This window comes from Nocardia sp. NPDC047648 (assembly GCF_040642815.1).
In the GTDB taxonomy this organism is placed as follows: domain Bacteria; phylum Actinomycetota; class Actinomycetes; order Mycobacteriales; family Mycobacteriaceae; genus Nocardia; species Nocardia gamkensis.
Window position 1 is genome coordinate 113,185 of sequence record NZ_JBEYSX010000012.1, and the last position, 56,791, is coordinate 169,975.

A 56,791-nucleotide genomic window follows, 5' to 3' on the forward strand; every position below is an offset into this window, starting at 1 on the left:
CCGGAAGATCCCGCGGGCCTGGCTGGACTCGGGTGTCGTCGTGGCGGCCAACTCCTGGACGGAACTCGCGGCGAAGATCGGCGTGCCCGAAGATCGCCTGCGCGCCACCGCGAAGCGATTCGATGAACTCGCCCGCAACGGCCACGACGACGACTTCCAGCGCGGCGACAGCGTCTACGACAACTACTACGGCGACCCCACCCTGCCCAACCCCAACCTGTATCCGCTGGGCAAGCCCCCGTACTACGCGTTCCGGATCATCCTCGGCGATCTCGGCACCTCGGGCGGCCTGCGCACCGACGAGCACGCCCGGGTGCTGCGGTCCGACGGCACCGTCATCCCGGGTCTCTACGCCGTGGGCAACACCTCCGCGGCGGTCATGGGCCGCAGTTACGCGGGCGCGGGCGCCACGATCGGGCCCGCGATGACGTTCGGCTATGTCGCGGTCGAGCACCTGGCGGGTAGCGCGACGGCGGACCACACCGAATCCGCCCGCGACAACTCGACGTTCGATTCCATCGGAGGAAGTAAGTAAATGAAGATATCCCTGTTCTACGAATTCGCGCTGCCGCGGCCGTGGGTGCCGGACGACGAGCGACTGCTCTTCAAGGAAGGTCTCGCGGAGGTGGAGGCCGCCGACAAGGCGGGGTTCTCCACCGTCTGGCTGACCGAACACCACTTCCTCGAGGAGTACTGCCATTCCACCGCGCCGGAGATCTTCCTGGCCGCGGCCAGCCAGCGGACCGAGAACATCCGGCTCGGTTTCGGCGTCATGCACCTGCCTCCGGCGATCAACCATCCGGCCCGGGTCGCCGAACGGGTCGCCACACTCGACCTGATCTCCGATGGACGGGTGGAGTTCGGCACCGGCGAATCGTCGTCGGTGGGCGAACTCGGCGGATTCGCCATCGATCCCGCCGACAAGCGCGGGCAGTGGGAGGAGGCCCTGGAGGTCGCCATCCGCTGCATGATCGAGGAGCCGTTCACCGGTTTCCAGGGTGAGCACATCCAGATGCCCGCGCGCAATGTGATTCCCAAGCCGCACCAGCGCGCGCATCCCCCGGTGTGGGTGGCCTGTACCCGGCCTTCCTCGGTGCAGATGGCGGCGCGGTTGGGCGCGGGTGCGCTGAGCTTCGCCTACACCGGACCCGGGCCGCTGGCGGATCGGGTCCGCGGGTACTACCAGGAATTCGAGGACAAGGCCGAGCCGTGGCTGCCGGTGCTCAACCCGAACATCCTGGCCATCGGCGGCGATCTGTCGATGATGGTCGCGCCCACCGACGAGCAGGCTCTCCGGCGACTGGGACTCGGCGGCGGGTTCTTCTCCTTCGGGATCATGCATTACTACATGACCGGCCAGCACACCCCCGGTCGCACGGGTGTCTGGGACCGCTACCTCGACGCTGTCAGGGAGGACGAGACGCTGGCCTACGGGCCGGGCCGGGGCGCCATCGGATCGCCGGACACCGTACGCGAATTCCTGCGCGGCTACGAGGAGAGCGGCGTCGACGAGATCATCCTGCTGCTGAACCCGCGCAGCCACGAGGCCACCATGGAGTCCATCGAACTCATGGGCAAGCACGTGCTGCCGGAGTTCATCGAGCGCGACGAGAAGGCCGTCGCCGCGAAGGCCAAGCGCCTCGAGCCGGTTATCGAGAAGGTGGAGGCGCGGCGTAAGCCGTTGGCCTCCCCGGCATTCGACGAGAACTACGCGTTCGGCGGCCTGCCCACCGGCCGGGGCGGCTCCTTCACCGCCAGCGAGATCCCCGAGGCCATGGCCGAGATCAACGAGGGCCGGGTGCAGGCCGCGCAACGCGCCAAGGAAGAAGCGCAGTGATCCCCGGCCCGTGCGGTGGTGCCGCGGAACGCGCTGCGACCGCACGGGCGGTGTCGCCGCACCCGGCCGAGCCGGACGAGAGGGAGACAGAGCAGATGCCCGAGGTCGAACGAGCCGATGAGCTGTGGCGCTACGACGGCAAGCGGGTCGTCGTGACCGGATGCTCGTCCGGGATCGGCGCCTGCGTGGCCCGTCAGGTCCGGGCACTCGGCGGCCGCGTGACCGGTCTGGACGTGGCGGAGCCGGCCGGTGACATCGACGAATTCCATCGAGTGGACATGGCCGATGCCGCGTCGATCGAGCGCGCCGTCGCCGCGCTCGCCGGCCGCGTCGACTCCCTGTTCAACGTCGCGGGCGTCTCCTCGGGCATCGGCGACCCCATCCGCGTGGTCACGATCAATTTCCTCGGCCTGCGGCAGTTCACCGATGCGCTGGCGCGGTCGATGGCGCCGGGGGCGACGATCGCGAGCGTGTCCTCGCTCGCGGCGGCCGGCTATCTCGAGCACCGCGAACAGGTCGGCGGCCTGCTGGACACCGCGGACATGCACGCCGGAATCGCCTGGTGCGAAGACCATCCCGACGCCGTGGCCGACGGCGGTTATCGGTTGTCGAAGGAAGCGATCATCTACTACACGATGCGTAACGCCGTCGCCCTGGGGGCGCGCGGCATCCGGATCAATTGCACGGGGCCGGGAGTGACGGAGACGCCCATCCTGGAGCAACTGCGCTCGGCCTACGGCCAGGAGTATCTCGACACCATTCCCAAGCCGCTGGGCCGGGTCTGCGAGCCGGCCGAACAAGCGGCCGCCTTGCTGTTCCTCAACAGCCGGGCGGCGAGTTATGTCACCGGCCAGGTGCTCTGGGTCGACGGCGGGAACGTGGGCGCCCGGATCGCCGGTGTGGACGTGGGCTCATGACCGCCGGAATACCGGCACTCGGCGTGAAAGGAGAAGCAGCGTGGCGGATCTGACGGAATTCCGGCGTGTCGCCGACGGTGTGCGCAATTGGGGCCGATGGGGCGCCGCCGACGAACTCGGCACGCTCAATTTCATCACCCCGGACAAGGTCACCCAGGCGGCGCGCCTGGTACGGCACGGACGGGTGTTCCCGCTCGGCGTCGACTTCGGCTCGTCCGGACCGCAGGGCGCGTTCAAGTTCCGGCACAACCCCGTGCACGTGATGACGGTGGACGGCGGCGACGCGCGAACCCTGACCGAGTACGGCCCGAAGTGGTTGCGCAACAGCGTCGGACGCGAACTCAGCGGCTTCTTCGAGGACAACCCGTTCCGCTTCAACGACGACCTGATCATCATGCCGCTACAGGCGGCGACACAGTGGGATGCGCTGTCGCACGTCTACTACGACGACCACCTGTACAACGGTTTCCCGGCGAGCTCGGTCACCAGTCTGGGCGCGTACCACTGCGGGATCGACAAAGTCGACGGCAAGGGCATCACGACCCGCGGCGTGCTGCTGGATCTGGTCCGCCACCGCGGCGCCGACACCTTCCTCGCGGCCGGTGACCCGATCACCCCCGACGAGCTGGACGAGGTCGTCGAGGCGCAGGGCGTCGAAGTCGGACGCGGCGACATCGTGCTGATCCGCACCGGCTGGTGGGCTCGCTTCCTCGAGGCGGGCGACGGCACGGAACCGTACTCGGGCCTGGACTGGCGGTGCGCGAGCTGGCTGCACGAACGGGAGATCGCGGCCGTGGCCGCGGACAACCTCATGGTCGAGGACCCGGTGTCCGGAGTGGACGGCACCTTCCTGCCGCTGCACATGCTCTGCCTGCGGGACATGGGACTGATGCTCGGCGAGTACTGGGATCTCACCGCGCTCGCGGCCGACTGCGCCGCGGACGGCGTCTACGAATTCCAGCTCATCGCACCGCCGTTGCGCGTGATCGGCGCCGTCGGATCCCCCATCAATCCGATCGCCATCAAGTAGGGACCCAGAGGAAAGCACGAGGTATCGGTCATGACCGCAGGCGCGAGAAGTGCGACCGCCCCCGAGGTGGCCGGTGACGGGCGGCCGTTCGTCGTCGGCATCGGCGGCACGCTGCGGGCGGGTTCGTCGACGGAGCAAGCGCTGCGGCACTGCCTGGCGGCGGTGGAACGCCACGGCGGGCGCACCGCGCTGTTCTGCGGCGAGGAGATCAACCTGCCGATGTACAACCCGCACGACCCGGTCCGCACCGAGCGAGCGACCGCGCTGGTGGAGGCGCTGCGCGGCGCGGACGCGGTGGTGATCGGCTCGCCCGGCTACCACGGCGGCGTCTCCGGCCTGGTGAAGAACGCCCTCGACTACATCGAGGATCTGCGCGGGGACGCGACGGTGTACCTGGACAACAAACCGTGGGGCTGCATCACCTGCGCCTACGGCTGGCAGGCCGCCGTGGGAACGCTCGGACAGTTGCGGGTGATCGGTCACGCGTTGCGCGCGTGGCCGACTCCGCTCGGCGTCGCGATCAATTCCGCGGAGCCGATCTGGGATGCCGAGGGCAGGCTGACCGACGAGACGGTCAGCGCTCAGCTCGAGCTGCTCGCCACGCAGGTGCTGACCTTCGCCCCGGCTGGCGGGGCCCGCGCATGACGACCTCGCCCCGGCAGGCGGCCCGGGCCAGGGTGGCCCAGGCGACGGCCGCCCTCCGAGACGGGCGGATGATCCTCGTCCTCGGCGAGGCGGACGGTGGGTGCCGGGGCGATCTGGTGATGGCGGCGCAACGCATGACAGCCGAAGCGGCCAAGGCCATGACCACCATCGGATGCGGGCTCATCCACGTATCGATGCGCTCGGCGGCGCTGGACGCGCTCGGGATACCGCCTGCCGATCCGACCTCCACCGGGCCGGGCCGCGAGCTGTTCCGGGTGTCGGTGGGCCTGGCCGGAACCGAGGCGGGCGGCGTCCGTGCCTCCCACCGCGCCCACACGATTCGCGCGCTCGCCGACCCGGCGAGCACACCGAGCACGTTCACCCGGCCCGGACACGTCTTCCCGCTCGGCTGCGCCGCCGATGGTGTGCTGTCGGTGCCCGCGTCCCCGGAGGCCGCGGTCGACTTGGCCGAGCTGGCCGGAATGGCGCCCGTGGGCGTGCTGTGCGAGGTCTGCGGCGCCGACGGGGAACAGGCCGGGCGGATCGAACTGCTCGACCTCGGTCGCGAACACGGGTTGCCGGTGGTGTCGATCGATGACCTGGTCGCCTACCGCCGCCGCGAGCTGTGCCGGGTGCGCCGACGCGGCGTCGCTCGGATTCCGCTGCCGATGGGGGAGTTCCGTGCGATCGGATTCACCGACGGACTGGATCGCGAACACGTCGCGTTCGTGCACGGCGATCCGACGGCGGACCTCGCGCCGCTGGTATGCCTGCGCTTCGAATGCCTCGCCGGTGACGTCTTCGGCTCCCGGCACTGCGGATGCCGGGCCGAACTCGATCACGCACTGGATCGCATCGCGCGGTCCGGCAGCGGCGTGCTCGTCTACATCCGCGCGCGCAGCACCGCCGTGCGGGATACCTTGCGCGCTTGCCGCCCGGATGCCGAAAACCGGTGTTCGCAGGCGCATTCCGCCGACCACAGCGACGTCCGATCGGCCTTCGACATTCTCGAGGAACTCGGGTTGCGCGAAGTCCGGTTGCTCGGCGATGCGGTCGACACCGCCGCCGAACCGGAGCAGGTGCGCATCGTCGAACGAATTCCGTTGTCGGACGGCCACCGAGGCGCCATGACTCTCGCGCCGCCGCACATCGACCGGATAGGAAGCGTCTCGTGATCGCGCAGCGCAGAACCGTCGTGGTGGACGGCTGCACAACCGCCTACCTGGAAGCGGGAGTGGGCGAACCGGTGGTGCTGCTGCACGGCGGCGAGTTCGGCGCCTGCGCGGAACTGGGCTGGGAGCACACCATCGACGCCCTCGCCGCGCGCTACCGGGTGCTCGCCCCGGACATGCTCGGCTTCGGCGGGTCGACGAAAGTGATCGACTTCAACGACGGCCGCGGTCTGCGGATCCGGCACATCGCACGCTTCCTCGCGATCCTCGGCGTCGAGTCGGCGCACTTCGTCGGCAATTCCATGGGCGCGATCAACCTGCTGGTCGACGCGACCGCGACGGCGCCGAAGCTCCCGATGCGCAGCCTGGTGGCGATCTGCGGGGGCGGGGAGATCCAGCGCAACGAGCACATGCGAGCGCTCTACGACTACGACGCCACGCTGTCCGGGATGCGAGCCATCGTCCGGGCGCTGTTCCACGCGGAGTCGTACCCGGCCGACGAGGACTATGTGCGCAGACGATACGAATCGAGCATCGCCCCCGGTGCGTGGGAGGCGTTGGCGGCCGCGCGGTTTCGCCGTCCGGGGGCGCAGGCGCCGCCCGCCCCGTCGAGTGAGCGGGCCTACGAGCGCATCCGCGTGCCCGTCCTCCTCGTCGAGGGCGCCTGCGACAAGTTGCTGCCCGCGGGCTGGTCGGCGGACATCGCCGCGCGCATCCCGGACGGACGTTCCGTCGCCGTGGCGAATGCGGGGCACTGTCCCCAGATCGAGCAGCCCGAGGTCGTCAACGACCTGCTGCCGGCATTCCTCGGTGAGCTGACGAAAGGAAATATGGCATGACCGACGAATTGGCGGGCAAGGTCGCCGTCGTCACCGGCGGCGCGTCGGGTATCGGCAGTGCGATCGTGGCGCGGTTCGTCGCCGAAGGCGCCCGCGTCGTGGTCGCCGACGTCGATTCCGAACGCGGCGCGGCGTCGGTGGCCGGCTACGGCGCGGCGGCGATCTTCGAGCAGATCGACGTCGCCGATCCGGCGCAGGTCGAGCGGCTCGTGGACCGCGCGGTGCGGACCTTCGGCGGACTGGACGTGATGTGCAACAACGCGGGCATCTCCGGCACGATGCACAGGAGCCTGCTGCACGACGATCTCGCCGACTTCCACCGGGTGCTCGGCGTGAACCTGCTCGGCGTCATGGCGGGCACCCGCTTCGCGGCCCGGCATATGGCCGACAACGGCGGCGGCTCGATCGTCAACGTGTCCTCGGTCGGCGGCATCCAGGCCGGCGGGGGAGTGCAGAGCTACCGGGCGTCCAAGGCGGCGGTCGTGCACTTCACCAAATCGGCGGCGATCGAGCTGGCGCAGTTCGGCATTCGCGTCAACTGCATCGCGCCCGGCAATATACCGACTTCGCTGCTCGCCTCCTCGGCGGCGACGATGTCGGCCGAGCACGGCGAGCGGTTCACCAAGGCGATGCGCGAGTCCATGCAGGCCGACCGACCGCTGCCGCGCGAGGGCACGCCCGAGGATGTCGCGGAGGTCGCTGTGTATTTCGGCAGCGACCGATCGGGGTACGTCACCGGCACGATGTTGCCGGTGGACGGCGGCACGGTCGCGGGTAAACCCCTGAAACCGCGCAAGAAGCCGGCGGAGCAGTCCGTCGCGGCGGGCCCGCGATGACCCGCCGCACCGGAGTCCTCGTCGTCGGAGCCTCGGCCGCGGGCCTGGCCACCGTGGAGGCGCTGCGGCGAGGCGGGTACCGCGACCGCATCACATTGCTGGGCGCCGAGCCGCACCTGCCCTACGATCGCCCGCCGCTGTCCAAGCAGATCCTCTCCGGCGCCTGGCGGCCCGAGCGCACTCTCCTGCGTGCGCCGCGCCTGCTGGCCGAACTCGACATCGACGTCGTCCTCGGTTCGCCTGCCCTCGCCCTGGACGCCGCCACCCGCACCGTGCACACGGCGACCGGCGCGGTGACGGCCGAGAACATCGTGATCGCCACCGGAGCGCGACCGCGAAGGCTGCCCGCGCCGCCCGGCCTACGCGGCGTCCACGTACTGCGCACGCTCGACGACGCGCTCACGCTGCGCGACGACCTGGCGGCCCGTGCGCGTGTGGTCGTGGTGGGCGAGGGTGTGCTCGGCGCGGAAATCGCCGCCACCGCACGGCAATCCGGCCACGACGTCACGATGACGGGTCCGCAGCGCGCCCCGATGGCGGCGCAGCTCGGCGTTCCGGCGGCGGACCTGCTCGCCGATCTGCACACCGGCAACGGAGTCCGCCTGCGGCTCGGCGTCGGCGTCTCCGGTCTCACCGACCGCGACGGCGAAGTCACCGGCGTCGTCCTGGAGACGTCCGAGACGTTGCCCGCGGACCTGGTGGTGGTCGCGATCGGGGCGGTGCCCGCCACCGAATGGCTGGTCGGCAGCGGGCTTTCCCTCGCCGACGGTGTGGTCTGCGATGCGTGCTGCCGCGCCGCCGACGGGATTTACGCCGTCGGCGACGTCGCCCGGTGGCACCATCCCGCACTGCGGACGACCCTCCGGTTGGAGAACCGCACCAACGCGACCGAACAAGCAGGGGTGGTCGCGGCGAACATCCTCGGCGCCGGGCGGGCGTATCAGCCGATTCCGTACTTCTGGAGCGATCAATTCGGCACCAAGATCCAGGTGTACGGGACGATCACGGCCGACGCGCCGGCCACCATCGTCGACGGCGACCCGGACGACGGCCGATTCGTCGCGCGCTTCGAGCGAGGCGGGGGCGTCACCGCGGTGCTGGGCTGGAACATGCCCAAGCAGGCCAGGATCCAGCGGCAGCAGGTGGCCGACGCGCATGCCCTGCTCGCCTCGCCCCCGACCCCCGCTCACTCCCCGTAGGAAAGAAGGTCCCGATGAAAGTGACTGTCGATCAAGTCAAATGCGTCGCGGCCGGGCATTGCGTCATGCACGCGGCCGACGTGTTCGATCAGCGCGACGAGGACGGCATCGTCGTCCTGCTCGACGAGAACCCGCCGGACGAACTCGCCGAGGATGTGCGCCAGGCCGCGGCGGTCTGCCCGGCCATGGCCATCCACATCGAGGAATGAACCGGCATCCCGCGGTTCTCCCGCACCCGATCACTCAGGAGTGAACAGTGTCCGAAGCATTGACCGATACGACCACCGCCGCCACTGAGGTCCCCGACTATCCCATGCCCAGGTCGGCCGGATGCCCGTTCGCCCCGCCGCCCGAGGCGTTGCGGCTGGGCCGGGGCAAGCCGCTCAACCGCGTCCGCATCTGGGACGGCAGCACCCCCTGGCTGGTCACCGGATATGCCGAATTCAAGACCTTGATGTCGGATCCGAGGGTCAGCGTGGACGATCATCGGCCCGGCTTCCCGCACTGGAACGAGGGCATGGCGGCGATCGTGGACAGCAGGCCGAAGTCGCTGTTCACCACCGACGGCGAGGAGCACAGCCGGTACCGGCGGATGCTCACCAAGCCGTTCACCTTCAAGCGGGTGGAAGCGCTGCGGCCGGTCATCGAGCAGATCACCGACGAGCACATCGACCGGCTGCTGGCCGGGCCGCAACCCGCCGACCTGGTCGAGGCGCTGGCGCTGCCGGTGCCGACGCTGATGATCAGCGAGATGCTCGGCGTGCCCTACGAGGACCACGAGTTCTTCCAGAAGCACGCCACCGTCAACGTCGACCGGTACGCGACCAAGGAGCAGGCCGCCGAGGGGCGCGCGGGGCTGGCGCGGTATCTGGTCGACCTGGTGAAGAAGAAGCTGGAAAGCCCCGCCGAGGATGTGGTGTCCGATATCGCGGAGCGGGTGCGCGCCGGGGAGATCGATATGAAGGAGGCCGCCCAACTGGGGACCGGCCTGCTGATCGCGGGCCACGAGACGAGCGCCAACATGATCTCGCTCGGAGCCCTGGCCCTGATGCGCAACCCCGATCAGTTCGCCCTGTTGCGCGATACCGACGATCCGAAGATCGTCGTCAACGCGGTCGAGGAGCTGTTGCGGTACCTCAGCATCATCCAGAACGGACAGCGGCGCGTCGCGATCGAGGACATCGAGATCGCGGGGGAGACCGTCCGGGCCGGAGACGGCCTGATCTTCGACCTCGCGCCGGCCAACTGGGACGAAAAGGCATGGGAGCAGCCGGATCGGCTGGATCTGCGCAGGCCCGCCGGTCAGCACCTCGGGTTCGGCTTCGGCCCGCACCAGTGCGTCGGACAGCAGCTCGCCCGGGCCGAACTGCAGATCGTCTTCCGGACGCTGGTCCGGCGCATTCCCACGCTGCGCTTGGCGATTCCGTTCGAGGAAGTCCAGTTCAAGCACGACCGGCTCGCCTACGGGTTGTACGAGCTGCCGGTGAGCTGGTAGGGCGTCGAGCCGAATGCGCTCGGCCGCAAGGTTTCCTGACGGGCCACTGAGAATTTCAATCTCCAAGAAAGAGAAGAGGCGAACCCCTGTGACCACAAGCGCGGCCAGCGACGTCTACTACGACCCGTACGACGTCGATCTCAATGCCGATCCCTATCCGATGTTCAAACGGCTCCGCGAGGACATGCCGCTGTACTACAACGAGAAGCACGACTTCTACGCGGTCAGTCGCCACGCGGATGTCAACGCGGCGTTGCTGGACAAGGACACCTACAGCTCCGCGCGCGGTGCGATCATCGAACTGATCAAAGCGAACATCGAGATTCCCTCCGGCGTGCTGATCTTCGAGGATCCGCCGATCCACGACATCCACCGCAGCCTGCTGTCGCGCATGTTCACCCCGCGCAAGATCCGCGCGCTGGAGGACAAGATCCGTGAGTTCTGCGCGCGCAGTCTCGATCCGCACGTCGGTACCGGACGACTGGACTTCATCGCCGACATCGGCGCGCAGATGCCGATGCGCACCATCGGCATGCTGCTCGGCATCCCGGAGGAGGATCAGGAGGCCATCCGCGATTTCGCGAACGAGCAGATGCGGACCGAGGAGGGCAAGCCGATGAAGGCCGCCTCCGAGGGCATGGCCGGCGGCGACATCTTCGCCGCCTACATCGACTGGCGGGCCGAGCATCCCTCCGACGACATCATGACCGAGCTGCTCAACGTGGAGTTCGAGGACGAGACCGGCGCCGTGCGCAAGCTGCGCCGCGAGGAGTTGCTCACGTACGTGAACGTGGTCTCCGGCGCGGGCAACGAGACAACGACCCGGCTGATCGGCTGGGCGGGCAAGGTTCTCGCGGAGCATCCGGACCAGCGCCGCGAGCTCGTGGCGAACCCGCGGTTGATTCCGAACGCCATCGAAGAGCTGCTGCGCTTCGAACCACCCGCGCCGCATGTGGCGCGGTATGTGACCCGCGATGTCGAAGTGCACGGCCGGACCGTGCCGGAGGGCAGCGCCATGATGATGCTCATCGGCGCCGCCAACCGGGATCACCGGCAATTCCCGCCGGACGGCGATGTTTTCGACATCCACCGCGACACCCGCCAGCACCTCTCCTTCAGTGTCGGCACGCACTACTGCCTCGGATCGGCGCTGGCTCGCCTGGAGGGACGGATCGCGCTCGAGGAGATCCTCGCGCGATTCCCCGAGTGGGAGGTGGACCTGGCGAACGCGAAGCTGTCGCCCACCTCGACCGTCCGCGGCTGGGAAACGTTGCCCGCGTTAACCTCCTGAACCGGTTCCGGTGCCGCGCGTGGCGGATGCGGGTGCACCCACAGGGATTCCGCGGGCGCCCGGGTGATGGAGGGGAGACCCGGACCGAAGATCAGCGAGCCGGCCGCGGCGGCCGCGGGACTCGGGTTCGCTGCCGCGGTACCGGTTCCGGCTCGCAGTCGGTGATGCCGCACGCCGCGCACAGCCGCATCGCGACGATGGGTGTCATCCGCGCCGCATTCACCGCGCGACGGCGGGAAAGCCTCCGATGACGCCGTCGGCCTCCAGCGCGCGGATCTCCGTCTCGCTCAGGCCGAGGGCGGTGAGCAGTTCCGTGTTGTGCTCGCCGAGCAGGGGCGCGTGCGTCCGGTGGTAGCGCCGCGGACCGGCCGAGGACCGGAACGGCACCGTGCTGTGTCCGGCCGTCTGGGCGACGGGGTGGGCGACCGGCTCGAAGAACTCACGGAATCGCAGCTGGGGCAGTTCGGTCTGACGATGCGGCTGCATGACCTTCGCGACCGGGACACCGGCATTCCAGAGGACGCGGACGATCTCGTCGCTGTCGCGCTGCGCGCACCATTCGGCGAGCCGCTCGTCGATCAGGTCGTGCCTGCGGCGGCGCCCCGGTGCGGAGGAGAGTTCGGGATCCAAGGCCCAGAACGGGGTGCCGAGCGCTTCGCGCAATCGCCGCCACTGCGCGTCGGTGGCGACCGCGATCGCCACCCAGCAATCCTCCCGGCCGAATTCGTCCATTCCCGCCGCTCGATAGAGGTTCTGTGGCGCCGCGCAGGGGCCGCGGTTGCCGTCCCGCTCCAGCAGCGCGCCGTAGGCGGAGTATTCGATCACTTGCTCGGCGGCCACGTTGAGCGCGGCCTCGACCATAGCGGCCTCCACCAGCACTCCCTGACCGGTGCGCCGCCGGTGTTCCAAGGCCAGCAGCAGGGCGTTGAGCGCGTGCACGCCCGCATTGGGATCACCGATGGAGTAGGGCTCCACGGGGTTCTGGTCCGGGTAACCGGTCAGCCAGGTCAAGCCGGATGTGTCCTCGATGACGTACGCGAAGGCGGGGTTGTCGCGCCAGGGACCGTCGAGGCCGAATCCCGGCATCCGGACCATGATCGTGTCCGGGCGCCGTTCCCGCACGGCCGGGTAGTCCAGGCCGATCTGTTCCAGGACGCGCGGCGTGTAGTTCTCGACGATCACATCGCATGTGGCGGCCAGCCGCTTCAGCAGATCCCGCCCTCGCTCGGAACGGAAGTCCAGCGTGAGGCTCTTCTTGCCGGTGTTGAGTCCGGAGAAGATCGGGGACTTCTCCCACCATTGATCTTCGGTCGGCGGCACGCCCGCGATGAGGCGGGTGCCGTCGGGTCGCCCGGCCGACTCCACATGGATGACCTCCGCGCCGAGCATGGCGAGGAAGTGGGTGCACGACGGTCCTGCCCAGAACGTCGTGAGGTCCAGGACGCGAAGTTCACGGAACGGCAACGGATCCGGCACGCCGACACGGGCTGTGCTCGCGCGCTCGCGGCGCCGGGCTCGGTACTCCTCGGTGTGTTCACCGAGCCGGGGAGCGGGTTGCGGGTCGCGCAGCAGCGTGGGCCGGGTGCGGTACGGCGGGCCGGGCTGGACGAAGCCGTCCCGGGGGTTGACCGTGAAGAACTTGCGCGCCACATGATGATCCATGGTGGGCGCGTCGGCCCCGTTGACCACGGGACCGTTGGGAATGCGGAAGGCCGTCGCCAGGTCGCGGATCACCTCGGCGGGCTGCTCGGCCATCCAGGCGAAGATCTCCAGTGCTTTCTCGTTGGCCCGCTGGGTGATCGCGGGGTTGGGGTCTTCCTCGATCCACTCCGGATGCCCCACCATCGCGCACAGGTCGAACCACTGCTGCGCGGTGCCGCAGCCCACCGCCACCAGGCCGTCGGCGGCGGTCGCGACCCCGGGCACGCTGCGCCGTCGTTCCGTGCGGAACGGTCGTCCGAGGGCGTCGAAGAACGAGACCGGGAAATAGGTGAGCCCGAGGATCTGGGTTTCCAGCACGGACAGGTCGACTAGTTCGCCGGCGCCGGTTCCGAGCGTGCGCAGCCGCGAGGTCATGGTGGCCGCGCAGGCGTAGGCGCCGGCGAACCACTCACCGATCCGGCCGCCCACGTGCACCGGAGCGCGGTCCGGCGCACCCCGGCCGAGCCCGACGATGCCGCCGGACCAGGCCTGCAGGGTGAACTCGGTGGCCGGGCGATCGTGCCACGGCCCGTCGAGACCGAAGGGGGTGATCGCGGTGACCACGAGGTGCCGGTGCGTGCGCCGCAGCGCGGCGGCGGTGAACCGCGGATGCTCGGTGAGCCGCGACCCCGGCGACCACACCACGATGTCGGCCGAGGCCAGCAGACCGTCGACGAGTTCCAGGTCGGCGGGCGCGCCCGGGTCGGCCACCACACTCTTCTTCGAACAGGCCAGGAAAGCGAACAGCGCGCCGTCGGAGCCGGGGGCGAGTTCGGTGTGCGAGGCCGACCAGCGCCGTAGCGGATTCCCCTCCGGCGCTTCGATTGTGACCACCTCCGCGCCGCCGTCGGCCAGTATTTTGGTGCAATACGCACCGGCGATCCCGCAGGAGAGGTCGACCACCACGCATCCGCGCAACGGCGGCTCGACGGGGCGTTCGGCGCTGCTTGCGGATTCCTTCGATGCCATGACCCTCACCGTTCCGATCCCCGGCGCGCGGCGGACTCAGACCTGCTTCTCGCGGCCCGACTTGCTGAGCCGGAACTCCGGCGGGAACTGCGCGTCGTTGTCCTTGACCGAGTTGTTGAGCCCGCCGTCGAAGGCGTTGTCCAGCATGAGTTCGTCGTCGTCGGCGTGGATGTGGCCGCCCATCGACTCGAAGAACCCGCTCAGCAAGCTGCCCATGTACTCGCCTTGGTGCTGCTTCATCACCTCGAAGAAGACCTTCTGCATGAAGACCGTGTCGGTGGGCCGGTTGCGCGCACAGGCCCGCGCGTACTTCTCGGTCTCGGCCTCGAGCTCCGCGCGGGGCACGACCTTGTTCAGGAAGTTGCACTCGTACATCTCCCGCGCCGTGAACGCCCGGCCGGTGAAGACCATCTCCTGGAACCGGCGCAGGCCCATGGTCTGCGCCCACGTCCACATCCGCGGTCCCCAGCCGTAGTACCGGAAGGACGGATGACCGAAGAGGGCGTCGTCGGAGGAGATCACCAGGTCGGCGTCGGCGGCCTGGTAGAAGTGCCAGCCGTAGCAGTAGCCCTTCACCTCCAGGATGCTGATCTTCTTGAACTCCTGCAGGCTGCGGCAACCGGCTTGGGCATTGGCGTACCACTGGCTGATCGTGGCGCCGTGCCGGAAGGACTCCTTGGGGGGATACCGCACCTCGTCCTCGCCGATCTTGTACTCGCTCAACCGCGGACCCTGGGTCGGCGCGTTCTGCACCGCCATGAACTCGGGGAGGTCGGCTCCGGTGCCCAGATCGTCGCCCGCGCCGCGCACGACGAGCACCTTCACCTCGTCGTCGACGTTCGCGCGGTGCAACAGGTCGGCGTAGCGCAGGCGCGCCGCGATGGTGGGCGCGTTGAGATGGTCGGGCCGGTCGAACGTGATGGTCGCGATCCGGGTCTCCGGGTCCTTCTCGTAGCGGATGATCTCCTCCGCCGAGGGCTGCTCGGTACCGGGCATGGGCGGGCTCCTTTGCCGAAGTCGAAATGTGTCCGGAACCTCGTGCCGGACACGGTTGTTCGGTGCTCCGGCGGTTCCGGAGCGCCGAACCCTAGTGCTCCCAGTGCGGAGCGACGGTGAGCACCTCGGCGCCGTCCTCGGTGATCAGCACCGCGTCGCGTCCGAACACCGCCCCGACACCCGATTCCCACACATACGCGGTGACGGCCAGCACCATGCCCGGTTCCAGGCGCTCGGCCTCGGCGCTCGCCCGCAGCTGGGAGGTCACCACCGGCGGATCGAAACCCATGCCGAGTCCACGCGCCACCGGCATCGGCGGCAGCGGTTCGCCCGCGGTCTCGTAGGCGGCGAGCAGATCGGTGCCCGCCGATCCGGGACGGCAGGCCTCGATCAGGCGCGCCCACAATCCGTCCCAGCGCCGGTACAGCTTGCGGACGTCGTCGCCGCCTTCGCCGCCGACCGGCCAGGTGCGGCCCACCTCGCCGATGTAGCCCTCACCGAGGACACCGGAGGAGAAGGCCACCAGATCGCCCGATCGCACGCGCCGGTCCGCGCCCGCCCGCCGCCACGGGTGCTCCCGTGAGGTCACCCAGGCCGAGTCCTGCGACGCGGGGGTGCTGACGCCGCCTGCGGTCATCGCTTCCAGCAGCGCACCGATCAGCGCCTGTTCGGTGACCTCCGGCGCGAGCCGGGCCACCGCCGCGGACAGGCCGGTCTCGGCGATCCGGAGTGTCCCGCGCAGGACCTCCACCTCGTGGGCGGTCTTGATGCGGCGCGCGGCGCGCATCGCGAGCTCACCGTCCACCAATTCGGCGCCGGGGAAGGCGGTCGGCAGCAGTTTCGCGAAGGTGGGTGACAGCGCGTCGGTGCCGACCCGCCGCGCGGTGGCGGCTCCCTCGATGCCGCGCAGCACGGCGATGGTGTTCACCGGGTTCCACGCGATGCCGTACAGGTGCTCGTGCGGGATGTCGTCGGGCACGCCTTCGTCCCAGGTGCTCAGCAGATGCACCGCGCGCGTGCGGCGCACCACCGTCGCCACCGGGCCGAAGGGGCGGGTGCCCGCGACCCACAGTTGCGGTGTGCCCGATACGTAGCGGGCGTTGGCCTGACGTCCGAGAACGAGGACGTCCAGATCATGGGCTTGCATCTGTGCCAGGGCACGATCGCGCCGCCCATGTCGCAGGGCGCGATCGTCCGGCACGACCTCAATGGCCATAGGGGGCATAGGGATAGTCGGTGAGGGCCGTCCAGCCCTCCTCGGTGATCAGGATGATTTCCTCGCTTCGGTAGCCGCCGGTGCCGTCCTCCCAGACGACCGGCTCCAGAACCAGCACCATGTTGGGTTCGAACACGAAGTTCTCGTCGAACTCGTCGCCGAGATCGGTGCCGATCATCGGCATCTCGGCGGCGCTCACGCCGATTCCGTGTCCCAGGTAGAAATGCGGCAGCCACGGCTTGGCGCCGCCGTTGGCGGCGATCGCCGCCCGGGCGAGGTCGGCCGCGGTGGCGCCGGCCCGGGTCACGTCCAGCACCGCCGTGAGGATCTCCCGCCAGCGCTCGAACTGCCGCTGCTGGCGTGCGTCGGGCTCGGTGCCCACCGTCCAGGTGCGGCCGAAATCGGAGCAGTAGCCGCCGTAGGTGATGCTGACATCGGTCCAGAGCACGTCGCCCGCGGCCAGTTCTCGTTCGGTGGTCAGCAGCGGGAGGGCGAGATCACCGTGCGTGGTCCAGACGCCGTCGGCCTTGGTCTCCGGCATGACCTGCCAGATGGCGTCGAGCATGGTGGCGGTGGCGCCCAGCTCGAAGGCCCGGCGCACGAAGCTCGCCGACAGGTCGATCTGCCTGCGCCCGGGCGCCAGCGCCGCCTGTACGTCGACCATGGCCTGCTCGGTGATCCGGCACGCGGTGCGGATGCAGGCGATCTCGTCGGGCGTCTTGATCAGTTTCGCGGCGCCGATCACGGTGGCGGCGTCCGGCGGAGGGCCCCCGGGGAACAGCGTGGACCGCGCGCGCAGCATGGCGCCGGTGCACTCGTCCACCGCGATGGCCGACCCGGCCGGAACGAGATCGTCGATCAGCCGCGCGAAAGCCGCCACGCCTTCGTCGAATTCGAGGTAGACGGGTCCGTGCAGGTGATCGGCGGGAAGATCCGACTCCGCCGACGCTCCTTCCCGAAAGGGCAGGAACAGGTGCGGCCACGGATCGCCCGCCACCACCACGGCGACGGGCCGCTCGACGTGGGCGAGCCCGGCGTCGCCGAGCGGCCAGTTCGCCCCGGTCGAATACACGACGTTGCTGTTGTTCAGCAGGATCAGCGCGTCGACGCCCTGCTCGGCCATGACCGATCGCAGCCGCGCTCCGGTGTCGCGCCGCATGCGGGCGCGATCCGGTACCTCGGGGATCTCGACGGACGAGGTGGCCGTGACGGGGGACGACGTCATGACAGACCCAGGAATTCCGTCACGTTGCCGCTGACGATCCGGGCGGCGTCCTCCGCGCCGACGGCCTGCACGACGGCTTCCAGGGACTTCTCCGAGTAACCGAAGGTGCTCTCGTTGTGCGGGTAGTCCGACGACCACATGACCCGGTCGCGGCCGATGTGGTCGATCAGCGACAGGCCGAGCGGGTCCACCATGAACGACGCGCGCATGTGGTTGTCCCAGTAGTGGCGCACGTCGTGCTCGACCGGACGATCGAGCATGTGCTGGAAGGAGGCCAGCATGTGCTCGGCGTCCTGGATCGCCGAAGGCACCCAGTTCACCCCGCCCTCGAACCAGCCGATGCTGAGACCGGGATGCCGGTCGATGATGCCGCTGAAGATGTACTTGGAGAACAGCTCACGGAACGGGGCGACGTTGTGCATCATGCCGACGGCGACACTGTTCACCTCGCAGGGGCTCGACAGCGGCGACTCACCGATGTGGTGGGAGACCGGCACACCGGACGCCTCGATCGCGTCCCACACCGGGATCATCGCGGTGCTCGCGTAGTCGATGACGTTGCCCTCGTCGTCCTTGCCCGCCGACAGCGGCAGCAGGAAAGTCCTGAGTCCCAGCGACTTCAGTTCCGCGAGGGTGCGGCGCGCGCCGTCGGCGTCCCACCAGTTGATCAGCCCGACGCCGTAGAAGGTGCCGCCGGACTGCTCCTGCAACTCCGCGATGTAGGCGTTGTACACCCGGAAGGAGAGCTCTCGAATCTCCTTGTCCGGGTAGAACAGCAGCGCGAGCAGGGCGTTGGGGAACGCGAGTTCCTTGGCGATGCCGTCGGCGCGCAGATCGGCGATGCGTGCCTCCAGGTTGGCGCTGCCGGATCCGTCCAGCGGGTCGTACTGCATCAGTACGTGGCTGAAGTCGCCGGGCAGGAACGACCTGCCCTTGCGGCCCAGCTGGTAGGCGCCGTCCTCGTACCACACCCGCGGGGCGCGGTCCTTCAGCGATTCCGGGAATCGCTCGTAGAAGATGTCGTGCGCCAGCGAGATGTGGTTGTCCGCCGAGAACACCTCGGTGCCGGGCGGCAGGCCCACCGAGCCCTCGGCGTGGCCGCGGCGATCTTTCGGCGGACCGAATCCGCCGGGCGGGTACAACGAGGCACTGCTGGTCGGAACCGACATCTTGACCCTCCCATGGATCTGTTCGCTGCACGGAACCGCGGTCACGTCGGCGGGGTGGCGAACGCGGACTTCGGCGGCGGCGTGTGGACCGCGGCCGCGGATCCGCCCGGCTTCGGTGGCCGGGCTCGCGACGACCCGCGCGGCGGCGATCCAGCTCGGATCGCTGCGGCTCCGTCGTGGGAATGACGTTATCACAATCAGAGAAGGTGACCTACCCATTCCATTGTTAAGCGGCATGAAATGCGTCTTCAGCAGCGAGAATGTGATTACCGCTCAGTGTGGTGAGAAGGGAACTGGTCGGAGGGCGTCCATGGATGGGCGGAGTCGGCCGCCTTCGGCGTCGAACTCCAGCGCTGCGAGAGAGGGGCGTTTCCAGGGAGCTCGGAACGGTCGTCCTGAGACCCTTGTCACATCGGCAAAACCAACCTACTGTGTGTTCACTAGGTTTGATCGAAACAGGGATTCCCGTGACCACTCCTCGTCCCTATGCCTCCCTGCTGGCCAAAGGTGAAGACCGCAGGCAGCGCATCCTCGCCGTCGCTCAGCGACTGCTCACCCGAAACGGTTGGCGCAGTACGACACTGGCGCAGATCGCCCGCGAAGCGGGTGTGAGTCCGGCCGGTCTGCTGCACCATTTCCCGTCCAAGGAGCAACTCCTGCACGCCGTGCTCGACGCCCGCGACGCCGACGACGCCCGCGAAGCCGACGTGACCGGAGACCTGTTCTCGGAGATCCGCAAGGTCGCCGACCGTATCCAGCGCTCACCCGAACTGGTGGGCACCTTCGTAGTACTGCTGGTGGAGAACCTGCTGCCCGAGGCTCCCCTGCACGAGCGCCTGCTCGACCGTTGGAAGGTGGCCGTCGGCATCGTCGCCGACGTGATCCGTCGCAACCAGGAGATCGGACGGTTCCGGCCCGATTTCGATCCTGACATCCGGGCCGTGGAAATCGTCGCTTTCATCAATGGAATGGAGATCTCATGGATGCTCGACCACTCGATCCCGCTGGCCGAGGTGTTCCACGAGTACACCAGGTCACTGGCCCGCGACTTCGCGCCGGATGGGGAACGATGAGATACCGGCTCGACGTCGTCGCGACCAGCGTCGTCGATGTCGTCGAACACGCAGGCGGCTGGCTGTTCGACCGCTCCGTCGCCGGATGGGACGTCACGGTGCTGGTCGCCGACCTGTCGGATACGCGGCCGCTGCGCATCCTCGGCGCGGAGGTGCTGGAGCTCGAGCAGGTACTCGCCTCGCGGGGGCAGGGACGTCAGCCGCACGCGCTCGCCGTCGCCGCCGACGTCTGCGAATGTGATCGCCGGGCGCGCCGGGGGCTGTTGAAGGCCCTGGACGACGGTGGCGTTCAGGTGGTGGTCTGGGGTGAGGGCTGGCCGTCGCCGCCGGAGCATCGGGTCGATCCGGTGCTGCACCGGCTCAGTGTGGCCGCGCAAGCGTTCAAAGCTCAGGCGCTGACCGCGGCGGCGGTTCCGGCCGCCTCGGTCGGCACCACCGAGGTCTTCCGCAGTGGGCTGTCGGCGTTCCCTCCGATCGGCGCCGACCTCAGTCCCGTCGGCTGACCCCCGCTCTCCGTCTGCGCCGACCCTCCTCCGCGTATTGAATTCTCATATGAGCTGTGTCACCGTATGCATATATGAGAATGGCATTTTCCACCACCGAGAGGGTGATTAATGCAGTCCGAGGCCGATACGACGCGGAGGCGTCACCGCCTGCTACCGGGACACGAGCTGCGCAGCACGATCACTCGGGCTGCGGCGGGTCCGATGCAGGCCGTCGGAGGGCTGTTCGCCATGTCGGCGGACGCGGTGCGGTTCTTGTTCCGAAGACCGTTCCAGACCAGGGAATTCCTCGAACAGTCGTGGTTCATCGTGCGGGTCTCGCTGGTGCCGACGCTGCTCGTGGCGATCCCGTTCACGGTGTTGGTGAGCTTCACGCTCAACATCCTGCTGCGTGAACTCGGCGCCGCGGATCTCAGCGGCGCGGGCGCCGCGTTCGGCGCGGTGACCCAGGTGGGTCCGATGGTCACGGTGCTGATCGTCGCCGGGTCCGGCGCGACGGCGATGTGCGCCGACCTCGGCTCCCGCACCATCCGCGAGGAGATCGCGGCGATGCAGGTGCTGGGCATCGATCCGGTGCAACGACTCGTGACGCCTCGGATGCTGGCCTCCGGCCTGGTGGCGTTCCTGCTGAACAACCTGGTGTGCATCATCGGCGTGATCGGGGGCTACGTGTTCTCCGTCTATGTCCAGGACGTGAATCCGGGCGCTTTCGCCGCGGGGATCACGCTGCTCACCGGGATCGACGAGGTGGTCATCTCCTCGGTCAAGGCTCTGCTGTTCGGTCTGGTGGCCGGGCTCGTCGCCTGCTACCGGGGCTTGATCGTGACCGGCGGGGCCAAGGCCGTCGGCAACGCGGTCAACGAGACCGTGGTCTACGCCTTCATGTCCCTGTTCGTGATCAATGTCGTCGTCACGGCGATCGGCATCCAGATGACCGTGCGATGAAGGAGCGGCGCTGGTGACTCTGATCGCGCGCTACCCCAAGACCATTCGGCGCATCCGGCGGCCGTACCAGGCGCTCGGACGGATCGGCGACCATGCCGTCTTCTACGTGAAGGCGCTGGTGTACGCGCCGTTCGGGGCCTGGCACTACCGTCGTGAGACCGTCCGGCTCATCGCCGAGATCAGCATGGGCTCCGGCGCGCTGGCGGTGTTCGGCGGAACGGTGGTGATCGTCGGATTCCTCACCTTGGCCACCGGCGGCACCCTCGCCGTCCAGGGCTACAGCTCGCTGGGCAACATCGGCATCGAAGCGCTGACCGGCTTCCTGTCGGCGTTCATCAACGTGCGCATCTCGGCGCCGGTGGTCGCGGGCATCGGACTGGCGGCGACCTTCGGCGCCGGGGCCACCGCGCAGCTGGGCGCGATGCGGATCAACGAGGAGATCGACGCGCTCGAATCGCTGGCGATCGAACCCATCCCGTACCTCGTCGGCACCAGGATCGTCGCGGGCATGATCGCGATCGTCCCGCTCTACGCCCTCGCGGTCATCGCCTCGTTCATCGCGAGCAGGGTGACCACCGTCGTGCTACTCGGTCAGTCCGCGGGGTTGTACGACCACTACTTCGGGACCTTCCTGAATCCCATCGACCTGGTGTGGTCGTTCCTGCAAGCGATCCTGATGGCCTTGACGATCCTGTTGATCCACACCTACTTCGGTTACTTCGCCAGCGGGGGACCGTCCGGTGTCGGCATCGCGGTGGGAAACGCCGTGCGGACGTCGCTGATCGGAGTCGTGTCGGTGACGCTGCTGGTGTCGCTGGCGGTCTACGGCGCCAACGGAAACTTCGATCTGTCCGGTTGAGAGGTGCCGATGTTGTCGACGATGAAGTCGCTCGCCCTGGCGACGGCGCGCCCCGCCGCCGGGCTCGCCTCGATCGCCCTGGGAATCGCGGTGATCGGCCTGAGCGTGACCATGTTCAACGGCGGATTCGCCGACACCGTGCCGGTGACCGTGCTGTCGCCGCGCGCCGGACTGGTGATGTATCCGGACGCCGACGTCAAGATGCGCGGGGTCACGGTGGGCAAGGTCGAGTCGATCGGCGAACGCGCCGACGGGCTCGCGTCGATCCGGCTGGCGATCGATGCCGGGCAGCTGCACCTCATTCCCGCCGATGTGCGGGTCGACATCGCCTCCACGACGGTGTTCGGCGCGAAATTCGTGCAGCTCGTCCCGCCGGAACATCCCGCGGCGCAGGCGATGCGGGCCGGACAGGTGCTCGACGCCGAGCACGTCACGGTGGAGATCAACACCGTGTTCCAGCAACTGACCACGGTGCTCGGGCGCATCGAGCCGGAGAAACTCAACGAGACACTCGGCGCGCTCGCCGATGCCACCGGCGGACGCGGCGACAAACTGGGCCTGATGCTCGGCGACCTGGAAAGCTTCCTCGCCCGGCTGGAGCCGGGACTGCCCGCGCTGCGCGCGGATCTCGCCATGGCGCCGCCGGTGTTGAACACCTATGCCGACGCGACCGGCCCGTTGCTGGAGACCGCACGCAACGCGAGTGCGATCAGCCGGACGATCGTGGACGAACAACACAATCTCGACGCCCTGCTGATCGGACTGATCGGCTTGTCGGACACCGGAACTCCGGTGCTCGCCGACAACCACGCCGCGCTGGACAGCGCGCTGACGGCTCTGGTGCCGACCACCACGCTCACCGACGAATACCACGAGGCGCTGACCTGCGCGCTCGACGGTCTCGGGTGGTTGTCGCGATCGAAACCGGTCGATGTGCCAGGACTCGGCCTGTCGGCGAACTTCCTGTTCGGCACCGAACCGTACCGGTATCCGCGCAATCTGCCGAAGGTGGCCGCCACGGGCGGTCCGCAGTGCTCGGTGCTGCCGGTCCCGTACGAGGGGCGGCCGCCGTTCGTCGTCGCCGATGTCGGCGCCAACCCCTTCGAGGAGGGAAACCAGACCGTGCAGCTGAACGTCGGCAACCTGCCGCAGGCGTTGTTCGGCCCCTACGCCGGGCGATCGGGGAACGGCGGTCCGCGATGAGCCCGCGCACTTCGCCGTTGCTGAAATTCGGTGTGTTCGCGGCGGTCATGCTCGTGCTGTCCGGATTCCTGCTGCTCGTGTTCGGCCAATTCCGCAGCGGATCGCGCGTGGAGTACGCGGCGGTGTTCACCGACTCGTCCGGGCTGCGTCCCGGCGACACCGTCCGGATCGCCGGCGTGGAGGTGGGCACGGTCCGGCGGGTGTCGTTGCGTGACGACCACAGGGTCAGGGTGAGTTTCGACGCGGAGCGCGGCGTCGCGCTGACGAACGGCACGGCGGTGGCCGTCCGGTATCTCAACCTCGTCGGCGACCGCTATCTGGAATTGTCCGACACCGCCGGACCGGCCGGAATCCTGCCCGCGGGCACCGAGATCCCGGTCGAGCGGACCTCGCCCGCGCTCGACCTCGACCTGCTGCTCGGCGGCTTGAAGCCGGTGATCCAGGGCTTGGACGCCCGCGAGGTGAACGCGCTGACCTGGTCGTTGCTGGAGATCTTCCAGGGCAAGGAGGGCACGCTCGACTCGCTGCTGTCGCGCACCTCGGCGTTCACCACCGCGCTCGCCGGCCACACCGAGGTGATCGAGCAGTTGATCGACCACCTCGGCACCGTCATGGCGACGCTGGCGAAAGACGGCGACCAGTTCGCGGGCACCATCGACCGGCTCGAACAGCTCGTCACGCACTTGTCCGAGGATCGCGATCCGATCGCCGCGGCGATCGACGCCCTGGACAACGGCACCGCGACCATCGCCGATCTGCTGACCGGGGCCCGGCCGCCGCTGGCAGGCACTGTCGACCAGCTCGCGCGGCTGGCTCCGCTGGTCGACCAGGACAAGCGGCTGCTCGACGACGCCTTGCAGCGAGCCCCGGGCAACTTCCGCAAACTGGTGCGCACCGGCGCCTACGGCAACTTCGTCCAGTACTACATCTGCGCGGTCACGGTCCGGGTGACCGACGACTCGGGGCAGGTGGCGGTGCTGCCCTGGATCAAGCAGGAAACCGGAAGGTGCAGCGGATAGCCATGCTGGAGTACCGCGGAAGCCATCTGGCCCGGCACGGCGTGATCGGCGTCGTGCTCGCAATCTGCGTCATCGCGATCGGGCTGCAATCCCAGCGATTCATCGAGTGGGCCGACAGCGTGCGATACCGGGCCGTCTTCAGCGAGGCGGGCGGGCTCGCGGCCGGCGACGACGTGCTCGTCTCCGGCATGCGAGTGGGCCGGGTATCGGATGTCTCGCTGCGCGGGGGCGATGCCTGGGTCACGTTCGCGATCGATGAGACCATCCGGCTCGGGGACGACAGCGCGGCGCACATCAAAACCGGTTCGCTGCTGGGAAAGCGGGTGCTGACCCTGGTCTCCGCCGGGGAACACACCCTGCGGCCCTCCGGCGTCATCCCGCTGGAGCGGACTTCCTCGCCCTATTCGCTGACCGACGCGGTGGGCGATCTGGCCGCCAACGTCTCGGAGATCGACACCGGCGCGCTCAACCGGTCACTGGACATGCTGTCGGCGACACTGGACCGGATCGCGCCGCAGCTGGGCCCGGCGTTCGACGGGCTGACCCAGCTGTCCCGATCGATCAACAGCCGCAACGGCTCGCTACGCGACATGCTGCACGCCACCGCCGAGGTGACCGCGATTCTCGGGCAGCGCGGCGAACAGGTGAACACCCTGATCCTGAACGCGAATTCGTTGCTCGGCGTGCTGGCCGCGCGCAGGCAGGCGATCGTCGACCTGCTGGCCAACACCGCCGCGGTGGCCAGTCAACTCTCCGGCCTGGTCGCCGATAACGAAGCCGAGCTCGCGCCGACCCTGGACCGGCTGAATTCGGTGGTGGCGATGCTGCAGAAGAACCGCGACAACATCGCCGCGGCGATCCCCGGCCTGGCGAAAGTCGCGCTCACCCAAGGCGAAGCCGTGTCCGGCGGGCCGTTCTACAACGCCTACGTGGCGAATTTGATCCCGGCCCAGCTCATCCAGCCCGCCATCGATCAGGCCTTCGGCATCCAGCCGCCCAGCCAGTTCCCGATTCCGACGCCGGAGCCGCCCCGATGAAGAAGAGAATCCTGGCAGCGGTGCTGGTCGTGTCGCTGATCGGCATCGGCGCTCACCTCGGATACCGGGCCGCGTTCGGCCCGAGGACGATTCGTGCGGTCTTCGCCTCCGCCACCGCCATCTACCAGGGTGACGACGTACGCGTGGCGGGTGTGGAAGTCGGCCGGATCGTCTCCATCCAACCGCGCGGCACCAGTGCCGAGATGGTGCTGGCCGTCGACCGCGACGTACCGATTCCGGCCGACGCCAAGGCGGTGATCGTCGCCCAGAGTCTGGTCGGCGCCCGCTACGTGCAGCTGACGCCCGCCTACCGCGCACAGGGACCGACGCTGCCCGACGGAGCGGTCATCCCCTTGGAACGCACCGCCGTCCCGGTCGAATGGGACGAGGTCAAGACCCAGCTCACCCGGCTGGCCACCGAACTCGGTCCCGGACTCGACCTGGCAGGCAGTTCCACCGGCCGCTTCATCGACCGCGCGGCGGACGCGATGGCGGGCAACGGCGACAAGCTGCGGCAGACCCTGGCGCAGCTGTCCGGGATCGGGCGGGTATTGGCCGACGGCAGCGGCGACATCGTCGGCATCATCACCGAACTGCAGCACTTCGTGACGGTGCTGCGCGACAGCGATGTGCGGATCGTCGAATTCCAGAACCGGCTGGCCAGCCTCTCGAGCGTGCTCGACGACAGCAGATCCGAACTCGACGCCGCGCTGTCGGAGCTGTCGGTCGCGGTCGCGGACGTGCAGCGGTTCGTGGCCGCCAACCGCAGCGGCGCGTCCGAACAGGTTCAGCGGCTGGCGGAGGTGACCCGGAATCTGGTGGATCACCGTGGCGACGTCGAGGAACTGCTGCACATTTTCCCGACGAGCATCGCCAACTTCTACAACATCTACAACCCCGACACCGCGACCGAAGCGGGCGTATTCGTGGTGAACAACTTCTCCAGTCCGGTGCAATTCGTGTGCTCGTCCATCGCGAGCCTGGAGCAGACGACGACCGCGGAGGCGGCGCGCAAATGCCGCGATTACCTCGGCCCGGTGATCGGGCTGCTGAACTTCAATTACCTGCCGTTCCCGGTCAATCCGCTGCACGGACCGACCGCGCGCCCGGAAAGTCTCATCTACACCGAAGACCATTTGATTCCGCGGGTGGTGGCGACCGAGAGTCCTCCGCCGCCCATGCCGAGCATCGCGGACATCCTGTTCCCCGGCGGAAGGCGATGACGTGAGAATTCTTCCGAGACGGGGTTGCGGACTGCTGGCGGTGGGCGCCTGTTCGCTGCTGACGCTCACCGGATGCGGCTGGCACGGAGTGAACTCGCTGCCACTGCCGGGTGCGCCCGGACAGGGTGCGGGAGCGACCGTCATCCAGGTCGAGATGGCGAATGTCGGTACGCTGGTGTCGAATTCGCCGGTGCTCGTCGACGACGTGGTGGTCGGCAGTGTGAGCGGGATCCGGCTCGACGGGTGGCACGCGGTGGTCGAAGCGTCGATCCGCGCGGACGCGGTGGTGCCCGCGAACGTCGTCGCGACGATCGGGCAGACCAGCCTGCTCGGTTCCAGTCACCTCGCGCTGAACACTCCCGCGGGGGCCGTGCCGTCCGGTCAGCTGGCCTCGGGAACCCGGATTCCGCTGAACAAGTCCTCGACCTATCCCTCCACCGAACAGACGTTGGCGTCGCTGTCGGTGGTCGTGAACGGCGGCGGGCTCGGACAGCTCGGTGAGATCATCGGCAACCTGAACGACGCCTTCAGCGGGCATCAGGACCAGATCGGTTCGCTGCTGGTGCGCCTCGACACGATGATGGGCGTGCTCGACGGTCAACGCGACGACATCATCGCGTCGATCGACGCGCTCAACCGGCTGGCCGGCCGGTTCGCCGAACAGCGCGACGTCGTCACCGAGACCCTGCGACGACTTCCGCCCGCCCTCGACGTCCTGCTGGCGCAGCGGCCGAACATCACCGCGGCGCTGGATCGGCTGCGCACCTTCAGCGACACCGCCACGGCGGTGATCACCGATGTCCGAACCGATCTGCTGACGAACCTGCGCAACCTGGAGCCGACGCTGCGCGCGCTGGCCGACGTCGGCCCCCAGATCGACGCGGCGCTGGCGTACGCGACGGTGTTCCCCTACGGCCAATCCGTCATCGACCGCGCGGTCCAGGGCGACTACCTGAACCTGTTCGCGACCGTCGATCTCACGGTGCCGCGGCTGAAACGGGAGATGCTGCTGGGCACGCCGTGGGGTGATCCGACCGCCGTGGTGCAGGCGGCGGTCGGGGACCCGGGTTACGCCCAGCAGACCTCCGACCCGCTCGGTGCCGGGATCACGCCGCCGCCCATCGGAGGCCGCTGATGCTGCTGTCGCGTTTGGTCCGCGCCCAATTGCTGATCTTCGCGGTCCTGTCGGTGGTCGGCCTGACCACGATGGCGACCGTCTACATGCGTTTGCCCAGCCTGGCGGGTGTCGGCACCATCAGCGTGTCCATGGAGCTGCCCACGACCGGTGGGCTCTATCGCTTCGGCAATGTCACCTATCGGGGCGTCGAAGTGGGTGAGGTGAGCTCGGTCGAACTGACCGGCGACGGCGTGCGGGCCACGCTGAAGATCGACAGCTCCCACCACATCCCCGCCGACCTCACCGCGGAGGTGCGCAGCGTGTCCGCGGTGGGCGAGCAGTACGTCGAGCTGCGGCCCCGCACGGACTCGCCGCCCTACCTGCGTGACGGCTCGGTGATCGACCTGCGCCACACCACGGTTCCGCAGCCGGTCGGCCCCATGCTGGACCAGCTCAGCAGCCTTGTGGGCAGCATCCCGACCGACAAGCTGCACGAACTGCTCGACGAACTCTTCCGGGGCATGCACGGCGCCCGAGACGATCTGGACTCGCTGCTGACGTCGGCGCAGACTCTGGCCGCCGAGTTGAACGGAGCAGGGGACCGGACCCGCACGCTGATCGACGACTCCCGGCCGCTGCTGGATTCCCAGGTGCGATCCGCCGACGCCATCCGGATCTGGACGCGCAGCCTCGCCGGCGTCAGCGATCAGCTCGTCGCCGACGACCCCCGGATCCGCGCGCTGTTGCGGTCCGGACCCGGATTCACCACGGAGGTCGCGCATTTGCTGGACTCGGTGAAGCTCACGCTGCCGATCCTGCTGTCCGACCTGACCTCCATCGGGCAACTCGGCGTGACCTACAACGCCGGGCTGGAGCAGATTCTGGTACTGCTGCCGCCCGCGATCTCGATGATCCAGGCGGTGCAACCGAATCGCAACGCCTCCGGGCTGGGCCTGGGCGACTTCCGGCTCGGCGGCATCTCCGATCCGCCGGCCTGCACGGTCGGTTTCCTGCCGCCGTCGGCGTGGCGATCGCCGGAGGAGACCGACACCATCGACACCCCGGACGGGCTGTACTGCAAACTGCCCCAGGATTCCGATATCGCGGTGCGCGGCGTGCGCAACATCCCATGCGCGAACAATCCCGCCAAGCGGGCGCCGACAGCGGCGCTGTGCAACAGCGACGAGGAGTTCCGGCCGCTGGCCACCGAGCAACCCCTGCTGGGCCCCTACCCGCGCGACCCGGGCCTGGAAGGGCAAGGTATTCCGCCGGATTCACGCTGGTCCCCGGGGACGCCATCACCTGCCGCGCCCGCGTCTGCTCCCGCGAACTCCGCGGGCCCCTCGATCGGCATCGCCCGATACGACCCCCGGACCGGCAACTACCTCGGCCCGGACGGCCGTCTCTACCAGCAGAGTGACTTGGCGTCCGCGCCCGGCCGGGGCTGGACCGACATGCTGCCGCACTGACCGTCGCGGTCTGGGCGATCGCCTTCGGCACGACGAGGCCATGCGCGTGGCGACCGTGAGCGCGAATCCGAAGCGCCCGTGGCGGTGGCTAATTCGCGTGACTCGTGCCGCCGAATGACACATACTCGACCCGCACGAGTCGAGATCGGGGAGGTAAGGGACTTGAAGCTGGCGGAGGCATTGACGTTGCGCGCGGATGCGGCGCGGCGGATCGAGCAGTTGCGTGCTCGCGTTGTGAGCAACGCGCGATTCCAGGAGGGGGAGGAACCCGCCGAGAACGCGGCGGCACTGCTCATCGAGGCGCAGGAGGTGCTCGGCGAGTACGAGACGCTGATCCGGCGCATCAATCGCACCAACGCCGCGGCGCGGATCGGAACCGACGGCACCTTGACCGACGCACTGGCCCGCCGGGACGCGTTGCGCCTGCGGCACTCCCTGGTCACGGCCGCCGCCGACGCGGCGGCGGGCAAGGGTCAGCCGGGGTACGCGCGCCAGCTGCGATCGGAGCTGAAGATGTTGTCCGCGTTGCCGGTGGCCGAACTGCGCGGGCAGGCCGACGACCTCGCCAGGCAGCTGCGTGAACTCGACGTGCGCATCCAGCGCTCCAACTGGGAGGTCGAGCTGCTGGACTGACCTGAGGGAGTGGAGCAGGTAGTCGTCGCGGAGGCGTGCACGAACCCGGGGCCGGACGGGATATTCCGGCCACTTTCCGGCGCACGATGGGCAGTGCGAGGGGTTCGACTCCCCTTCTCACACCGCAGCCCAGCACCGCGCACAGGAGACAGTGCACAGCGCACAGCACACCACCATGTGCAGATCCGTGACGACGAGGGTGGGCAAGGGGCACTCCACGCCTCATTATTCCCAGAGTTCCCCGCACGGCAGGGGAGGCAGGCCGGGGCGGACGTTGTCGTCGACGGTGATCACGAATCCGGTGTGGGCGCCCAACTCGGCGACCACGTCCGCGATCTGCGCCGCGCCCGCCTGGTACTCCACGGCGAAAGCGCCCGTGTCTATGCGGATGTGCCGCATCCGGCGGACGCGCGCGATATGCCGGGTCATCAGGGCGCCGATCGGGCGGAGCGTTTACGCAGCAGGAGAGCGAGCAGCAGGACGAGTACGGCGGCGAAGGCCAGCCCGCTCAGGCGCGTGGCGCTGCTCGCGCCGGCGGTGCGGAGCAGGTCGATCGGCTCGGCCGGTTCGCGTGGCGCGGTCGCGGTGGGCGAGGCGGCCGGTGTCGCGACGTCGCCGGCTTTCGAGACCGCCTCGACGATGTCCGCTTCCGGGGTGGCCGACGCGGTGATCTCGTCGGCGAGATTGGTGGCGAACTGGCCGATGAGCGTGCCCGCCACGTCGGCGAGCGCGCCGCGCCCGAATTGCGCGGGCTTGCCGGTGATCGCCAGATCGGTGTCCACGAAAACGTTCGTGCTGCCGTCGGATTCGACGAGTCGGCAGGTGATGGTGGCCTTGGCCGTTCCGTTGCCGCGGGTTTCGCGGCCGCGCCCCTCCAGCACGGCGATCCCGGCGGCCTCGTCCTGGGAGACCACTTTGATGACGCCGCTGTAACTCAGCCCCACGGGTCCGAGCTTGACCTTGATCTTGCCGTGGAAGTCGTCGCCGTCCCGGGAGGTGATCGTCGCGCCGGGAACGCACGGGGCGATGCGCTCCAGATCCAGCAGCACCTGCCAGGCCTGCGCGGCCGGAACAGGGATGGTGAAGGTGTTGTCGAGTTTCATGGAAGTCCTTCGGTGCTCACGCGTGCCTCGCGGGTCTCGGTCGCGGCGTTCATCGAATCGGCGGCGGCGCGCACCGCGCTGACGATGCCCTGATATCCGGTGCACCGGCACAGGTTCCCGGAAAGGGCCTCGCGGATCTCGGTCTCGGAGGGATCGGGATTGTCGCGCAGGAACGCCGTGGCCGACACGATGAAGCCCGGAGTGCAGAAGCCGCACTGCAACCCGTGCTTTTCCCGGAACGCCGCCTGCACCGGCGACAGTTCGCCGTCCGGTCCGGCGATGCCTTCGACGGTGGTGAGGTCGGCGCCGTCGGCTTGCACGGCGAACACCAGGCAGGCGCGTACGGCCTGTCCGTCGAGCATGACCGTGCAGGCGCCACACACGCCGTGTTCGCACCCGAGATGGGTGCCGGTCAGACCGCACTTGTCGCGCAGATAGTCGGCCAAGGTGAGCCGGGACGGCACGCGGTCCCGGCGGAGGGCGCCGTTGATGCGCACCTCGATGTCGACGTCAGTCATTCCGGGCCTCCTCTACGGCGCGCCGCCATGCGCGCGCCACCATTGCCGCCCCGACCCTGCGCCGGTAGTCGGCGGAGCCGTGCACATCCGACGAGATGGCGTTCAGTCCCGCGGTCGCGCTGCGGCCGATCTCCTCCGGCGCCGCGTCGACGGGACGCCCGATCAGCTCGGCTTCGGTCCGCGTGGCCCGCAGTGGGGTCGGCGCCAGGCCGAACAAGCCGATCGCGCACCGCTCGACCCGGGAATCCGCGTCCAGCCGGACCGCGACGGCCGCGCCCGCCATCGCGAAATCCCCACTGCGGCGGGTGAATTCCTCGATGGCGAAACCGCATCGGCCGTGCCACACGGGGAAGACGATCGCGGTGACCAGCTCGTCGGGCGCCAGGTCGGTGGTCCACATGCCGGTGAAGAACTCGGCTGCCGGGATCGTGCGCCTCCCGCGCGGCGAGAGTGTCTCGATGCGGGCATCGAGGGTCAGTGCCACCGCGGGGTATTCGGCCGCCGCGTCGGCGTGCGCGATCGCGCCGCCGATCGTGCCCCGGTTGCGGATCTGGAAGTGCCCGATGAGTGGAGTGGCCCTGGCCAGCAGCGGCACTCCTCGGCGAACGGCCTCCGACCGGCCGACCTCGGCGTGGGTGGTCGCCGCGCCGATCCGGACGGAATCTCCCTCGGTCACGATGCCGCGCAGGTCGTCCAGGCGGCGCAGATCGACGAGATGCTCGAAGACGGCCAGCCGCAATGCCAGCATCGGGACGAGACTCTGCCCGCCGGAGATGATCTTGGCCTCGTCGCCGAGATCGGCCAGGAGGGCCACGGCCTCCTCGGCGGTCGCGGGTGCGTGGTATTCGAAGCTCGCCGGCTTCATTCGGGACCCCTTCCGGCGGCACGCGCCTCGTCCAGCAGCGCCACGATCGTGGCCGGGGACAGCGGCAGCGTCGAGATCTCCACCCCGAACGGCGCCAGCGCGTCGATCACGGCGTTGAGGACGGCCGGGGTGGCCCCGATGGCCCCGCCCTCGCCGACGCCTTTGAAATTGCCGGGGCCCGGGCTCGGGGTCTCGACGTGCCCCACCTCGATCGTCGGCGCTTCGGTGGCCGTCGGCAGCAGGTAGTCCAGGAAGGTGGTGGCCACCGGATTGCCGCTCTCGTCGTAGGCGAGATGCTCGTAGAGCGCGCCGCCGATGCCCTGCACGGTGCCGCCGTAGATCTGGCCTTCCACGACATTGGGGTTGATCATCGGACCGCAGTCCTCGCTGACGATGTAGCGCAGCAGCTTCACCTGTCCGGTCTCGATGTCGACCTCGCAGGTGCACACGTGGGTGGCGTTGGCCCAGATCGCCAGCTGCGGGGTCTTGTGGCGTCCGCTCGCCTCCAGCCCGGGCGGTACCCCCGGCGGCAGCGAATCGGTCTGGAAGTAGGCGATTTCGGCGATCTCGGCCAGTGCCAGGCTCTTGTCGGGCGTCCCGCGGACGGTGGCCCGGCTGCGGCTGAACTCGATGTCGTCGGCGCTCGCGCCGAGCCGGTGCGCGGCGATCGCCAGGATACGTTCGCGCAGCATCGACGCCGTGCGGGCGATCGCGCCCGCGGTCATCGAGCCGGACCGGCTGCCACCGGTACCGCCGCCGAACGGTGTGATCGCGGTGTCGCCCTGGATGGTTCGCACATCCGCGAGCTCCGCCCCGAGCGCGTCGGCGGCGAGCTGGACGACGGTGGTCTCCAAACTGTTGCCCGCGGAGCCACCCGCGACGTAGACGTTCACCTTGCCGCTCGGCTCGATGCGGATGGTGGCGCCCTCGGTGCTCAGGAACGGGCTGCCGCCGGTGGTCGGCTCCACATAGGTGCAGGTGCCGACGCCGAGGTAGCGGCCTTCGGCGCGGGCCCGGCGTTGCAGCTCGCGGAAGCCGTCGTAATCCAGCATCCGGACCGCTTGCTCCAGCGTTTCCAGCGGTGAGATGTTGTCGAAGGTCATGCCGTTCGGGTTCGCCCACGGCAACTCGTCACGGCGCAGCATGTTCCGCCTGCGCAGCTCGATCGGGTCGATGCCGATCTGCCGGGCGGCGTGGTCGAGCAGGATCTCGCGGGCCACCGATTCGAACTGCCAGGGGCCACGGTAGGCGAGGCGGCCGACGGTGTTGGAGTACCGGAATTTCGCGGTGAACGAGGCTTCGGTGATCCGGTACGGCCCGGGGAACAGGATCCCGACCACGACCCCGCCGGTGAGCGGCGACGGCGTCGGATAGGCGCCCACGTTCTGCACGTGGTCGATCGCGGCGGCGAGGATCTTTCCTTCGCTGTCGAACGCCATCCCGACGTCGGCGTGCTCATGGCGCGACATGCCCGCGGCCATCAGGTTCTCCTGGCGGTCCTCGATCCACTTCACCGCGGTGCCGAGTTTGCGTGCCGCCAGCAGGACGCAGGCGTCCTCGCGCAACGGGACCTGCTTGAGGCCGAATCCGCCGCCGGTGTCGCGGGCGATGACGCGCACCTGGTGTTCGGCGATGCCGAGCAGCCGGGCGCAGAACCCGCGCACCTCGTGTGGTGACTGGGTGGAGCTCCAGATCGTCATCTCCGCGGTCGGCGCCGACCAGTCCGCCACGATCCCGCGCGTCTCCAGCGGGACCGGCAGGTACGCCTGCTGAAAGATCTTCTGCCGCACCACATGCGCGGCCGAATCGAACACCGGCGCCAGATCGGCGGCGGGGCGTCCGGCCAATTCGCCCGCGTTGTTCCCCGCGAACGCGGCGTGCACCAGGTGCGGCGAATCCGCCGCGGTGACGTAGTCGACCACCGGCTCCAGTGGCTCGTAGTCGATGACCACCAGTTCGGCGGCGTCCTCGGCCACATATCGGTCGACCGCGATCACCAGGGCCACCGGGTCGCCGACGAACCGCACCTCCTCCTCGGCCAGCGGCGGCCGTGGCACCGGCGGGAAGCCGACGATGTCCAGCGCGTAGGAGATCTCGTGGACGCCGGAATTGAGGTCCGCGGCGGTATAGACGGCCAGCACGCCGTCGAGTTCGAGTGCGGCGGAGACATCGATGTCGCCGATCGCGGCGCGGGGGAGCGGGCTGCGGATGAAGCACGCGTGCGCCATTCCCGGCCGGGTGACGTCGTCGACGAAGGTTCCCTTGCCGGTCACCAGGCGGGCGTCCTCGATGCGCGGCACTCGGGTGCCGACGACACCGGTCGTGGTGCTGAACTCGGTCCGGGTCATCGGCGGGCTCGCAGGTGCGTCGAGCGGGATCGGCCGCGGGGCGGCTCGGGCGAAGTCATCCGGTTGGTCCTCCGTTCACCTCGGGCGCCGGGCGGCGCGCCCGCATGGCGGTCGTCGCCCCGGCGAATCCGGACATCGGGGGCGGGGTTTCGAAGCCAGGGGCAAGCCTCGTGCCGTGGCGTCGATCGGTTGCCGCTCGCGAATGCTGAGCACGTGTTTAGCATCGAGGTTCGCACGCTGTCAATTCCGCCTATGTCAAAAATGATTATGTCGCTAGTATTGAATGAGAATAGCATTCTCACCGCTTCGGCAGGCGAACTCGCCGGACGGGGCGGCCGGAAGGCGCCTCCGTGCGGGGCGACGATCGCCGAGAGGTTCACCATGCGCGAACTCGCTGCCCACCTGCTGCGCTGGCATGCCGCGAACGCCGTGTACGTGCTCGCCACCGTGGTGCGCGTGGCCGGTAGCGCGCCCCGGCCGGCCGGGGCCACCATGGCGGTGGACGGATCCGGGAACGTGCGCGGCAGCCTGTCGGGCGGGTGCGTGGAGGGTGCGGTCTACGAGCTGTGCCGGGAGGTGCTCGCGTCCGGCGAACCCGTCCGCCGGACGTTCGGTTACAGCGACGCCGACGCCTTCGCGGTCGGCCTGACCTGCGGCGGAGAGCTGGAGATCTTCGTACACCGGATCACCCCGAGCGAGTATCCGGCCGTCGAGGCCGCGCTCGACCCGGACGGTCCGATCACGTTCGTGCGCGACTTGGACTCCGGCGCCGTATGTGCGCTGGGGCCCGCGAGTGCCACCGGCGCCGACTTCGATGACGCGGTGGTGCGCCAAGCACGCGCGATGCTCGACCTCGGCGCGACCGGTGTGCGCGTCGTGGGCTGCGCGGACCGGGAGCGCATGGTGTTCGTCGAATCCTTCGCCCCCGCACCGCGCATGCTCATCTTCGGCGCCACCGATTTCGCCACCGCGCTGTGCCGGGTCGGCCGGCTGCTCGGCTACCACGTCACCGTGTGCGAGGCGCGTCCCGCCTTCGCCGATCACGCTCGGATGCCGGACGCCGACGAAGTGGTCCGGGATTGGCCGCACCGGTACCTGCGACGCACGAAAGTCGATGCGCGCACGGTGATCTGCGTACTCACGCACGATCCGAAGTTCGACGTCCCGGTGCTCACCGAAGCGCTGCGCCTGCCCGTGGCCTACGTGGGCGCGATGGGGTCGCGCCGGGCCGACCGGGACCGCAGGTTCCAGTTACGCGCCGCCGGTCTCACCGAACACGAACTGCGGCGGCTGCATTCGCCGATCGGCTTGGAGTTGGGCGGTCGGACACCGGAGGAGACGGCCGTGGCCATCGGCGCCGAGATCGTCGCCGTCCGGCGCGGGGGCTCCGCGAGGTCACTGTCGGCGACCGAGCGGCCCATTCATCCTGGTAAAATGCAGGCCGCCGCAGGAGAGTTTATCCGACTGCGCTAAGACGTACCCCGCCTACTGCAGGTGCTGTTGAGTACCGGTCGAACCACCACACTTGGCTTGTGTGAGTTGTTGCCGGCTGCGTGCGGTCCGCGCGCGGACCGCCTCCACGACCACCACCCCTGACGGACGCAATGGGCCTTGGGCGGGACTTACCCAATAGCGGACGGAATTCGGTGATGCGGACGGCGAAGGCAGCCTGATCTCTCCACCAGTACCGATGACGGTTACCCCATGGCGAAACAGTTGGGCGGCGGTGTCGTCGAGCAGCTTCTGCGAGATGTCCGAGCGAGTCAGGAACGTCCACGTGCTGGACCGTGGATGTGACACGATCGGGCCACCGCCGAGTCGCCGCTGCTCGAGGTCGACTTTCACGGCTTGGCCGAGCGCCGCAGGCATCATTACGCCCCACACCGGCCCTGCCTGCATCGTGATCAGACCTGAATCCGGGTCGACCACCGTCGGCAACTGACATGTCGTGCGATAGAACTCGCAACGCGACTGCGGGGTATCCCCTGATCTCGGCACGCCGATCACGAGTTCCCTCCTTCAGATCCGCTCGTCGAGTCCCGAAGCCGGTGTCGCCCCGTCTGTCGGTGGATGATGGTTGCCGAGTAGCCGCGGCGTTCCGACTCCGGCAGCCGGGCTTCGGCCCTGCCGGCTCTCGCTGCGGCGTTGAACGAAATGATGGCCAGCAGCCAGCCCGGCGCTTGCGGCTGGATTCTGAGGTAACCGTCCCGTCGGTAAAGGACAGCGGGCGTGGTCATCTGTACTCCTGGGCTATTCGATATCGGAATATGGACGGCACGGGTTGCGGCGTACGGTCGGCGCGCGCCAACGGGCGCCAATGGATCGAGAGGAGAATGCTGTGAGCGCGACAGTGACCGAGAGGCACAAGCTGATCGGGGACGTACACCTGATGCTGGTCGACGCCCAGGGGCGATACCTGTTCGGCCGCCGGGCCGACACGGGATACGAAGATGGAGCATGGCATCTGCCCTCCGGCCACCTCGAGTCCGACGAGTCAGTCGTCGATGCGCTCGTCCGCGAGGCCGCCGAGGAGGTCGGAGTGGTGATCTCCCCTAAAGATGTGCAATTCGCGCATGTGATGCACAACTCCAGTTCAGGCGGCCGGGCTGCGTTCTTCTTCCTGGTCCGCACCTGGGGCGGGACTCCGGCCAACCAAGAACCTGACAAGTGCGATGCGTTGGAATGGTTCGCGCCAGCTGAGTTGCCCGATCGGATGATTGCGTATTGCCGGGCGGCACTGATCTCGATCGCCGCTGGTCAGCAGTTTTCGGTGTACGGCTGGTAGGCAGTCGCTCGTCGGGTGCCCTGCGCGGCACCCGACCTGGCCGGATCTATAGGATCCTCCAGTCGATGAGTTGGTCGATGACCTCGCTCATCCGTTCGCGCGACATCCGCTTCTTTCGCGAATCCTCCTCCGATTCCACAGCAGCGCCGTACTGCCACCAGGCCGCGCCGGTGGCCGCATCCATCACAAGAAATCGGTCGGCCACGGCGGGTCCGCGCACGACCAGCGACACCGTTCCCGGCTCGGCGACGACAGCGTGGATGGCCTTGTGGCTCAGGGTGTACGTCGAGCCGACGACCTCCTCGCGCACATGCACCGCGTCCAGCTTTCCGGGATGGAGCGAGGAGTCGATCTCGGCGTCCCCGTAGATCCTGTGCAAGTATCGGTTCCGCAGGAGCCGACTGGAGTATGTCCAACGGTGGTTGTGCGGCCGGTCGATGTAGCCAGGCTGGAAAACGTGGAGACGCAGCCGGATTCCACACGGATCGCTGAACATCACGATCTTGTCGAGGATGTCGTAGTGCTCGCACAGAGACAGCAACTTCTTGTCGTCGAGTGCGGCGAGTGCTGATGACCGGAGCAACTGGCGGTCTGCGGCGAGTTCGTCGAGTACGGGCCGCGTCGCGGTGTGGACGGCCTCGGTGTTGTTCCAGTCGATGTCGCGCAGAGGTTTGGTGATCTCTTCAACGGCGTTCACTTCGGTTGACTCCTAGTCGGATTCGCGCTTTGCGCTGGACTTCCACAAGCGACAGACGGGCACGATGTCGGGGTAGCCGACGCAGGAGGATGCGCCCATGACGATCTCTTCCGCCGGGCAACCGCCCATGCAGGCGGATTCCTTGCAGCCGCCGCACGAGCTGCCGACCAGAGGCAAAGTGAACAGGTCGAACTCGTTGTTCAAGGTTTCTCGGTTGAGCACTACGTGGTCGCCCTTCATCTGGGCGAAATACATGTCGGTGTCGAACAGATACGAGCAGACGTAGGCTCTGCCGTCGGGGAAGATGCTGATCCGATCGAGCGTCCGTCCGATGCAACCCTGGTAGCCCTCGTCGGCGTACCGTTCCATCTGATCGCGGCGCGCATAGGTGGGCTGGAACCAGGCCCTCGTCTTGTACTCGGACGCGACCTCGCCCAGGCGGTCGCAGAAGTCGACCCATTCCGGCGGCGTCATCGCCATGTCCAGGTTTCCGTGGCCGGTCCCGATCGTGCTGAACACGTGGTACTTCACGAGCGAGGCACCGATGTCGTCTGCGATGTCCAACAGGTTCAGCGCGTCAGACTCGTTGGCCTTGTTGACTGTGCAGATGATGCGTGTGTCGAAGCCGCGGGCGCACAGTTCGGCACTGGTTTCAATCGCGATCTCGAACGTGCCCTGACCGCGCACGGCGTCGTGGGTGTCAGGGCTACCACCGTCTAGGCTGACCTGCACGTACGCGAAGTCAGAAGGCTCGAGTTTGCCGAACTTTTTGCGTGCAGGTTGTTGCGCGTTGGTGGTGGTGATGACGTGGCCATAGCCGATCTTGCGTGCTGCGCGGATGGAGTCGACATAGAAAGGGTGGAGCGTCGGCTCGCCGCCGAGGATCGTCAGCTTGTCGCCACCCATCTTTCGCCACACCGTCAGGGTGTCGATGATCTGCTGCGGCTGCATCTTCAGCGCCCGCTCGAGCCGCTCACCCATGTAGCAGTGTTCGCACCGGAGTTGACAGGCTTCGGTGATGTAGAGGTAGACGTTTCTAAATCTGCCGTAGGCGATCTTGTCGACCCGCTCTGGTTCGGGCGCGGTGAAGTCGCGGGGCATCCGCGCGTGACCATAGCGGTCTGCGCGAACAGTGGGGTTCGACAGCGGAATCGAGGTCATGAGATCGTGCTCCTGGAGTTCAGCATGGGTTCGATCAACCGGGCGGTGTGTTCCGCGGGAAGAGTCGCGTCGAGGATCGTGACTTCGACGCCGTGGGCCATGAACGCCGCTCGGATGTCGTCGATGGAACGGTCGAATCGCTTGGTCCGGGCTTTGAACAGCCGTGACGCATCGCCACGGCGGGAGTGCAGCAGCGCACCACATTTGCTGCACTTCCAGCCATCGAGCAGTGACGACATGGCCGGGATGCGGGGATCGGCGACCGGATCCTTCTCACATCGTTGACAGACGCGGCGACGACGCGCGCGGTTCCGCACAACGTTGCTGGCTGCGCACATCTCGATCGGCTCGACTCTGGCCATCGGAGCGGACTGTGCGAGGGCGTCGAACAGCAGCGATACCTGCTCAGCCGAGCCTGGAAAATTGTCCATCAGCACGACGTCGATGCCGCGTTGAACTATGGAATGCAGGTACGTACGCAGCGTCTGGTCGACGATGTCGGTATCGATCCAGCCGAGACCTCCCGCTGTTCCGGCGGTCGTGACGAGCACGTCAGCCGGGACCTGGTCACGTAATCGGAACGTGTGCCTGCGAGCGTTGCCACCGACAGCGAGCGTGAGCGTCGTTTTCCCGACTGCTGGAGGGCCCAGGATTGGCACCACGAGCGTGATCGTCATGGCGATCCCCTTCGTGAGATGTCTTGTTTGGACATCTCGACGATCTCCCCGGCAAGTGGAATTCACTACTACGGGGACGAATACGGCTATTCCGCTTCGGAATACTGCCCTCGCGGCGAAATGGTAGCGTTGAAAAACCCTGTCTAGAGCCACTACCTCACCAGCTGGAGCGGCAGATAATGGCGAGTTCGATCACGGGTCCACGGTGCTGTTCGCGATGCGGAAGCACACTGAGCGGGTACAACACCGGAGCGCTATGCCGAACCTGCGAGATGAGCCGCCCCATTCTGGAAGCTCCTGATCTACCGCCCGAGTTTTGGCGATCGACCCGCATGCTCGACGCCTTGGAGTCTTGGCATATGGGTCGAGTCATCTACGCCTATCGGACTCACCCATATCACGGAACACCTCTGCCGCAGGAGCACGTCGCCGGGTGGCTCAACATCTCCCAGGGCACCCTGTCGAAACTCGAGAAGGGCCCTGTCCCGGAACGACTCGGCCAGTTGACCCGATTCGCGACCGCGTTGAAGATCCCACCCGAGCTGTTGTGGTTCAAACTCCCGGGCCGGTCTAGCCTCGACGACGTGGACAGACACAGCTTCCTTCGAGCCGCCGCTGCTGTTACCGCCACAGCCGCGATCTCGCCGACTGGCCTGATGCGGATCCTCGACGATCTCCGCGTGTCCGAGACTCCGTCCAAGGTCGGCCTCGTCGAAATTCGTCAGCTCGAGGCGGCAGCCGACCTCTTCTCGACGTGGGATGCCACTTACGGCAGCGGCGTGGTGCGCGACGTCGTTGGCGCTCAGGTCCGCACCGCGTTCACCTATCTCGGCGCAGAGTGCGCGCCGAAGAACCGCCCCGATCTGCTCCTGGCCGTCGGCGCCCTCACCCACACAGCCGCATTTATGGCGTTCGATGCTTGCGAGCACGCCGACGCGACTAAAATGTTCCAACTGGCCCTCACCTGCGCTGAGGAAGCCGACGCATGGCACTTGCGCGCGAAGGTGCTCAGCTCGATGGGACGCCAGAAAATCTGGACCGGGCAAATCGAACAAGGCCTGGCTGATATCGACCGCGCGTTCCAGCACTCGGACAGGCTCACATCGACCGAAAGGGCGATGCTATTCACTGCCCGTGCCCGCGGGCACGCGAAGCGTGGACGGATCCAGGACACCCTCACTGCAGTCGGGCACGCCGACGAAAACTTCGCCAACTCGGAGCCACAAAACGACCCGAGCTGGATGGCCTACTACGACTCTGCTCAACACGCTGGCGACACCGGACACGCTCTCTTCGACCTGGCCGTCCACGGCAAGTTTGCGGGTGAAGCGCGGTCGCGGCTCGCCGCGGCAGTGGCCGGTCATGGAGATGAGGCGATCCGGTCGCGAACGATGTCGACGATCAAGCTCGCGTCGTTGGTGATGGCGACCGGTGACAGGGAGGAAGCAGTGGCGATCGGCGCCACAGCGATGAAACGCGCCAGCGCGATCAAGAGCAGGCGTGCTGCCGAAGACATTCAGGAACTGCGAGACTTCTCGCGTCGCGCAGGTGCTGTGATCGCGTGAATCCCGAACTCGTGCGGATTCTCGAAACCGCTTGCTCGGTCGTCGGCGTCTCCGGACCGCCGACGCCGATCAAGCTCGGAGAGAATGCGATCTTTCGCCTGCCCGGCGGCGTTGTCGCCCGGATCGCGCGCCTCGGCCAGCGGGACGCCGCCGATCGCGAGCTGCGCATCGCAAGTTGGTTGCGTGACAACAGTGTTCCGGCAGTCGAGCCAGCGGATACGACAGAAGACCTGGTAGTTGTCGAAGGACGTGCGGTCACATTCTGGAAAGAGCTTCCGCCGCATCGCAACGGGCTTCCCGCCGAGATCGCAGGTGCGCTGCGCCGCCTGCATACCCTCCCGCCCCCTGCATTCTTGAGCCAGGTCAGTCCATTCGTACGGCTCACCGAACGGATTGCCGCAGCCCGCACCCTCACCGAGGAGGATCGAGAATGGCTCAGCACCCACCTGAACCAACTGCGCACCGCCTGGAACGAACTGCCACCCGGGATGCCGTGGTGTCCGATCCATGGTGACGCCTGGGATGGAAACGTCGTCACCACCGAGGCCGGTACGACCCTGTTCCTCGACCTCGAGCGGGCTTCGGTCGGGCCGCCGGAGTGGGATCTCGTCCATACCGCAATCAAGCTGACGTCATTCGGCTGGATCAGCCAAGACGAGTATGACGACTTCGCCGAAGCCTATGGCTTCGACGTGACAACGTGGGCAGGATTCGAGCTTCTGCGCGACATCCGGGAAATGCGGATGACCTGCATGGCGGTGCAAACCGCCGCGGAGAACCCCGCCTATGCACCGCAGGCGCAGCACCGCGTCGACTGCCTGCGTGACCGCCTCGGTTTCCGCCCATGGAGCGGCTGGGAGCCGATCCCCTAGCTGCCACCGCCGCCGTAGCGCGTTGGCGCGGTACCGGCTTCCCCGCTCAGTCGAGAAACAAGTCGGGTGTGGGGTTTTCGCCGCCGCCGTAGCCGGACAGATCGTCGACACCGGCGTAGAACGACAGCGCGTCCGCATCGATGAAGCAGTTGCCGGTGACCTGCCCGGCGGGCCGGGTCAGGATGGCGACGGCGGCGTCGGCCATGATCCGCGGGCTGCGGGCGGCCGCGAGCTGCCGCTCGCCGTCGGCCAGGGCCGCGACCGCCGAGGTGGCGATATAGGTCTGCGGCCACAGGCAGTTGAAACCTATTCCGGCGTCGGCGAATTCGGCTGCCCAGCCTTGCGACAGCAGCGTCATGCCGTACTTGGAGAGGGTGTAGGCCGGGTGGGCGCCCAGCCAGCGTGGGTTCAGGTTGATCGGGGGCGCGATGGTCAGCACGTGCGGGTTGGCCGAGTCGCGCAGATGCGGCAGGCAGGCCTGGGTCAGCAGGAACATGCCGCGGATGTTGATGTCGTGCATCAGGTCGAACTTCTTGACCGGCAGTCGCTCGGTCGGTTCGGTGGCGATCGCGCTGGCGTTGTTCACGCACACGTCGATGCCGCCGAACCGCCGCACCGCGGTGTCGACGACGCGCCGCACGTCCGCTTCGTCGCGCACGTCGCCGACCACGGCGGCGGCGCGTCCGCCCGCGGCTTCCACCTCGGCGGCCGCCGTGTGCACGGTGCCCGGCAGGCGGGGGTGCGGTTGCGCGGTCTTGGCCAGCAGCACCACGTTCGCGCCCTCGGCGGCGGCCGCGATGGCGATCGCCAAGCCGATGCCGCGGCTCGCGCCGGACACCACCACGGTGCGATCGGTCAGCTGTCGGTCCTGGTCCGGCATCGTTCTCCTCGGTCGTTGCGGGCGTGTCGACCCGGTGGTACCACTCGAATGGTATTGGCATTCTCATTTTTCGCAAGTACGGTATTCAATGATGAACAACCAAGTGCAGACCTCCTCCGGGATCCCGCTGGAGCCGAGCTACGGACCGGACGCCCGGCGGGATGAGCCGCCCGCTCCGGGCGCCTACCCCTTCACCCGCGGCAATTTCGCGACCGGCTACCGGGGGCGGCTGTGGACCTTCCGGCAGTACTCCGGCTTCGGGACCGCGGAGGAGTCCAACCGCCGCTACCGGTATCTGCTGGAGCAAGGCGGTACCGGGCTGTCGGTCGCGCTGGATCTGCCCACCCAGTGCGGGTACGACTCCGACGATCCGGAGGTGAGCGAAGAAGTCGGCCGGGTCGGCGTCGCGGTGGACACCCTCGCCGATGCCGAAGTGCTCTTCGACGGCATCCCGCTGGACCGGATCAGCACCAGCTTCACCATCAACGGCACCGCCGCGATCCTGCTGGCCTTCTACGTGGCGGCCGCGGAGAAGAAGGGCGTGCCGCGCGCGAAGCTCACCGGCACGATCCAGAACGACATCCTCAAGGAGTACGCCTCGCGCGGCACCTGGATCTGGCCGCCGGAGCCGTCCTTGCGCTTGATCGCCGACACCATCGAGTTCTGCGCGGCCGAGGTGCCACGGTTCAACGCGATCTCGGTGGCGGGCGCGCACTTTCGGGATGCGGGCGCGAACGCCGTGCAGGAGATGGCTTTCACGCTGGCCGACGGCGTCACCTACTGCGACACCGTGATCGAACGCGGCCGGATGACCATCGATCAGTTCGCCCCGCAGATCTCGTTCTTCTTCTACACCCACGGCGACTTCTTCGAGGAGATCGCGAAATACCGCGCCGGACGCCGCCGGTGGGCCACCATCGTGCGCGAACGCTACGGCGCGACCACCGACAAGGCCTCGATGTTCCGCTTCGGCTGCGTGGCGGGCGGCGCGTCGCTCTACGCGCCCCAAGCGCAGAACAACCTGGTTCGCGTCGCCTACGAGGCGCTGGCCTCGGTGCTCGGCGGCGTGCAGTCGATGTTCACCGCCGCGTGGGACGAGCCGTTCGCACTGCCCAGCGAGGAATCCGCGACGCTGGCGCTGCGCACCCAGCAGCTGCTCGCCTACGAGACCGGGGTGACCAGGGTGGCCGACCCGCTCGGCGGCTCCTACTTCGTCGAGGCGCTCACCGACGCCACCGAGGCCAAGATCATCGAGATCATGCACGACCTCGAGCAGCACGGCGGCATGGTGCGCTGTATCGAGGACGGCTACCTGCAGGGCCTGATCGCCGACGAGGCCTACCGGCTGCACCAGGCGGTGGAATCCGGTGAGCGCCCGGTGGTCGGGGTGAACAAGTTCGTCTCCGACGAGCCCGCGCCGGACATCGGCACCTACGAACTCGACGCCGACGGGCGCGAACGGCAGTTGAAGCGGCTGGCCCGGGTGCGATCCGAGCGCGACGCCGGGACCGTCCGCGACACACTGGCCGCTCTCTCGCGCGCCGCGGAAGGAGACGAGAACCTCATGCATCGACTCATCGATTGCGCGAACGCCTATTGCACGGTGGGCGAGATGACCGCCGCGCTGAAGTCGGTGTGGGGCGAATTCCAGCAGCCGGTGGTGTTCTGATGCCCGCTCGTGTGCTGGTCGCCAAACCGGGCCTGGACGGGCACGATCGCGGCGCCAAGATCGTCGCCCGCACGCTGCGCGACGCCGGATTCGAGGTCATCTACACCGGAATCCGCCGGCGTGTGGAGGACATCGTCGCCATCGCGCTGCAAGAGGATGTGGCCGTCGTCGGCCTGAGCATCCTCTCCGGCGCGCACGTCGCGCTCACCACCAGGGTGGTGGACGGATTGCGCGCCGCCGACGCGGGCGACATCGCGGTGGTGGTCGGTGGAACCATCCCGCAGGCGGACGTGCCGCGGCTACTGGAAGCCGGTGCGGCAGCGGTCTTTCCGACGAGCACTCCGCTGGAGACGCTCGTCACCGAGATCCGCGCGTTGACCGGGCACCCGGCCCCATGACCGGCCGGGTGCCGACTTCGGACAGCTTGGAGGAATCGTGCGCATCGGAGTGATGATCGGGCCGGAGAAGGGCGATTCGGGGCGCAAGCTCGAACGGATGCTGCGCGACATCGAGTGGGCGGAGTCGGCGGGTCTGGACACGGCGTGGATTCCGCAGATCCCCACCGATTTCGACGCGCTGATCACGATCGCCGCGATGGGGCTGCGCACTTCCCGCATCGAGCTGGGCACCGCGGTCGTGCCCTTACAGGCGCAACATCCGATCGCCCTGGCCCGGCAGGCGCTTTCGGCGCATGCCGCGGCCGGGGGCAGGCTGGCGCTGGGCGTGGGCCCTTCGCACCACTGGATCGTGCGGGACATGCTCGGCCTGCCCTATGACAAACCGGCCGCCTACACCCGCGACTACCTCGAGGTGCTGCACGCCGGATTGCGCGGGCCGGGCCGGGTGGACGTGCGGAACGCGACGTTCACCGTGCACAACCCGCTCGATCTCGGGCCGGTGGCGCCCGTGCCGGTGCTGGTCGCCGCGCTGGGACCGGTGATGCTGCGCATCGCGGGCGAGCGAGCCGACGGCACCGTGCTGTGGATGGCCGACGAGCGCGCGATCGCCGATCACGTCGTCCCGAAGATCGGCAAAGCGGCAGCCGATGCGGGCCGCCCGGCTCCGCGTGTGGTCGCCGGACTGCCGGTGTGCCTGTGCGAGCCCGGCCGGGTGGACGAGGCGCGCGAGCGGGCCAACCGCATTCTGGGCGAGGCCGAGATCTCCCCCAACTATCAACGGTTGCTCGACCAAGGCGACGCCCGTGACATCGGCGACCTGTGCTTGGCCGGCGACGAAGCGCAGATCGCGGCCGGATTGCGCCGCTACGCGGAGGCGGGCGCCACAGATGTCTCGGTGCGGCTGCTGCCGATCGGCGAAACCCGCGAGGAACTGGTGGCGTCCAAGCAGCGCACCCGGGAGATGATCGCCGAACTCGCCAGGGCGTCGCGGTGAGTCCTGCGGGAGCGGGGCCGCTGGCCGGGATCCGGATCCTGGAGGTGGGGACCATGCTGGCAGGCCCCTACGCCACCATGATGCTCGCCGATCTGGGCGCGGAAGTCACCAAACTGGAACCGGCGGGCGGCGACATCTCCCGTCGAGTGAGCGACAGCTACTTCGCCAGCCTGAACCGCGGAAAACGCAGTATCCGCGTGGAATTGAGCACCGAGCAGGGACAAGCGCGGCTCGGCGAACTCGTCGCCGGGTCACACGCGCTGCTGGTGAACCTCAAACCCTCGGCGATCCGGCGGCTCGGTCTGACCTACGAGGCGTTGCGCCGGTGGAACGAGAAGATCGTCTGTGTCGCGATCACCGGCTACGGCCTGTACGGCGGCGACGATCCGGCCTTCGACTACGTGATCCAGGCGGCGGCCGGGATCGCCGCCCTCACCGGTGATCCCGCGGGCCCGCCGACGCTGCCGGGGTACTCGTCGGCGGACAACTCGACCGGTCTCACGGCGGCGCTGGGGCTGCTGGCCCAGATCGTCTCCGGCCGTGGCGGCCAGGTCGACGTGTCGCTGTTCGAAGTCATGCTCTCGCAACTGAATTACCATGCCGCCGCCTACCTGAACGACGGTAAGCGGCCGCAGCGCCGCCCTTATGGGGCGCATTCGTATTACGTTCCGGCGCAGATCTTTCCGACCGCCGAGGGCTATCTCGCGTTGTTCGTCACCCACGACGGGTTCTGGAAGACCTTCGCCGCGGAGGCGGGTGTCGACGGATTCGAGCTGATGGCCGACCGGGTGACCCGTCGCGTCGAGGTGCTGGCCGCGGTGACCGCCGCGCTCGCGGCCGATACCGCGACCGGCTGGGAACGAAGGCTGCGTCCGCTCGGTATACCCGCCGCCGCGGTGCGTGACCTGCCGGAGGCGCTGGATGCCGAACCCGCGGCGGTGGTGACGGCGGGGGAGTTCCGGCTCGTCGGCAGCCCCATCCGGATCGCTGGCTACGAGCCGCGGTACGGGCCGCCGCCGCGGCTGGGTGAACACGGGGGTTGAAGCGCGGTCAGCCGGATGCGTTCAGCTGACCCGGACGGTGCCGACGCGGTCGTACAACTCGCCTGACCGCATGAATCGCATACTCTGCGCGGCATATTCGTCTCCGCGGGGCGCGGGTTACTCCTGCTGACGGACCGGCGCACCGGCCCATGCGACGGCGCGCCGCCGGTGTCGCGGCACTCGCGGCGGCGGGCAACCGCTCGGGCTCACTCGTAGTCGACGGTGATCGTCTCGGTGTCCGGTACGGCCTGGCAGGTGAGCACGTAGCCGTCTTCCAGTTCGTCATCGGTCAGTGCGTTGTTCTGGCGTAGCGTCGCGCTTCCCGTGGTCACCTTGGCGATGCAGGTGGCGCAGTTGCCCGCCTCGCACGAGAACGGCGGGGCCAGCCCGCCCCGGCGGGCGCTCTCCAGCAGAGTCTCGCCGTCTTTGCGTGGCACCGTCTTCTTCTTGCCGTTGAGGATGATCGTCACGCTGCCCGCCGCCGCGGGCGGTGCGGAAGGAGCCGTCGACGGGCGGGTCACGCTGTCGGCCGGGGCGTCGTCCACGGCGTCGGGAAGGGGCGCGGGCGCACCGAACCGCTCGCTGAACACCACCCCCGGACCCGGGAGCGCCAGTTCGACCATCTCCATGAACGCCTCGGGTCCGCAGACGTAGTGATCGGCGTGGCTCTCGGTCCCGACGAAGGCGCGCACCGCCGTGGCGTCGAGGAAGCCGCCCTCGGCGTCCAGGTGCCGGACCACCTCGAGCCGGTCCGGGTAGCGCCGCGCCAGCTCGGTCAAAATCGCCTCGAAGAGCACCGAATCGGCGTCGCGGTCCGCGCACAGCAGCCGGATCCGCCGCCGCGTGGTGGCCAACGCGCACTTGGTGAGCGACAGGATCGGCGTGATGCCGCTGCCGCCGCTGAAGCCCAGCAGCGGTAGGTCGGTCTCGCGCAGGCAGAACCGCCCGGCCGCCTTGGTCATCTCCACCTCGTCGCCCTCGGAGAGATGGTCGTGCATCCAATTCGACACGGCCCCGCCCGGCACCCGCTTGACCGTCGTCATCAATTCGCCGTCGGTCTCCGGCGCGCTGGACATCGAGTACGACCGGAACAGCTCCGTTCCGTTCACGGCGATCTTGAACGTGCAGAACTGTCCGGCGCGGTAGGGAATCGGCCCGTCGTGCGGCGCGAGCACGAACGTGCGCGCGTCGGCGCTCTCCTTCACGATCCGGGTCACGGTCGCGCGCTGGAACAAAGAGGGTCTCGCCATGGACCGCGTCCTCCTGGTATGAAGATTCTATCCGAATGAGAATTATATTCTCACTCACGAGACGGGATCTCTCAAATGTTCTCGACCACCGCTTCGAGCGCGCTCGTCTTCGAGGGCCGGGCCTACCCGCGGACCGAACTGGACGATCTCGCGGCCGGTCTGGCGGCAGAACTGGCCGAGCGCGGAGTGCGCGCCGCAGACCGCGTCGCGCTCATGTCGTCGAACCGGCCGGAGTTCGTCGTCGCGGTGCTGGCCATCTGGCGGCTGGGCGCCGCGGCGGTGCTGATCAGCCCGGCGTGGAAGCGCGACGAGGTCGCGCACGCGGTGGCGGTCGCCGGGCCGAGCCAGGGCGTCGGCGACAATCCGGTGCTGGCCGAGGTGCTGCCGATGCGGCATCTGGACGCGCCGATCGTCCCCGCCCGTCGCGGCGACGCGCCGCCGGATCCGGCCTCGGACGCCGTGCTGGTGTTCAGTTCCGGCACCACCGGAATGCCGAAGGCGGTGCGGCACACCCACGCGTCGTTGGCGGTCGCGGTGCGCCAGTGGACCGAGGTTCTCGGCCTCACCGCGAGCGACCGGATCCAGATCGCCACGCCACCCTCGCACATCCTGGGGCTGCTGAACATCGTGACCGCGCTGCGAACGGGTGCGTGGATGCGCCTGCACCGCCGCTTCGACCTGGAGACGATGCTCGGCTGCATCCAGGACGACCGGATCACCGTCGAAATGGCCGTCGCGCCCATCGCTCTCGCCCTCGCCGGGCACCCGCGGCTCGAGTCCTACGACCTCGGTTCGCTGCGCTACATCATGTGGGGCGCGACGCCGGTGACGGTCGGCGTGGCCGAAACCGTCACCCGGCGGACGGGAGTGCGCTGGGTGCCCGCCTACGGCGCGAGCGAGCTACCGGTGATCGCGTGCAACCCGCTGGACGACGCGCGGCTGGACACGGTGGGCAAGGCCGCACCCGGCGTGCGCGTACGGGTGGTCGCCTTGGACACCGGAGAAGTCCTGCCGCCCAAGGAGATCGGCGAGATCCAATGCCGCGCGGAGTCGGTGATGGCGGGCTACCTGCCCGCCGAGGAGACCGCCCGCGCCTTCGACGACGGCTGGTATCGCACCGGCGACGTCGGTTACGTCGACGACGAAGGCTGGATCCGGCTCACCGACCGGGCCAAGGAGATGATCAAGGTGCGCGGTTTCCAAGTGGCGCCCGCCGAGATCGAGGCCGTGCTGCACGGTCACCCGGAGGTGACCGACTGCGCCGTGTTCGGTGAGCCCGACGCCGCGGACGGCGAGGCGATCGTCGCGGCGGTGGCCTGCGCGGAGTCGGTCACCGCCGACGAACTGATCGCCCTGGTCGGCGAGCGCCTGGCCCGGTACAAGCGGCCGCGCCGCGTCGTGTTCGTGCCCGAGATCCCGCGCCTGCCCTCGGGCAAGGCGCTGCGCCGAGTACTGAAGGAGCGCTATGGACGTCCGTCTGACGAGTGAGCAACGGCAATTGCGCGATGCCGCGGCGAAATTGGCCGACGACCTCGGCCCCGGGTCGGTCGCCGGTCTCGACGACGAACACCGCCTCGCGCGCCTGGAACGAACCGTCGCGGCCACCGGCTGGCGCGCCCTGCGCACCGACGGCGCCTCCGGGGTCGAGGTCGCGATCGTGGCCGAGGAGTTCGGCCGCGGTCTGGTCGACGTCGCCTTCCTCGGCCCGGTGCTCGCCGACGACCTGCGCAGCCGCTGCGGCGCCGACGATCGCGGCTGGACGATCGCGGTCGGTGACCGCGCCGTCGACGCGCGCGGCAGCGAAGGGGCGCTGCTCGTCGCCGGCGAGTCGGTCCTGGCCGCACCACTGGGTGCCACCCTGCCCGGCGCGGATCTGACCCGGCGCATCGCGGCGGTCGCGGACGAGCGCAGGCACATCGGGGAACTCGCGGCCGAGGAGGCCACCCGATGGCACGCGCTGGCCGTCACCGCGACCACCGCCGACCTGCTCGGCGTCGCCCGCGGCGCACAGGATCTCGCCGTCGAGTACGCGAAGGTCCGCGAGCAGTACGGCCGCGCGATCGGGTCCTACCAAGCCGTGGCGCATCTGCTGGCCGAGAATCGCGCGCTGATCGAAGGGGCGATCAGCGTGCTGCGGCACGCGGCCTGGGCGGTCGACGAATTGGCTCCGGCGCGAGCGCTACAGGCCGCGCGGATCGCCAAGGTCTATACCGCACGGGCCGCCCGCACCGTCTGCGAGACCTCGATCCAGGTGCACGGCGGCATCGGCAACACCTGGGAGTGCCTGGCCCACGTCTACCTGCGGCGCGCGCTGGTCTCGACCGAACTGTTCCCCGTTCGCCTGGAGGAGATCGACCTTGGACTTTCGTGATTCATCGCAGGAGGCCGAATTCCGCGCGCGGCTGCGCGCCTGGCTGGCCGAGACGGCCGTGACGTTCCCGACCTCGGGCGACGACTACTGGGCGCGGCAGGGCGAATGGCATCGCGCGCTGTACGCGGCGGGATTCTTCGGGTTGTCCTGGCCGAAGGAATTCGGCGGACACGAGCTGCCACCGGTCTACGACGTGATCGTGGACGAGGAACTCGCGCTCGCCGGCGCGCCGCCGCGCCCCAGCCTCGGCTACCTCGTGCAGGGCTTGGGCCGCCACGGCAGCAAGGAACTGCAGCGGCGCTTCCTGCCCGGCATGATCGACGGCACCCAGCGCTGGTGCCAGGGCTTCAGCGAGCCGGGCGCGGGCTCCGACCTCGCCGCGTTGCGCACCACCGCGACCCGCGACGGTGACCACTACGTGGTGCACGGTCACAAGATCTGGACCAGCTACTCCGACGTCGCCGACTGGTGTCTGCTGCTGGCCAGGACCGACCCGCACGCGCCACGGCACAAAGGCATCTCGGCGTTCGTGATCGCCATGGCCCAGCCCGGCGTGCAGCAGCGTCCGCTGGCGATGATCAGCGGTGTCACCAGGGAGTTCGGGCAAGTGCTCTTCGACGGTGCGACGGTGCCCGCCGATCAGATGGTCGGCGAGCCCGGTGACGGCTGGAAGCTGGCGATGACCGTCGTCGGGCACGAACGCGAGCCCTCCACCCTCGGGTACGCGGCCCGTTACGGAAAACTGGTGCGCGAGTTGGCCTCCCGGCTCGACGGCCGCGCGCCGGAGGAACTGTCCTGGGCGGCGGTGCAGACCGAGATGCTGCGCTTGCATGTGCGGCGGCGGCTGTCCGAACAGCTGGACGGCGTGGTGCACGGTCCCGACGGATCACTGGACAAACTGCTCATGACCTGGGTGGACCAGTCGGTCGGGCACGCCGCGCTCGCCGTCGGCGGTACCGACGATCCGGATCTGCTCGGCAGCTACTTCTACAGCCGCGCCCAGAGCGTCATGGGCGGCACCTCGCAGATCCAGAAGAACATCATCGCCTCGCGCATCCTCGGATTAGGAGTTTGACCATGTACGACTTGCCGGAAGAGATCCACGTCGAAGCCGACGGACCGATCCGCATCATCACGCTCAACCGGCCCGACGCGCTCAACGCCGTCAACGACGACCTGCACACCGGTCTGGCCCGGCTCTGGCCCCGCCTGTCCGACGACCGGGAGGCGCGCGTCGCGGTGCTCACCGGCGCGGGCAAGGCGTTCTCGGCGGGCGGGGACTTCGCCTATCTCGCCGAGCTGGGCAGCGATGCCGAGTTGCGCGCCAAGACGATCGCGCACGGCCGCGACATCGTGCTCGGCATGGCCCGGTGCCGGGTGCCGGTGGTGGCGGCGGTGAACGGTCCCGCGGTCGGCCTCGGCTGCAGCCTGGTCGCGCTGAGCGACATCGCCTACATCGCCGAGACCGCCTATCTGAAGGACCCGCATGTCCAGGTCGGCCTGGTCGCCGCGGACGGTGGACCGCTGACCTGGCCGCTGCACACCAGCCTCCTGCTGGCCAAGGAGTACGCGCTCACCGGCGCGAAGATCCCCGCCGCGCGGGCCCGCGAGATGGGCTTGGTCAACCACGTGGTCGCCGATCCGCGCACCGAGGCGCTGGCCTGCGCGAAACGCATCCTGGAATTGCCCCGCCAGGCGGTCGAGAGCACCAAGCGCCTGCTGAACCTGCACTTGGAACGCGCGGTGCTGGCAACCCTGGACTACGCGACCACCGCGGAGGATCTGTCCTTCCAGACCGCGGAGTTCCGGGCGGTGATCGCCACCCTCACCGCGGGACGGGAGTGACGCCGGATCGCAGGCCGCGATCGTTCTCGCCGCGTGATCGCGAAGAACATGGCCCGCAAGACAATTCGTAGCAAACCGTGCCCCCGTAAACTGTGCTTGGCCAAGTGAACATCCGCGGGGCACACTCTATGTAACGACGTCCGGCGCGGCCGGTCGAACGCGGGGGCGAGGTCCGACAGCAGATGAGGATTCGGCCGAGGCAGCAGTTGCTCGAGCTGTGGCGAGCGGTGCTCGCCTGTTCCTATCCGGACGGAACGTGGATCTGGGGCGGACGCGACGGCGCCAATTCCATCAGCGACGCCGAGCAGCTGCTCTGCCTGTTGTATCCCGCGACCGAGATCGAGGCGTTCGCGCTGGACCAGCCGAACGACATGAGTCCCGACGTCAGGTCCGCGCTCGCCCCATTCGGCGAGGAGACCCGCATCGGCGGGGTTCTGGTCGCCCTGGTGGAGGAATATCTGCGCCGCTACACCGGACCCGACGGCGAGCCGGTCTTCGCCAGCGGCTCATACCTGCGCTCCGGCGACGGCGGCACGCTCACCGAGGCGCAATCGGCGGTGGAGGTGGTCGACTCCTATTCGATGTCGCTGAGCCTGTGCATCGCGGCGCTGCGGTTCCTGCGCGGGTTCCTTCGCTTCGTCAGTGGCGAGGTCCGGCTGGAGGCCCGGCAATTGCGCGCGCGGATCCCCGCGGTGATCGAGCTGGTCAGCGCGCGGCTCACCGCCGCGATGGCGGGCCTGGTCCGCAGTTTCGTCATCCACACACCGGAGCCGACCACCGAGTTCGGGCAGTCGATCATCTACATGCTCAACCAGACCCGCACACCGCCCGACGAGATCATCGAACGGCTGTCGGCCCAGCTGGAACGCCTACGGGTGCAGGCGGCCAACGAGGTGAGGCTCAGCCAGACCACCGAGGTCGATATCGCCGACGACGGGCGGCTGTTCGAATGCGGCTGGAGCTGGGGCATCGTGCGCAGCGCCGAACCCATCGACCTCGTGCCGGGCCGGGTCAGCAGCGCGACCGGGCACGCGGAGCCCCGTCCGTACCTGTATTTCACCGCTGTCGCCCTCGACGGCATCATCGACCTGTCGTCGCAGCGCATCCGGGAACTCGATCTGCTGACCGACGAGCAGCGCACTCTCGCCGACGCGCTGCAACTGCGCTTCGAGCTGACCCGCAACTACTGGTCGAGGGTGGCTCGCTTCGGCAACGGCCGCTGGCCGCTGGAGGACATCCCGTGGCGCACCGCCGACGGCGAGGAATCGGAGTATTTCAGTCTCGTGGTCACCGCCATGCTGATCCAGGACCTGGTCTACCGGGAGAGCACCGAGGATCTGACCCGCACGGTGGCGGTGCTCGATCAACTGGCCCGCCGCGGACGCATCACCAGCCGGTTCACCGTGGGTGATCCCGCAGCGCCGCTGCACTATCCGGGCGTGCGACTGAACCTGGCGGGCAGCGAGGACGCCGCCGAGGGAACCCAATTGGTCTGGTATGTGCCGGATTTCGCGACAATGCTGCTCAAACGGTGCCTGCAGGCCGCGCGCCTGCGCACCGACGTGGACACCCGCGACCGGCTGATGGCGCTGGCCGAGGCCGCGATGGATCATCTCGACCAGCGAGTGCTGCGGGACGGCCCGGTGATCGGCCTGTGGGACGACATCGGCCGGGTGGTCGGCGCGGCGGACACGCGGCTGGAAGGGCCGTCCTGGTTCGTCACGGAGCGGATGATGGAGTGCCTGGTCATCGCGTACGGCACCTTCGAGCAACCCCCGCTGGCCCCCCAGGCGATGGTCGCCCGCGCGGTGGACCTGCTCAGCGAGGCCGAGCATCTGCTCAATCAGGAGGAACTGGAGGTCGAGGGCCAGGACTTCTCGCCGAAACAGGCCGCGGTCAACCGGATCCGGCAATCGCTCGACCGAGCCCGCCGGGTGCTGCGCGAGCGTCCAGGTACCGCGTACAGCCTCGCCACCCAGGCGTTGGTCCAGCTCGACGAACTGGCGTACGCCCGCCGGGACGCGACGCGGTAGGGGCAGGCATGCTGGTGTTCTCCACCTCCGACAAGGGCGGCACCGGACGCTCGGTGACCAGTTGCAACATCGCCTACCGGCTGTGTCTTTCCGGCCTCGATGTCGCCTACGCCGACTTCGACCTCGGCTCGCCCACCGCCGGTGCGCTGTTCGAGATCGGTGCGGCCGAACGCGGCGTGCCGCGCGGCGGCGTGCATTCCTACCTGCTCGGCGAGAGCGGAACCGTGGCCCGTGTCGACGTCGGCGCGGCGACCGATCGGCCGGACCTGCGCCGGATCGGTCCCAACTCCGGCCGGTTGGTGCTGTTGCCCGGCGACGAGGGCGGCGCCGAATTCCTCACCGGTGACGACGCCGTCGTGGAGCGCTGCGCGGAACTGCTGGTGGCGCTGGATCAGGAGTTCCGCGTGGTGATCGTGGATCTGAGCGCGGGCCGGTCGGCCGCCCTGCAGATCGCTCTACAGGCCACCGCGTTGCCGCAACTGCGCAGGCGCACCGCCCGCTGGTTGATCTTCCACCGCTGGACTCGCCAGCACATCGTGGCCGCCGCCGGTCTGGTGTACGGCCCGCACGGTCTGCTGAAGGCGGGCGCCGAATGCGGCCACGACCCGGAGGAGTTGCTCGGCTCGGTGCGTTATGTGCGCACCGCGGTGCCCGACGCCAACTGGGACGGGGTGGCCCAGCGCCCGGCGCAGGCGGCGTGGCTGCAAGAGCAGGACACCGCGTTGCGGCGGCTGGCCACGGCCAAACGGCTCGGCGCGACCGCGAAGCTCGGCGACACCCCGATGGAACCGGTGTTGCAGCGGCGCGAACAGCTCATCCTCGACGCCGACGTGAACGCCCAGATCGCCAACGCCGAGACCGCGCTGGCCTATGCCGAACTGGCTCGCCGACTGGTCGACATCGCCACGTGGGAGAGGCTGTAGATGCGGGATGCACAGGGCTACAGCGAGGCGACCGAGCAACCTCGGATCGCTTCGGTTCCGTTGTCGCACTTATCTATCGAGGTCGGGCACTTCTACCTCAACGAGATCACCGCCGACATCGAGCGGGTCACCGCGGAGTTCCGCCGCATCGTGCCCTTGGTGTCGGCCTTCATCGAGTCGGCCAAGGTGCAGTTCGGCCCGAACGCCCGCGTGAGCACCTGCTATCTGATCGACGACTATTTCCATCCCGACACCGATCCCTCCGCCATTCTCACCAAGCTGCTGGACGCCGCGGAGGAATCCGGACTGGTCATCGACTACCTGGCCCGCGAATCCGGCTGCTGGCGGGCCTCGAAGTTCGTCGAGGGTGTGGCGTTCGGTGAGCCGATTCCCGTGGCGGAGATGGTGGCCGCGCGCATCGTCGCCGAGCCCGCGCCGCCGAGTACCGGCCGCAGGCCGCCGACCGCGGAATCGGGCTGGCTGTGCAACGGACGCCGGTCCTCGGAGGACGAACACAATCAAGCCATGCGCCGGCGTACCTATCGGCCACCGGAGGAGTTCGGCCGCCGGGAGCATTCGATCTTCCTCGACGTGGAATTGTGGAGCAGGCACGTCGTCGACGGGGTGACGGTCACTCGTTGGTCGTGCCCGTTCCTGGCCGCCGTCTGGCATCTGCTGCGGCTCGGCATGCTGCGCTATCACGGTGCCGCCGTGGCGGATCCGCAACCGTGGCACCGCGAGGATCTCGCGCCGCGGCGCTGGTCCGATCTGCCGCCGGTGGTGCAGCTCAATCCGTCCGCCGCGCCGTTCGCCGCCTACAAGACGCTGTCGATGCTGCCCAAGCGGTACATCGGCATCGAGCACGCCGTGCGGCTGGTGCTCGACCACCTCGACCTCGACGACGACGTGGTCGAGCAGACCATCACCCGCGGCGCGGGCGAGGTGCCGCCGGTGCCGGTGCCGCGCAAGGTCAGCGATCGGCTCTCCCACCTGCTGCTCGACGGAGCTTGACATGGCCGCGACCACGCCTCTGGTCGTCCTCGGTGAAGTGCGCACCTGCCTGCTGCCGTCGTCGACCGCGCTGACCGGCGCGGAGGCCTGCGATCTGCTGGCGCTCATGCCGGGCTGCACGGTGCGCTGGCGGGAGCGGCCGGGCACCCTGGCGGTCTCGCCGAC

At 68.6% G+C, this 56,791-nt stretch carries 55 protein-coding genes (2 of these 55 running past the window's edge); 39 read left to right on the forward strand and 16 right to left on the reverse strand.

Features of this window, described 5'->3' with window-relative positions; all coding sequences use genetic code 11:
- The 12 genes from ABZ803_RS24255 to ABZ803_RS24310 all read left to right on the forward strand — a co-directional run.
- On the forward strand, window positions 1-535 hold the end of the coding sequence (locus ABZ803_RS24255) for an FAD-binding protein (RefSeq protein ID WP_357042710.1). The gene continues 1,274 nt to the left of window position 1, outside the view; 535 of the gene's 1,809 nt are visible here — the last part of the coding sequence; its start codon lies beyond the left edge, outside the window; it ends in the stop codon at window positions 533-535.
- Complete coding sequence (locus ABZ803_RS24260; protein WP_357042308.1) at window positions 536-1,837, forward strand: LLM class flavin-dependent oxidoreductase; 1,302 nt, start codon at window positions 536-538, stop codon at window positions 1,835-1,837.
- A 95-nt stretch (window positions 1,838-1,932) separates the two neighbouring features.
- Complete coding sequence (locus tag ABZ803_RS24265; protein WP_357042311.1) at window positions 1,933-2,754, forward strand: coniferyl-alcohol dehydrogenase; 822 nt, start codon at window positions 1,933-1,935, stop codon at window positions 2,752-2,754.
- Window positions 2,755-2,794: 40 nt separating this feature from the next.
- On the forward strand, window positions 2,795-3,784 hold the full coding sequence (locus tag ABZ803_RS24270; protein WP_357042314.1) for a cyclase family protein: 990 nt from the start codon (window positions 2,795-2,797) through the stop codon (window positions 3,782-3,784).
- Between the two features lie 30 nt (window positions 3,785-3,814).
- Window positions 3,815-4,429 carry an NAD(P)H-dependent oxidoreductase gene (locus tag ABZ803_RS24275; protein WP_051174726.1) on the forward strand — a complete coding sequence of 205 codons (615 nt, stop codon included), beginning with the start codon at window positions 3,815-3,817 and terminating at the stop codon, window positions 4,427-4,429.
- Window positions 4,426-5,604 (forward strand): 3,4-dihydroxy-2-butanone-4-phosphate synthase, encoded by a 1,179-nt coding sequence (locus ABZ803_RS24280; protein WP_357042317.1) that lies wholly within the window; start codon window positions 4,426-4,428, stop codon window positions 5,602-5,604. The genes ABZ803_RS24275 and ABZ803_RS24280 overlap by 4 nt, the downstream gene beginning before the upstream one ends.
- Entirely contained in the window at window positions 5,601-6,440 is an 840-nt protein-coding gene (locus ABZ803_RS24285; protein WP_357042320.1) for an alpha/beta fold hydrolase, read from the forward strand. Before ABZ803_RS24280 ends, ABZ803_RS24285 begins: the two co-directional genes overlap by 4 nt.
- A complete protein-coding gene (locus ABZ803_RS24290; protein WP_357042323.1) occupies window positions 6,437-7,276 on the forward strand; it encodes an SDR family oxidoreductase in 840 nt (279 codons plus the stop codon). The genes ABZ803_RS24285 and ABZ803_RS24290 overlap by 4 nt, the downstream gene beginning before the upstream one ends.
- The gene (locus ABZ803_RS24295; RefSeq protein ID WP_357042326.1) at window positions 7,273-8,475 is read left to right on the forward strand and encodes an FAD/NAD(P)-binding oxidoreductase; all 1,203 of its coding nucleotides are present in this window, start codon (window positions 7,273-7,275) and stop codon (window positions 8,473-8,475) included. The genes ABZ803_RS24290 and ABZ803_RS24295 overlap by 4 nt, the downstream gene beginning before the upstream one ends.
- A 14-nt stretch (window positions 8,476-8,489) precedes the next feature.
- A complete protein-coding gene (locus tag ABZ803_RS24300; protein WP_043701659.1) occupies window positions 8,490-8,684 on the forward strand; it encodes a ferredoxin in 195 nt (64 codons plus the stop codon).
- Window positions 8,685-8,731: 47 nt separating this feature from the next.
- Window positions 8,732-9,970 carry a cytochrome P450 gene (locus tag ABZ803_RS24305; protein ID WP_357042329.1) on the forward strand — a complete coding sequence of 413 codons (1,239 nt, stop codon included), beginning with the start codon at window positions 8,732-8,734 and terminating at the stop codon, window positions 9,968-9,970.
- 88 nt (window positions 9,971-10,058) lie between these two features.
- Window positions 10,059-11,261: a cytochrome P450 gene (locus ABZ803_RS24310; RefSeq protein ID WP_357042332.1), complete on the forward strand. Its 1,203-nt coding sequence runs from the start codon at window positions 10,059-10,061 to the stop codon at window positions 11,259-11,261.
- 219 nt (window positions 11,262-11,480) lie between these two features.
- On the opposite strand, the gene ABZ803_RS24315 is transcribed toward ABZ803_RS24310, so the two are convergent.
- The 5 genes from ABZ803_RS24315 to ABZ803_RS24335 form a co-directional block, all read right to left on the reverse strand.
- The gene (locus ABZ803_RS24315) at window positions 11,481-13,931 is read right to left on the reverse strand and encodes a CoA transferase (RefSeq protein ID WP_357042335.1); all 2,451 of its coding nucleotides are present in this window, start codon (window positions 13,929-13,931) and stop codon (window positions 11,481-11,483) included.
- A gap of 36 nt (window positions 13,932-13,967) precedes the next feature.
- The gene (locus tag ABZ803_RS24320) at window positions 13,968-14,927 is read right to left on the reverse strand and encodes an enoyl-CoA hydratase/isomerase family protein (protein ID WP_357042337.1); all 960 of its coding nucleotides are present in this window, start codon (window positions 14,925-14,927) and stop codon (window positions 13,968-13,970) included.
- A 91-nt stretch (window positions 14,928-15,018) separates the two neighbouring features.
- Window positions 15,019-16,143, reverse strand: a complete 1,125-nt coding sequence (locus ABZ803_RS24325) for a M24 family metallopeptidase (protein WP_357042340.1) — start codon at window positions 16,141-16,143, stop codon at window positions 15,019-15,021.
- Window positions 16,133-17,368, reverse strand: a complete 1,236-nt coding sequence (locus ABZ803_RS24330; RefSeq protein WP_357042343.1) for a Xaa-Pro peptidase family protein — start codon at window positions 17,366-17,368, stop codon at window positions 16,133-16,135. Before ABZ803_RS24330 ends, ABZ803_RS24325 begins: the two co-directional genes overlap by 11 nt.
- Window positions 17,365-18,537 carry an amidohydrolase family protein gene (locus tag ABZ803_RS24335; protein ID WP_357042346.1) on the reverse strand — a complete coding sequence of 391 codons (1,173 nt, stop codon included), beginning with the start codon at window positions 18,535-18,537 and terminating at the stop codon, window positions 17,365-17,367. Before ABZ803_RS24335 ends, ABZ803_RS24330 begins: the two co-directional genes overlap by 4 nt.
- Window positions 18,538-18,998: 461 nt before the next feature.
- Between ABZ803_RS24335 and ABZ803_RS24340 the strand changes: the two genes are divergently transcribed.
- From ABZ803_RS24340 to ABZ803_RS24390, 11 genes are all read left to right on the forward strand, one after another.
- The gene (locus tag ABZ803_RS24340; protein WP_062972211.1) at window positions 18,999-19,610 is read left to right on the forward strand and encodes a TetR/AcrR family transcriptional regulator; all 612 of its coding nucleotides are present in this window, start codon (window positions 18,999-19,001) and stop codon (window positions 19,608-19,610) included.
- On the forward strand, window positions 19,607-20,113 hold the full coding sequence (locus ABZ803_RS24345) for a hypothetical protein (protein ID WP_062972079.1): 507 nt from the start codon (window positions 19,607-19,609) through the stop codon (window positions 20,111-20,113). Before ABZ803_RS24340 ends, ABZ803_RS24345 begins: the two co-directional genes overlap by 4 nt.
- A gap of 204 nt (window positions 20,114-20,317) precedes the next feature.
- A complete protein-coding gene (locus ABZ803_RS24350) occupies window positions 20,318-21,058 on the forward strand; it encodes an ABC transporter permease (protein ID WP_246349709.1) in 741 nt (246 codons plus the stop codon).
- 10 nt (window positions 21,059-21,068) lie between these two features.
- Entirely contained in the window at window positions 21,069-21,917 is an 849-nt protein-coding gene (locus tag ABZ803_RS24355; protein WP_085994802.1) for an ABC transporter permease, read from the forward strand.
- A gap of 21 nt (window positions 21,918-21,938) precedes the next feature.
- Window positions 21,939-23,120, forward strand: coding sequence for an MCE family protein (locus ABZ803_RS24360; RefSeq protein ID WP_357042351.1), 1,182 nt, complete (start codon window positions 21,939-21,941; stop codon window positions 23,118-23,120).
- Entirely contained in the window at window positions 23,117-24,139 is a 1,023-nt protein-coding gene (locus ABZ803_RS24365) for an MCE family protein (RefSeq protein WP_357042354.1), read from the forward strand. Before ABZ803_RS24360 ends, ABZ803_RS24365 begins: the two co-directional genes overlap by 4 nt.
- A gap of 2 nt (window positions 24,140-24,141) precedes the next feature.
- A complete protein-coding gene (locus tag ABZ803_RS24370) occupies window positions 24,142-25,176 on the forward strand; it encodes an MCE family protein (protein WP_357042357.1) in 1,035 nt (344 codons plus the stop codon).
- The gene (locus ABZ803_RS24375) at window positions 25,173-26,399 is read left to right on the forward strand and encodes an MCE family protein (RefSeq protein ID WP_357042359.1); all 1,227 of its coding nucleotides are present in this window, start codon (window positions 25,173-25,175) and stop codon (window positions 26,397-26,399) included. Before ABZ803_RS24370 ends, ABZ803_RS24375 begins: the two co-directional genes overlap by 4 nt.
- Window position 26,400: 1 nt before the next feature.
- A complete protein-coding gene (locus ABZ803_RS24380; protein ID WP_357042362.1) occupies window positions 26,401-27,534 on the forward strand; it encodes an MCE family protein in 1,134 nt (377 codons plus the stop codon).
- On the forward strand, window positions 27,534-28,985 hold the full coding sequence (locus tag ABZ803_RS24385; protein WP_357042365.1) for an MlaD family protein: 1,452 nt from the start codon (window positions 27,534-27,536) through the stop codon (window positions 28,983-28,985). The genes ABZ803_RS24380 and ABZ803_RS24385 overlap by 1 nt, the downstream gene beginning before the upstream one ends.
- A gap of 162 nt (window positions 28,986-29,147) precedes the next feature.
- The gene (locus tag ABZ803_RS24390; protein WP_040864045.1) at window positions 29,148-29,618 is read left to right on the forward strand and encodes a DIP1984 family protein; all 471 of its coding nucleotides are present in this window, start codon (window positions 29,148-29,150) and stop codon (window positions 29,616-29,618) included.
- A gap of 225 nt (window positions 29,619-29,843) precedes the next feature.
- Here ABZ803_RS24390 and ABZ803_RS24395 read toward each other — a convergent pair whose 3' ends face one another.
- The 5 genes from ABZ803_RS24395 to ABZ803_RS24415 are packed head-to-tail and all read right to left on the reverse strand — an operon-like array spanning window position 29,844 to window position 34,452.
- Window positions 29,844-30,047 carry a hypothetical protein gene (locus ABZ803_RS24395; RefSeq protein ID WP_357042368.1) on the reverse strand — a complete coding sequence of 68 codons (204 nt, stop codon included), beginning with the start codon at window positions 30,045-30,047 and terminating at the stop codon, window positions 29,844-29,846.
- Window positions 30,047-30,721, reverse strand: coding sequence for an SRPBCC family protein (locus ABZ803_RS24400; RefSeq protein ID WP_357042371.1), 675 nt, complete (start codon window positions 30,719-30,721; stop codon window positions 30,047-30,049). Before ABZ803_RS24400 ends, ABZ803_RS24395 begins: the two co-directional genes overlap by 1 nt.
- Window positions 30,718-31,239: a (2Fe-2S)-binding protein gene (locus ABZ803_RS24405; RefSeq protein WP_357042374.1), complete on the reverse strand. Its 522-nt coding sequence runs from the start codon at window positions 31,237-31,239 to the stop codon at window positions 30,718-30,720. Before ABZ803_RS24405 ends, ABZ803_RS24400 begins: the two co-directional genes overlap by 4 nt.
- Window positions 31,232-32,104, reverse strand: coding sequence for a xanthine dehydrogenase family protein subunit M (locus ABZ803_RS24410; protein ID WP_357042377.1), 873 nt, complete (start codon window positions 32,102-32,104; stop codon window positions 31,232-31,234). The genes ABZ803_RS24405 and ABZ803_RS24410 overlap by 8 nt, the downstream gene beginning before the upstream one ends.
- Window positions 32,101-34,452: a xanthine dehydrogenase family protein molybdopterin-binding subunit gene (locus ABZ803_RS24415; RefSeq protein ID WP_357042379.1), complete on the reverse strand. Its 2,352-nt coding sequence runs from the start codon at window positions 34,450-34,452 to the stop codon at window positions 32,101-32,103. Before ABZ803_RS24415 ends, ABZ803_RS24410 begins: the two co-directional genes overlap by 4 nt.
- A 381-nt stretch (window positions 34,453-34,833) precedes the next feature.
- Between ABZ803_RS24415 and ABZ803_RS24420 the strand changes: the two genes are divergently transcribed.
- On the forward strand, window positions 34,834-35,925 hold the full coding sequence (locus tag ABZ803_RS24420) for an XdhC family protein (RefSeq protein ID WP_357042382.1): 1,092 nt from the start codon (window positions 34,834-34,836) through the stop codon (window positions 35,923-35,925).
- Window positions 35,926-35,937: 12 nt separating this feature from the next.
- Here ABZ803_RS24420 and ABZ803_RS24425 read toward each other — a convergent pair whose 3' ends face one another.
- Entirely contained in the window at window positions 35,938-36,459 is a 522-nt protein-coding gene (locus ABZ803_RS24425) for a DNA-directed RNA polymerase subunit beta (RefSeq protein ID WP_357042385.1), read from the reverse strand.
- Between the two features lie 331 nt (window positions 36,460-36,790).
- On the opposite strand from ABZ803_RS24425, the gene ABZ803_RS24430 reads away from it, so the two are divergent.
- Complete coding sequence (locus tag ABZ803_RS24430) at window positions 36,791-37,237, forward strand: NUDIX domain-containing protein (protein WP_357042388.1); 447 nt, start codon at window positions 36,791-36,793, stop codon at window positions 37,235-37,237.
- A 46-nt stretch (window positions 37,238-37,283) separates the two neighbouring features.
- Here the strand turns inward: ABZ803_RS24430 and ABZ803_RS24435 are convergent, their stop codons facing one another.
- Genes ABZ803_RS24435 through ABZ803_RS24445 form a run of 3 tightly spaced genes read right to left on the reverse strand, consistent with a single transcriptional unit; the run spans window position 37,284 to window position 39,772 of the window.
- The gene (locus ABZ803_RS24435) at window positions 37,284-37,934 is read right to left on the reverse strand and encodes a hypothetical protein (RefSeq protein ID WP_357042391.1); all 651 of its coding nucleotides are present in this window, start codon (window positions 37,932-37,934) and stop codon (window positions 37,284-37,286) included.
- A 12-nt stretch (window positions 37,935-37,946) separates the two neighbouring features.
- On the reverse strand, window positions 37,947-39,095 hold the full coding sequence (locus ABZ803_RS24440) for a radical SAM protein (RefSeq protein WP_357042394.1): 1,149 nt from the start codon (window positions 39,093-39,095) through the stop codon (window positions 37,947-37,949).
- Window positions 39,092-39,772 carry a hypothetical protein gene (locus ABZ803_RS24445; protein WP_357042397.1) on the reverse strand — a complete coding sequence of 227 codons (681 nt, stop codon included), beginning with the start codon at window positions 39,770-39,772 and terminating at the stop codon, window positions 39,092-39,094. The genes ABZ803_RS24440 and ABZ803_RS24445 overlap by 4 nt, the downstream gene beginning before the upstream one ends.
- Window positions 39,773-40,131: 359 nt before the next feature.
- Between ABZ803_RS24445 and ABZ803_RS24450 the strand changes: the two genes are divergently transcribed.
- Both ABZ803_RS24450 and ABZ803_RS24455 read left to right on the forward strand, forming a co-directional pair.
- Window positions 40,132-41,337, forward strand: a complete 1,206-nt coding sequence (locus tag ABZ803_RS24450) for a helix-turn-helix transcriptional regulator (protein WP_357042400.1) — start codon at window positions 40,132-40,134, stop codon at window positions 41,335-41,337.
- A complete protein-coding gene (locus tag ABZ803_RS24455; RefSeq protein WP_357042403.1) occupies window positions 41,334-42,209 on the forward strand; it encodes an aminoglycoside phosphotransferase family protein in 876 nt (291 codons plus the stop codon). The genes ABZ803_RS24450 and ABZ803_RS24455 overlap by 4 nt, the downstream gene beginning before the upstream one ends.
- Window positions 42,210-42,255: 46 nt before the next feature.
- Here ABZ803_RS24455 and ABZ803_RS24460 read toward each other — a convergent pair whose 3' ends face one another.
- Complete coding sequence (locus ABZ803_RS24460) at window positions 42,256-43,089, reverse strand: SDR family oxidoreductase (protein WP_357042406.1); 834 nt, start codon at window positions 43,087-43,089, stop codon at window positions 42,256-42,258.
- Between the two features lie 91 nt (window positions 43,090-43,180).
- Here ABZ803_RS24460 and ABZ803_RS24465 point away from each other — a divergent pair, with 91 nt between their 5' ends.
- The 4 genes from ABZ803_RS24465 to ABZ803_RS24480 are packed head-to-tail and all read left to right on the forward strand — an operon-like array spanning window position 43,181 to window position 47,193.
- Entirely contained in the window at window positions 43,181-44,758 is a 1,578-nt protein-coding gene (locus tag ABZ803_RS24465; RefSeq protein WP_357042409.1) for a methylmalonyl-CoA mutase family protein, read from the forward strand.
- Window positions 44,758-45,156: a cobalamin B12-binding domain-containing protein gene (locus tag ABZ803_RS24470; protein ID WP_357042412.1), complete on the forward strand. Its 399-nt coding sequence runs from the start codon at window positions 44,758-44,760 to the stop codon at window positions 45,154-45,156. The genes ABZ803_RS24465 and ABZ803_RS24470 overlap by 1 nt, the downstream gene beginning before the upstream one ends.
- Before the next feature lie 37 nt (window positions 45,157-45,193).
- Window positions 45,194-46,150 carry an LLM class F420-dependent oxidoreductase gene (locus ABZ803_RS24475; RefSeq protein ID WP_357042415.1) on the forward strand — a complete coding sequence of 319 codons (957 nt, stop codon included), beginning with the start codon at window positions 45,194-45,196 and terminating at the stop codon, window positions 46,148-46,150.
- The gene (locus tag ABZ803_RS24480) at window positions 46,147-47,193 is read left to right on the forward strand and encodes a CoA transferase (RefSeq protein WP_357042418.1); all 1,047 of its coding nucleotides are present in this window, start codon (window positions 46,147-46,149) and stop codon (window positions 47,191-47,193) included. Before ABZ803_RS24475 ends, ABZ803_RS24480 begins: the two co-directional genes overlap by 4 nt.
- Before the next feature lie 206 nt (window positions 47,194-47,399).
- Here ABZ803_RS24480 and ABZ803_RS24485 read toward each other — a convergent pair whose 3' ends face one another.
- Entirely contained in the window at window positions 47,400-48,443 is a 1,044-nt protein-coding gene (locus tag ABZ803_RS24485; protein WP_357042421.1) for a ferredoxin--NADP reductase, read from the reverse strand.
- Window positions 48,444-48,518: 75 nt separating this feature from the next.
- Here ABZ803_RS24485 and ABZ803_RS24490 point away from each other — a divergent pair, with 75 nt between their 5' ends.
- The 8 genes from ABZ803_RS24490 to ABZ803_RS24525 all read left to right on the forward strand — a co-directional run.
- Window positions 48,519-49,931, forward strand: a complete 1,413-nt coding sequence (locus ABZ803_RS24490) for an AMP-binding protein (protein WP_357042424.1) — start codon at window positions 48,519-48,521, stop codon at window positions 49,929-49,931.
- Window positions 49,909-50,814: an acyl-CoA dehydrogenase family protein gene (locus ABZ803_RS24495; protein ID WP_357042427.1), complete on the forward strand. Its 906-nt coding sequence runs from the start codon at window positions 49,909-49,911 to the stop codon at window positions 50,812-50,814. The genes ABZ803_RS24490 and ABZ803_RS24495 overlap by 23 nt, the downstream gene beginning before the upstream one ends.
- Window positions 50,801-51,889, forward strand: a complete 1,089-nt coding sequence (locus tag ABZ803_RS24500) for an acyl-CoA dehydrogenase family protein (protein WP_357042430.1) — start codon at window positions 50,801-50,803, stop codon at window positions 51,887-51,889. The genes ABZ803_RS24495 and ABZ803_RS24500 overlap by 14 nt, the downstream gene beginning before the upstream one ends.
- 2 nt (window positions 51,890-51,891) lie before the next feature.
- A complete protein-coding gene (locus tag ABZ803_RS24505) occupies window positions 51,892-52,659 on the forward strand; it encodes an enoyl-CoA hydratase/isomerase family protein (protein WP_357042433.1) in 768 nt (255 codons plus the stop codon).
- A gap of 182 nt (window positions 52,660-52,841) precedes the next feature.
- Window positions 52,842-54,692, forward strand: a complete 1,851-nt coding sequence (locus ABZ803_RS24510) for an SCO2524 family protein (protein ID WP_357042436.1) — start codon at window positions 52,842-52,844, stop codon at window positions 54,690-54,692.
- A gap of 8 nt (window positions 54,693-54,700) precedes the next feature.
- The gene (locus ABZ803_RS24515) at window positions 54,701-55,615 is read left to right on the forward strand and encodes an SCO2523 family variant P-loop protein (protein ID WP_040864019.1); all 915 of its coding nucleotides are present in this window, start codon (window positions 54,701-54,703) and stop codon (window positions 55,613-55,615) included.
- On the forward strand, window positions 55,616-56,626 hold the full coding sequence (locus ABZ803_RS24520; RefSeq protein WP_357042439.1) for an SCO2522 family protein: 1,011 nt from the start codon (window positions 55,616-55,618) through the stop codon (window positions 56,624-56,626).
- 1 nt (window position 56,627) lies between these two features.
- Window positions 56,628-56,791, forward strand: partial view of an SCO2521 family protein gene (locus ABZ803_RS24525; RefSeq protein WP_357042443.1) — the beginning only. It continues 808 nt past the right edge of the window; only the first 164 of its 972 coding nucleotides appear in the window; the start codon lies at window positions 56,628-56,630; its stop codon lies off the right edge, out of view.

Bases quoted from the DNA above. Each gene is read 5' to 3' on its own strand.
- ABZ803_RS24520 (WP_357042439.1), top strand. From the start codon at position 55,616: ATGCGGGATGCACAGGGCTACAGCGAGGCGACCGAGCAACCTCGGATC.
- ABZ803_RS24445 (WP_357042397.1), bottom strand. From the start codon at position 39,772: ATGACGATCACGCTCGTGGTGCCAATCCTGGGCCCTCCAGCAGTCGGG.
- ABZ803_RS24315 (WP_357042335.1), bottom strand. From the start codon at position 13,931: ATGGCATCGAAGGAATCCGCAAGCAGCGCCGAACGCCCCGTCGAGCCG.
- ABZ803_RS24360 (WP_357042351.1), top strand. From the start codon at position 21,939: ATGAAGTCGCTCGCCCTGGCGACGGCGCGCCCCGCCGCCGGGCTCGCC.
- ABZ803_RS24385 (WP_357042365.1), top strand. From the start codon at position 27,534: ATGCTGCTGTCGCGTTTGGTCCGCGCCCAATTGCTGATCTTCGCGGTC.
- ABZ803_RS24450 (WP_357042400.1), top strand. From the start codon at position 40,132: ATGGGTCGAGTCATCTACGCCTATCGGACTCACCCATATCACGGAACA.
- ABZ803_RS24395 (WP_357042368.1), bottom strand. From the start codon at position 30,047: ATGACCCGGCATATCGCGCGCGTCCGCCGGATGCGGCACATCCGCATA.
- ABZ803_RS24370 (WP_357042357.1), top strand. From the start codon at position 24,142: ATGCTGGAGTACCGCGGAAGCCATCTGGCCCGGCACGGCGTGATCGGC.
- ABZ803_RS24375 (WP_357042359.1), top strand. From the start codon at position 25,173: ATGAAGAAGAGAATCCTGGCAGCGGTGCTGGTCGTGTCGCTGATCGGC.
- ABZ803_RS24345 (WP_062972079.1), top strand. From the start codon at position 19,607: ATGAGATACCGGCTCGACGTCGTCGCGACCAGCGTCGTCGATGTCGTC.
- ABZ803_RS24320 (WP_357042337.1), bottom strand. From the start codon at position 14,927: ATGCCCGGTACCGAGCAGCCCTCGGCGGAGGAGATCATCCGCTACGAG.
- ABZ803_RS24350 (WP_246349709.1), top strand. From the start codon at position 20,318: ATGCAGGCCGTCGGAGGGCTGTTCGCCATGTCGGCGGACGCGGTGCGG.
- ABZ803_RS24335 (WP_357042346.1), bottom strand. From the start codon at position 18,537: ATGTCGGTTCCGACCAGCAGTGCCTCGTTGTACCCGCCCGGCGGATTC.
- ABZ803_RS24495 (WP_357042427.1), top strand. From the start codon at position 49,909: ATGGACGTCCGTCTGACGAGTGAGCAACGGCAATTGCGCGATGCCGCG.
- ABZ803_RS24505 (WP_357042433.1), top strand. From the start codon at position 51,892: ATGTACGACTTGCCGGAAGAGATCCACGTCGAAGCCGACGGACCGATC.
- ABZ803_RS24510 (WP_357042436.1), top strand. From the start codon at position 52,842: ATGAGGATTCGGCCGAGGCAGCAGTTGCTCGAGCTGTGGCGAGCGGTG.
- ABZ803_RS24330 (WP_357042343.1), bottom strand. From the start codon at position 17,368: ATGACGTCGTCCCCCGTCACGGCCACCTCGTCCGTCGAGATCCCCGAG.
- ABZ803_RS24410 (WP_357042377.1), bottom strand. From the start codon at position 32,104: ATGAAGCCGGCGAGCTTCGAATACCACGCACCCGCGACCGCCGAGGAG.
- ABZ803_RS24260 (WP_357042308.1), top strand. From the start codon at position 536: ATGAAGATATCCCTGTTCTACGAATTCGCGCTGCCGCGGCCGTGGGTG.
- ABZ803_RS24365 (WP_357042354.1), top strand. From the start codon at position 23,117: ATGAGCCCGCGCACTTCGCCGTTGCTGAAATTCGGTGTGTTCGCGGCG.
- ABZ803_RS24515 (WP_040864019.1), top strand. From the start codon at position 54,701: ATGCTGGTGTTCTCCACCTCCGACAAGGGCGGCACCGGACGCTCGGTG.
- ABZ803_RS24300 (WP_043701659.1), top strand. From the start codon at position 8,490: ATGAAAGTGACTGTCGATCAAGTCAAATGCGTCGCGGCCGGGCATTGC.
- ABZ803_RS24470 (WP_357042412.1), top strand. From the start codon at position 44,758: ATGCCCGCTCGTGTGCTGGTCGCCAAACCGGGCCTGGACGGGCACGAT.
- ABZ803_RS24295 (WP_357042326.1), top strand. From the start codon at position 7,273: ATGACCCGCCGCACCGGAGTCCTCGTCGTCGGAGCCTCGGCCGCGGGC.
- ABZ803_RS24460 (WP_357042406.1), bottom strand. From the start codon at position 43,089: ATGCCGGACCAGGACCGACAGCTGACCGATCGCACCGTGGTGGTGTCC.
- ABZ803_RS24405 (WP_357042374.1), bottom strand. From the start codon at position 31,239: ATGACTGACGTCGACATCGAGGTGCGCATCAACGGCGCCCTCCGCCGG.
- ABZ803_RS24490 (WP_357042424.1), top strand. From the start codon at position 48,519: ATGTTCTCGACCACCGCTTCGAGCGCGCTCGTCTTCGAGGGCCGGGCC.
- ABZ803_RS24440 (WP_357042394.1), bottom strand. From the start codon at position 39,095: ATGACCTCGATTCCGCTGTCGAACCCCACTGTTCGCGCAGACCGCTAT.
- ABZ803_RS24420 (WP_357042382.1), top strand. From the start codon at position 34,834: ATGCGCGAACTCGCTGCCCACCTGCTGCGCTGGCATGCCGCGAACGCC.
- ABZ803_RS24415 (WP_357042379.1), bottom strand. From the start codon at position 34,452: ATGACCCGGACCGAGTTCAGCACCACGACCGGTGTCGTCGGCACCCGA.
- ABZ803_RS24280 (WP_357042317.1), top strand. From the start codon at position 4,426: ATGACGACCTCGCCCCGGCAGGCGGCCCGGGCCAGGGTGGCCCAGGCG.
- ABZ803_RS24325 (WP_357042340.1), bottom strand. From the start codon at position 16,143: ATGGCCATTGAGGTCGTGCCGGACGATCGCGCCCTGCGACATGGGCGG.
- ABZ803_RS24400 (WP_357042371.1), bottom strand. From the start codon at position 30,721: ATGAAACTCGACAACACCTTCACCATCCCTGTTCCGGCCGCGCAGGCC.
- ABZ803_RS24290 (WP_357042323.1), top strand. From the start codon at position 6,437: ATGACCGACGAATTGGCGGGCAAGGTCGCCGTCGTCACCGGCGGCGCG.
- ABZ803_RS24275 (WP_051174726.1), top strand. From the start codon at position 3,815: ATGACCGCAGGCGCGAGAAGTGCGACCGCCCCCGAGGTGGCCGGTGAC.
- ABZ803_RS24485 (WP_357042421.1), bottom strand. From the start codon at position 48,443: ATGGCGAGACCCTCTTTGTTCCAGCGCGCGACCGTGACCCGGATCGTG.
- ABZ803_RS24465 (WP_357042409.1), top strand. From the start codon at position 43,181: ATGAACAACCAAGTGCAGACCTCCTCCGGGATCCCGCTGGAGCCGAGC.
- ABZ803_RS24265 (WP_357042311.1), top strand. From the start codon at position 1,933: ATGCCCGAGGTCGAACGAGCCGATGAGCTGTGGCGCTACGACGGCAAG.